This window comes from Litorilituus lipolyticus (genome assembly GCF_006439335.1).
Classification (GTDB): domain Bacteria; phylum Pseudomonadota; class Gammaproteobacteria; order Enterobacterales; family Alteromonadaceae; genus Colwellia; species Colwellia lipolytica.
Genome location: NZ_SAWY01000013.1, coordinates 1 through 57671, shown reverse-complemented (window position 1 = coordinate 57671; position 57671 = coordinate 1). Strand labels below are relative to the sequence as shown.

Genomic DNA, 57671 nt, shown 5'->3' with positions numbered 1-57671 from the left:
GTGCGTTCTTTGGTTTTGGTGCTTTCGCATCAGCCTGGTTGAATACTAGCTTTAGTATTCCAGTGTTTCTATGCATCCCTTTGGCAGGTTTTTTAACCATGGGTGTGGGCATGATGTTTGGTGCACCAGCTGCACGAATTAAAGGCTTATATTTGGCTATAGCTACACTTGCATCACAATTTATAATCGAAGACTTTTTTGCTCGCGCTGAATGGTTCTCTGGTGGCTCTGCAGGCTCTATGGCTGAACCATTAAACTTATTCGGTTTTGTTTTCGATACTGATCAAAGTTTCTATTACGTTGCATTATTTTCCTTAGTATTCATGTTTATTTGGGGTTGTAACTTAATGCGAAGTAGAGATGGTCGTGCCTTTGTTGCTGTTCGAGATCATTACTTATCAGCAGAAATCATGGGCGTAAAGTTGAATAAATATCGTCTACTTTCATTTGGTGTCTCATCTTTTTATGCCGGCATAGGTGGAGCGCTTTATGCGCATTATCTAGGCTATGTTTCTGCTGAAGGTTTTACTATTTTCATGTCAGTACAGTTCTTGGCAATGATTATCATTGGTGGCTTAGGTTCAATTAAAGGCACGTTAATGGGCGTTATTTTTATGGTGTTCTTACCTGAAGCACTCGAAGGTGGGGTTGGCTTAATGAAAATGACAGATTGGGGCAATATTCCTATGGTGGTTGATGGCCTCGCTTATATCAAAGAGATGGCTATTGGTCTTGTCATTATTGGTTTCTTAATTTTTGAACCAGAAGGGCTAGCCCATCGTTGGACACAAATTAAGAACTATTGGAAATTCTATCCATTTGCTTACTAGTACTTGTATTTATTACAGCTAGTAGCAAGTGAAGAATATGGCGTTGGCTATGGGGAAGTTGCAAGCCGACATAAACAAAATGAAATAATAAATAATAAAAGCAATAACTTGAAGGAAGATTCAAATGAGAAAAAGCACAAATAAAAAATTATTATTAAGCAGTTTAGCGACTTGTGTAGCCTTATCCGTTTCGGCGAATGCTAGTGCACAAGACAGTGTTTTTGTAGGGCACTTAGCTGATATGTCAGGCCCTACCGCTTTTGTTGGTAAAGTTTACGCTGACGGAGTGAGAGATTCATTGGCCTATATCAACGCCAACGGTGGTATCAGCGGTACCAAACTTGAGTATGAAACAATTGATTATGCTTATAAAGTACCTCAAGCTATTGCAGCTTATAAAAAATGGAAGTCTCGTAAAAAAATGGTAGTAATGCAAGGGTGGGGCACGGCAGATACCGAAGCGCTGATCTCATTTGTTGCTAGAGATAAAACTCCTGTATTTTCGGCATCTTATTCGGGACATTTAACGGATCCTACCGGTAAAAACCCTCACACTAAAAAGCCAGCACCTTATAACTTTTTCTACGGTGCATCTTATTCTGATGCTTGTCGTGGTTTAGTACAGTGGGCGGCAAAAGACTGGAAGAGTAAAGGTAATAAAAGAAAGCCTAAGTTCACTCACATAGGTGCTAACCATCCGTTCCCTAACGCTCCAAAAGCCGCTTGTGCAGAGTATGCTCAAGAATTAGGTTTTGAAGTGATGCCACCGGTAGTGATTTCAATGAAACCAGGTGACTTTAAAGCACAATGTTTAAGCATTAAGAGTTCAGGTTCAAATTACGGTTATATAGGTAACCTTGGCGGTTCGGTTTTATCACTGGTGAAATCTTGTAATACCGTTGGAACCGACATTCAATTTATGTCGAATATTTGGGGTGGTGATAAAAAAGTATTTGAAGCGGCAGGTGAAGGGATCAAAAACTATATTTTCCCAACTATGACTCCTTTTTGGACCGATGAAGTACCTGGTATGAAACTGGTAAAAGAAATTTCAAAAATGTCAGATAAATCAGGAGAGCAGCCACGATTACATCATTATATGCGTGGTGTTTGTTCAACTTACTTCATGAAAGAAGCGATGGAGTGGGCTAAAGAGAACGGTGGTATTACCGGTGAGAATGTTAAGAAAGGTATGTACGTTCATAAAAACTGGGTACCTAAAGGCCTTGAAGGTGTTTGTTTAGCAGCTAATTGGACTTTAGATGATCACCGTGGTGTTAACCAAGTGAATATCTATCAAGGTAACTTCAATGGCGGTAATGTTCAAATTGAACAAGTTTCTCAAGTAACTCTTGATCGCCGTGATGATTGGTTAGGTTACTAAACACTATAGAGCCTAGTGAAAACTAGGCTCTACCTTTTGAATTGTTAAAGATGAAGAAAGATTTACGGAGTAAATATGTCTCAAGCAGCAGTTAAAATTCAGCAAGCTTCCCCTTTGCTATCAGTCAATAATATTGAAGTTGTCTATGACGAAGTTATACAAGTATTACGGGGCGTGTCATTGGATGTACCTGAAGGTGAAGTGGTTACACTATTGGGACCTAATGGTGCAGGGAAATCGACTACCCTTAAAGCGATTTCTGGTTTGCTAAAAACTGAAGACGGTGAAGTGACCCGAGGTGATATCACTTTTATGGGCGAACGTATCGATAAGAAAAATGCAGAAGATGTGGTACGAAGTGGTATTTTCCAAGTGATGGAAGGTCGTCGAATTATTGAAGACATGACATCTATTGAAAACTTGAAACTGGGTGCGTATACCCGTAATGATGCGCAAATTAACCAAGATATAGAAATGGTTTTTCATTATTTTCCCCGTTTAAAAGAGCGAACTGGCTTAGCTGGCTATTTATCTGGTGGTGAACAACAAATGTTAGCTATTGGTAGGGCACTAATGGCACGACCAAAAATGATTTGTTTAGATGAGCCATCAATGGGCTTATCGCCTTTATTGGTAAAAGAAGTCTTTGGCATTATTGAGAAAATCAATAAAGATCAGGGGATTACTATGCTATTGGTTGAGCAAAATGCAAACTATGCTTTAAAAGCTGCTGACTATGGTTACATTATGGAGTCGGGCAAAATCGTACTTGATGGTACACAAGAACAATTATTAAGTAATGAAGATGTTAAAGAGTTTTATTTAGGTGGCGGTAATGAAGAGCGTAAAAGCTTTAAGAACTTAAAGTCTTACAAACGTCGTAAACGTTGGTTATAAGCTTAATTACTATTCCCGATTTGAATGTCAGAAGAAAGAACCTATTAGATATACCTTGAACAAATTGCAATAAAGAGTACCTATGAGCCAATATTTTCATGAAAATGAGCAGATAAATTCCGTTGAAAGAGAGCATAAGTTACTTAACCGTTTACCTGCTTTTATAGATTATGCAAAACAAGAGTGTCCGTATTATGCCGAATTATTAGCTAATGTTAATGCTGATGATATTACCAGCAGAGAGTCGCTCGCCCAGTTACCGATAACACGTAAATCCGAGTTGAAATCATTACAAAATAATGAGGCCATTTTTGCCGGTATCGTCTCAGAGAAAGCAAGCATAGGTAGAGTCTTTCAATCGCCAGGGCCAATCAATGAGCCTGAAAATTGCTTTGATGATTGGTGGCGCATGGGGCAAGCTTTTTATGCCGCAGGTTTTAGAAAAGGAGATATTGTACAAAACTGTTTGTCATATCATTTAACACCGGGTGGATTTATTTTAGATTCAGGAGCACGAGCTTGTGGCTGTACGGTAATACCGGCAGGTCCCGGACAAACTGAGCAGCAGCTAGAGGTTATTGAGCAATTGAAACCTTCTGGTTATTGCGGAACACCATCATTTCTAAAAATCTTGTTAGATAAGGCTGAAAATACAGGCAAAGATATCTCAAGCCTTCAAAAAGCACTGGTTACCGGTGAAGCTTTGCCTGAAAGTTTACGATCCATTATAAAAGCTAAAGGCATAAGTGTATTACAAGCCTATGCCAGTGCTGATATTGGTTTGATAGGCTATGAAACTACCGCAGGTGAAGGGTTTGTGGTTGCTGAAGAGCTGATAGTTGAAATAGTTAGGCCTGGTACGTTAGAGCCAGTGGAGCCAGGTGAAGTAGGAGAAGTTGTGGTAACCAGCTTTAATGCCGATTATCCGTTAATTCGTTTTGCCACGGGGGATTTATCAGCAATTTCTCAAGGAAAAAGCTCATGTGGGAGAACTAATCAACGTTTAAAAGGTTGGTTAGGCAGGGCAGACCAAACGACCAAAATAAAAGGTATGTTCGTTCACCCAGAACAGATAGAAAAGGTTAGACAGCAGTTTTCTCATATCGGTAAAATACGTTTAACTGTTAGTCAAGTTAACCATAATGATACGATGCTTTTAGAATGTGAACTTGATTCATTTGCTAAATCAACACTTGAAACAGAAGCATTTATTGAGCAGATTAAACAGAGCTTAAAGCAAGTGACTAAATTATCAGGACAAATATCATTAGTGCCTTTGGGAACTCTAGCCAATGATGGCAAAGTAATAGATGATGTTCGAGACATAAGTTAACCTGAGCTCGGCTTAATAAATAATTTTCTAGCAGTTATTTTTACTGACTTCTTCGTTAAATTTACTTGCAATAGACTAGCTATTGACTCGAAATTTGCCTTGAATTAAGTAAAACTATCAAGCTAGAAAACTAGGTGAAACATAACGGATTGTATTTTATAAAATTAATTTATCTCTTGAACCGAGTTCAGGTTAAGTTAATTCGGCTTAATTCTTTATAAGGCAAACTACGTTGATTAAATCATTTCAAGAATATTACCCTGATGAATTAAGCCATTGCTATGGTTGTGGTACCAATAATCATGACGGTCACCAATTGAGAAGTTATTGGTTATCAAATTTTATCGACAATGCAAGTGATGAGTTAAAAGCTTGCGTAAACGAGCTATTAAGTACTGTTAACATAGGTAAAAGTAATGCTAATGAAGCTAGCAACCAGCAGAGTATTGCCATTTTTACCCCATCAGATAAACATACGGCTATTCCTGGCTTTGTGTATGGTGGCTTGTTAGCTTCATTGATAGATTGTCATGGTACGGGCAGTGCTTCTGCCATGGCATATTATAATGACAATAGAGAGTTAGGCTCAGAGCCTGTTATGCGTTTTGTCACGGCAGGGTTGAATATTAGCTACTTAGCGCCAACACCTAAAGGTGTACCGTTAATACTCATTGGTCAATATAGGGAAGTCAAAGCACGTAAAATTGTCGTTGAAGTGCTTGTTTACGCAGATAACAAGCTATGCGTAAAAGGTGAAGTAATTGCCGTATTAATGCCTGATAGTATGATGGATAATCTCAGTAACTAATCAATCAATTAGTGAAGTTATGTGTTAAAAATAGAATTTGCTATTTATTATTTTCTATTGAAGCAAGCTGTGCTTCAAATTGCTCAGCACCTGCTTTAACTTGATATAGTTTCACCAATAAATAATTCAATTCAGGAGCAAACCACGCATAAGTAACGCGTTTTTTAGCGGTTACTTCACGTTTTAATCGAATTGTTTTAACGAGGCCATAAGGTAACATCAGCTCTTCTTCACCGTCATATTGATAGACATAATCTTTAATTGAACCAGAAGTGCTGATAACGGGATAGCTAAAACGTTTTTGCTCAGGGTTCTCGATTAAATTGAGTCGGTGCTGTAAGTGGTAGCTTAATTTATCTTGTAACCCTTCAGTGATATCTATGGTTATTTGACGCTCTTTCTTTAAATCTTTTGCTTTTTTATTAGCAATATCGTATTGCCATTCATAGTTTTTATCTCTGCCTGTTCCCTCTCTAGAGTACACATAGTGTTGAGGGATAACTTGATTGTTATTTACGATTACTTGTGAAGTTTCAGAGCGTTTATCAGAGAAAATAAGCCACTTAATGTCGGTGTGGTAATGATATGTTGTTTTTCCATCTTTTTGATAACTGAGTTCTCGAACAGCTTTACCAACGGGATCACCTTTATGAAGTAAGGTGTAATTCGCTTTAAATGCGGGAATGACATTTTTTAAGCTGTTTTTTTCAGCTTCAGTGGTAAGAGAGTGTGCAGAAAATGTTAAAGGTAAGCAAAGAATAACAAAGGCTGAGCGAGAAAGATAAGCTAACATCAAATTTCCTGAACAATTAAAGAAAAAGCAATTAGTTATATGCTAATTAGTATTAAGATGATATTTATTATGAATATCATATACCACAGATACTAATGCTTTTTCTTATTAAAAGCTATAGTTAGTCGTTTGCATAGCCTGATGGAGCAAGTACATTTCCGTCGAGAATCGCTTTTTCTACATGCTGACCGTTTTCAACTTGTTGCTGCATTGATAAACGATTTTGCGCAAACCATTTCACCACTAATGGATAAATACGATGTTCTTGCTCATGAACACGCGCCGCTAAATCGTCGCTTGTATCACCCGCAAAAACAGGTACTTTAGCTTGTAAAATAACTGGGCCACCATCAAGCTCTTCCGTAACAAAATGAACACTTACGCCATGTTCTTTATCGCCAGCATCAATGGCGCGCTGGTGGGTGTTTAACCCTTGATACTTTGGTAATAATGAAGGGTGTATGTTAAGTAGTTTACCTTGATAGTGCTGAACAAAATCAGGTGTTAATATCCTCATAAAGCCTGCAAGTACAATTACGTCAGGTTTGAAATTATCGATTTGTGCCATTAAAGCAACATCGTACGCTTCACGAGATTCAAACGCTTTATGGGATAGTGCCTGTGATTCGATACCTGCATTTGTCGCTCGAGTTAAACCATAAGCGTCAGCTTTATTAGAGATAACGCCAACAACTTCAGCAGGATAATCTTTGTCTTGAGAGGCGTCGATAATAGCTTGTAAATTTGAACCACTGCCTGAAATTAACACTACAATTCTACTAGACATATTTTTTCCTAAAATAACGATATGAAAAAGGGCTACAAAATAGCCCTTTATAAAAACAAGTGAATGTTGCTTAATTAAGCAAAAACAACTTGTTCTGCACCTTCTGTTTTATTAGCTATTGCGCCAATATGCCATGCTTTTTCACCATGGGCAGTAAGGATTTCAATACTTTGCTCGACTTTATCTGCTGGTACCGCGATGATCATGCCTACACCACAGTTAAAAGTGCGATACATTTCATGACTGGTAATGTTGCCTTTTTCTTGTAACCAGTTAAAGATTGCTGGCCATTCCCAGCTATCGCCATTGATTACCGCCTGAGCTGATTCAGGTAGAACTCGAGGGATATTTTCCCAGAAACCACCACCAGTAATGTGAGACAAAGCATGTACATCAACATCTTTTAATAAGGCGAGTACAGACTTAACATAAATTTTAGTCGGCTCTAATAAGTGGTCGCTTATCGCTTTACCGTCAAGCTGCTCACTTGTATCAGTATTGTTAACTTCTAACACTTTACGAATGAGAGAAAAACCATTTGAGTGAGGGCCTGATGCACCTAATGCGATAAGTTGATCGCCTTCAGCTACTGAAGTGCCATCGAGTAAACGTGACTTTTCAGCAACACCGACACAAAAACCAGCAATATCGTAATCGCCTTGGTGATACATGCCAGGCATTTCTGCTGTTTCACCGCCAACTAAAGCACAGCCAGATTGAACACAACCTTCGGCTATACCTTCAACAACAGAAGAGGCAACATCAACGTCAAGTTTTGCTGTGGCGTAGTAATCTAAGAAAAATAGTGGCTCAGCACCTTGAACGATAAGATCGTTTACACACATAGCTACTAAGTCAATACCTACAGTGTCATGCTTGGCTAAATCAATAGCTAAACGCAACTTTGTACCTACACCATCAGTGCCTGCAACAAGCACTGGCTCTTTATAACCTGTTGGTAATTGACATACAGAGCCAAAACCACCTAATCCACCCATAACTTCAGGGCGTGTTGTGCGCTTTACAGCACCTTTAATGTTTTCTACAAGGGCGTTACCAGCATCAATATCAACACCAGCATCTTTATAGCTTAACGACTGTTTTTGTTCGCTCACGGGAAACCTCAGAAATTACCGACAGTATATAAAGGGGCGTATTCTATCAGCGCAAACCGTCATACTCAAGAAAGAGAGTAAGCAATATTACGATTGTTTTACGAATAAGGAATCATTGGGATAATGTTTAATTATTATGATAATATCTTTTTTAAGATAATCGTCGGCTAATATTTTTCATTTTATGCTCAAACACTTGTTTTTTATTTCAATTCTTTTTGTATTGTTGTTGCCCATTAAAGTTAATTCGTTAGAAGTAAAAGACTTATATCAGGCACGTGTGAATGTTGAATCACAAGCATCAACTCACCGCCAAAAAGCAATAAAAGAAGCTTTACGTGCTGTGATGGTGAAAGTTGGTGGAGAAACCACAGTTTTATCCAACAAAATATTAAAAAATGCAGTAAAGAACTCAAATAACTATATTACTCAATACCGTTATACTCGAAAAAATGGCCAGCTTTATTTAGTGGCCAATTTTAATGAAGATAAAATTAATCAATTATTTCAACAAGCAAACCTAGCTATTTGGGGAAGCCTTAGACCTCAAGTATTACTGTGGTTAATTGATGAGCAAGGGTTATCGCGTACCATTATGTCAAACTCTATGCCATCGAATTTGCCAATACTGGTAAATGATTTTTCGTCTCAACGAGGGCTGCCAGTCGTTATGCCATTAATGGACTTGACTGATGCAACTCAAGTCAATTTGAGTGATATATGGGGACGATTTGAACAGCCGATTTATCAAGCATCAGAGCGATACTTTGCTGAAGCTATTGTGGTTATGCGTTTATCTGACTCTAGTCTTCTTATTGTTGATGAGTTGACAGAGCTCTCTTCGTCTGAAGAGGTTGAAGAAAATACTGATAGTTGTGGCTTATTATGTGTTGACGAAGAACCAACACCACAATATGTACTTGATTGGGTTTTGTTTAGTCAAAATCAACGCTTTACTCAAGTTTATCAAGGAGAAGATAGAGAAGTGCTGACAACGCAGGCTTTGTCTGATATTACCGAACTTATTTACCAAAAATATGCTTTATCAGCTACCAGTGATAATGATTATATTATCGAAGTAGCCAATGTTGATTCTCTAAAAGTGTATACTGAATTATTTGATTTTTTATCTAATTTATCTGCGGTAAAATCAGTCACCCTATTAAATGCTAAAGGTGCTACTAGACAATTTAAATTAAAGTTATTGGGTTCAGAGTCTGCATTATTAGCTTCATTAAAACTTAATAAGCAGCTAAAACAATACATTGATCCGTTAGCCGTTGTTGACCCTACAGCCATTCCCATTTTCCATTGGGAGCCATAATGACGCAATTATCACAACTTGCGCTATCTGTTCAGCTGCCAGATGATGAAACCTTTGATAGTTTTATTGGTCAGCCGAATCATAGCGTTTTAGTACAGTTAACAAGCTTTATTCGTCAAAACAAAGTTGAAACTGAACAACACGAAAACCATTCCTTAGCGCTATTTAGTCAACTGCCTCACAGTTTTTATTTGTTTGGTTTGGCGGGAGTAGGTAAATCTCACTTATTACATGCATGTAATAATTTAGCTGCCCAATTGAAAAAAACATCAGTTTGCCTTTCCTGTTCTGAACTAAAACAGTTACCCATTGAGGTGCTTGATGGCTTAGAACAAATAGATTTTATTTGTTTAGATGATATTGAATTAATAGCGGGTGATGTTCAATGGCAGCAAGCTATTTTTGACTTATATAATCGCGCCATAGAAAATGAAAGCTGTCTAATTATTACCGGAAGCGAAGCAATTAATAAGCTGGGTATTACCTTGCCTGACTTAGTATCACGTATTGGCTGGGGGTATATTGAGCAGGTTAAACCCCTTGATGATGATGATAAAACCTTAGCGATACAGCATAGGGCAAGACAGCGGGGTTTAATGATTTCAGATGAAGCCACGCGTTTTCTATTGAATCGTTCTAGTCGTGATATGACTAGTTTGATTCAAACATTAGATATACTTGATAAAGCATCTATTAGGGAACAGAGAAAAGTGACTATTCCTTTTATTAAAGAAATCCTGAATATTAGTTAACCTGAGCTCGGCTTAATAAATAATTCTCTAACAGCTATTTTTACTGACTTCTTCGTTAAATTTACTTGCAATAGGCTAGCTATTGACGCGAAATTTGCCTTGAATTAAGTAAAACTATCAAGCTCGAAAATCAATTGAACATACGCTCTGTATTTTATATTGTTAATTTACTTCTTAAACCGGGTTCAAGTTAGTGAGTAGAAGCTTCTACATCAAAAAAGGTAATCTATTTCAGATTACCTTTTTCTTATCAGACTCTCAGCTTACTTTGTTAAGTTATGCCTTATTAAAGCCAACTTGGCGTATATTTAATGGCTTGGCAGTGCTTTTTGGTAGTAACGTTGAGTATCATTATTAGCCATTGGATGGTTTGAACGGTTTAGGTGTTCATTTGCTGCGCTACTGGTTTGTAATAACATATTAGCAAAATTAGTTTGCTGTGAGCTTATTGTTAGGTTTTCTATCCAATTATCCCCTACAATCATCTGAATAGGAGCCGGAACGTTATTTAGGGCTGTATTACTATCAAATTCCGGTAACACACGCGAAGCACTAAAGAAAACGCGTTGTTTAAGTTTCGCCTCACCAATACGGCCTCGCTGCCCCCAAGTGACAATATAGTCAGCTCCGGACACATTGGATCCTGTAGGTTGGTTAGTTATAGCAACATCTCTAAAAACGCGATAACGAGACTGCATCATTAACTCTTCAAATAACATCGCGTAGTCTTCTCTGAGACTTGAGTAAGCGTAGTAATCTGTAGCTTCATCAGCTTCAAAGAAAGATTTAATATCATTGGGTAGGTAAGCCTTCTGGCTAGTACTTGCCGTTTCACCTTTAAAGCTGACTTGGGCTAAGTTTCTCATTTCCTGGCTGTGTAAAGGGTGAGTAATTGATAGTTTGTCTGATTCAAAGTTACTACTTGTTGCAGCATCTAGTACACGACTACCACTACTGTGAATAAACCATTCATTGCTTGGGAAAAAATCATTTGCATGAGCAAGCTCATGATACATTAATGATGTTAATCGATATAAGCCATCATGCTCTGTTCGGGTTACTCTATTGTTTTTACTGAAGTAAAGGCTTGCGTAGTTATTATCTTTTACGTAACGCCAAGGCATAACAAATTGTAAGTCCTTACCAAAGTTTGAGCGAAAGTCTGGTGCTTCATTGATGGTATCTCTTTCTTCTGGAGTGATCCAAAAGTTTTCAGGATCCAGATAAATAGCACCTGTGGCAGCCCAATAGAATGAAGGCCTAACATCGTATGAAATGACAATAGCAGTTGTTGCTCTTAGCAAGTGCTTAAAATCATTGTTTTCATCAAAATTCTCTATAAAGTGTTTAAATCGATCGCCCATCCAATGATGAGATACGACTACGCGATCCATAATATCGTCGATATCAGGTGTTTGTGAACTGCCAAGAGTTTCTTGGGCAATTAACGGTAATTTTGATAGCGTACATGAGCTAGTTAATTTATTTGAGTATACGCAATCAACAATATCACTCGCATAAGGGCTATTGTCATTGTATGGAAAAACGTGTGCTACTCGGCTGTCAAAGTAAGCATTATTTGTAATTGCTTGGGCTGGCTCTACCAGGACTGCAACTTTGTCTGTAAAGGTTCCATTATCACTAGACGCCGTTGCCTCAAAAGTAATTAAGGTATCTTCATTGACCGTAGGAGCATCAAAAAATATGGCATAGTTGCCAGAATTGTCATCGTGAGTAAAGCTAACTGTTGGGCCTGCGGTTTGTTGCCATGAAATAGAGTCATGGGCAACGTCATTGGTGGTTGCAACTCTTAACGAAACTTTGTTTTCCATGGTCACTGTATGTGCAAGTCGTGCGGTGATATCTGAGTTTTCTTCTAATACAGTAATGGTTTTATCTAAATTTTGACTGATGCCATTAACTAAAAAATTTACGGTGAATTGATAATCCCCCGACGTTTTTGGGGTGAAACTGATGGCTTTACTGTTTTTTGCTAAGAAAGTAACTGGGCTACCAGATGTTTGCTGCCAATTAATATTGGTTATTTCTTCGTTAGGATAGTAGAGAAATAATTCCGCACTTTGATTGATTTTAAAGGTATCTTCAATATGCAAGATAGTATTGTTATCTGGTGTTTGTGCTGGCGGTGTATTATCAGAACTTGAACTGCCACCACAGCCTGTAAGCGATAATGCCATAATCGCTGATAAAATCGGATATTTATATTGCATAATTACTCCTTAATTATAGTTATTCGATTATGTTGCATTGACGTATAGTCCATTAAGTCAATGCAAGTTAAATAATTACCTTATCATAGAGTCAGGTTACTCACCTGAATCAGATTTTTTTGTTCTTATACTCAATCCTAGTTCTTGTCCACGATACTTAGCGTAATAAGTTGCCCCTAAAAACATAGTCGTTGCAAAAATAAGCTCAATTGTTGCCCAAATACGATCTTCAGGAAGCACCCAGAAAGTGGTTAAGCCATGTAAAAAGTATATTAATACGATGAAATTAGACCAAGCATAGGTATAAGGTTTACCTTGTAATAATCCTTTTAAAGGAAATAATAAAGGTAAAGTAAACAAAACTAAGGTGGTGCCAGTAGATAAGCTTTCACTAGGGCTTAGTACAAGCAACCATAACGGCATATAAAAAAGTAACGAAAAATAGCCAATTAGCGCTATTTTCTTTAGATTTATTGTTGAAATTCTTTGTTTGCTCATGGGATATCTTTTATTTAGCAAAAAAAGCGAGTACGTTTTCTGGCGGACGACCGATAATCGCTTTATCACCATTAGAAACAATGGGGCGCTCTACTAATTTTGGGGTATTGGCCATCGCGCTTATTAAGGTTGCATCATCTGCACCTTTTAAATTTTGTTCTTTAAATTCATCTTCTTTTGTTCTCATCATGTCTATAGGGTTACAGCTAAGTTGTGATAATAAAGCTTTAATTTCATCTTCAGATAATGGTGTTTTTAAATACTCAACAATGGTGATTTCTTGCTGATTTTCTTGAGCTTTAGGTTCAAGTAAAGCTAAAGTTTGTCGGCTTTTTGAACATCTTGGATTGTGATAAATAGTAAACATGTTGTTTCCTTTAAATAAGTGGTGAAGTTAAAGCAAAAGCTTTGTAATTAAAGTTATGATAAAAATAAATATTGTGCGTCTATAAGCGTTTTAAGCGACTTTCTTGTTCCTGAAACTGTAAGATTCTGGCTTTAATTCGCTTTTGTAATAGCGGTTTTGATTCAAGCAAGCTGTAACTAGTTTGAAGTTCATCAATGGCTTTATTATAACCGCCTAATAGTGCAAGTACTTCAGCTTTGTGCATATGCATTAACCCCATTTTACCTTGTTGACGATAAATAGATGTTAATAAATCGTAGGCAATAAAGTTGTTGGGTTGAACTAGAAGAAAATCTTGTAATACTTGAACTGCTTGATCATATTTTTTAGCGGTAAATAATGCATTACCGTAATTTAAACTGACGACTTGGTTATTAGGCATTAATAGGTTTAAGTCAACTAACATTGAAATGGCTGAGTCGAACTCTTTCATAGCTAAATAAACATCAGTTAAAGCATCTACATAAAATAAATTGTGTTTATCCTTTTGCAACAATTGCTTTAATACTTGCTTGGCTTGCTGGTATTTTTTGTCTTCAAAGTAAGATAATGCCAAACCATAAAGAGCCGCTTCTTCTACCATGTAAGTCTTTTTAGTTAATTGGCGCTGATAAAAGCCTATATTAGTTTTACTATCGCCTTGATATCTAGATTTTATTCTTGCTTTCGCCAATTCAAACTCGAGTTTTGGCGCTAAAGGGCGAACAGGGTAGTTGTGCGCTCTTTGTCGAGCATCTGCTATTCGAGACTCAGGTAACGGGTGAGTTAATAACATCGCTGGTGGCTTACTCGCATAACGATATTTTTCCGACATTTTAGCAAAAAACGTAGGTGCCCCTTGAGGGTCGAAGTCACTATTTGCTAATAAAGCGATACCAACACGATCCGCTTCTTTTTCATTGCCACGCGTGTAATTGATACTAGCTTGTTGAGTTGCCGCCATACTGGCACTTAAGGCAGCCATACCAACAGTAGGATTAACCAAACTTAATAAGACACCTGAAATCATACCTGCCATGGTTAATGCATGGGTTTGACTTTGAGACTCTAAGCGGCGAGCCAAATGCCTTTGTGTAACGTGAGATATTTCATGGGCTAATACCGAGGCAAGTTCACTTTCTGTATCTGCGGTAGTAATTAAACCGCTATGAATGCCTACATGACCACCAAAGAAAGCAAAAGCATTTATTTCTTCATTATTAATAATAAAAAACTCAAAGGCGTAATGTACATCTTGGGCATTTTTTACTAATTGATTACCTAAATCGTTGATGTATTCAATAAGCACAGGATCTTGTATTAGTGGCGAACTTGCCCGCAATTGACGCATCATTGCTTGACCTAGTTGTCGCTCTTTATCTAACGATAAAACACTAAATGCTGAAGTGCCTATTTCAGGTAATTTATTTTTATCATTTTGATTGATATAAGCATTGGCGTTAAAACTTGTCGCTAGTGCAATGGACAAAGTAAGTGAACTTGCTTGAAATAAGGTTTTTAATTTAAACAATAGGGGATCCTGTGAAGCTTAATACAAAGGTTTTATGACTTATTGAATCAAGTTATCTTAAGTAAATGTCTTTTAATTAGTTTCTGGGTTTAGGATATTACCATCTCTTTTAGCAATTTCCTGATAAAATTGTGCAATTGTGTAACCTTTGACTTCAGTTATATTAAAAAATTCGCTTAAATTTTTAATTAATTTCTCAACTGTTATATGAGCAAAGCGAATTAAAGCAAGATCTGCTTCATCGCCACTTTGATAACTAAAGACAGAAAAGGCCACCAAACTATTAATACGAAACAGCATCTGTAAGGTCTCCGGGGTCCAAGTGTGAAATGGACAGTTGGGGTTATTTATCATCGGCTCATGTACTATACGACCGTTAACTACTGGGAAAAAGTGAAGTTCATAACCCATGTCATTAAATTCGTGACGTAGATAGACTTCCGGCTTATGACGCACTTTTAAATTACCGTCATTATCTTTATAGGTATCAAAAACAGATTGATTCCAACTGTTGGGATTAAGTATTCTTTTATAAGCACTATCAAAGCCATGGGACAAAATACTGTCTAGGTCGCCCACAGATGAAGAAACAAGATGATAAATAGCGGGAACTTCCCCCCAATTTACTTTTTTCTTGAAAGCATTTATTTCTTTTAAATTAGATTCAACAGTTAAAGAACTCATCGAGTTATATTTCCTTATAACATTTGTGCTTTCACTCATGATTCGGTCATGGGTATAATTGTCGCAAAATAGCAATCCGAACTAAAGAGCAGTTTCGCATTTTATTATGATATATAAATATGATGGTACTCAAGAAAAATGTCCTGTTCCTTTAGTGAACATGCGATTGATTTTAAAGCAGATGCAAGCAGGTGACTTGTGTGTTGTACGAATAAATGATCTTGGTTCTGTCAGTGATATTCCAAAGTTTTTAACAAAACAAGGATATTGCTATAGCCAACAGACGATGGCAAATGGCATTATAGAAATTAGTATTGAAAATAATAAGATAGATTAAAGAGAATAGTTAATTATGATTAAATTATTTACTGCTTGGTATATGCGTAAATTTTCAGATCCCAACGCGGTTACCTTAGTTGTAATATTGCTATGTTTATTTTTATTCATTGCAATGTTTAGCAGTTTACTTATGCCGGTATTTGTAGCCATCGCCATTGCCTTTTTATTAGATTTACCGGTTAATAAATTAACTCGCATCCATGCTGTGAACAGAACGACGGCAACAGTTGCTGTAGTGATTACTTTTATTGGCTTTTCTTTAGTGGGCTTACTCGGCTTAATGCCCATTATTTGGAAGCAAAGTAGTAATTTGTTGCAAGAAGTGCCTAATATGATCACTCAAGGTAAGGGCTTCTTATTAACGTTACCTGAAAAATATCCAGACATTATCCAAGCAGCACAAATTGAAACCTTCATTAACTTAGTTAATGATAAGTTGCTGGAGTGGGGCGAGGTTGCTTTAAAAGCATCATTAAACTCTATTTCAGATCTGGTTGCGTTAATGGTTTATTTAATTTTGGTGCCATTAATGGTGTTTTTCTTTTTAAAAGATAAACAAGACTTGGTTGGCTATTTAACCAGCTTTCTTCCTAAAGAGCGCCGTATGGCTACACAAGTTGGCCGTGAAATGAACCAACAAATTTTGAATTATATTCGCGGAAAAGTGATTGAAATTCTTATTGTAGGGGCAATGTCTACCGTTGCTTTTATATTCTTAGATTTAAACTATGCCGTATTATTAGGCGTTCTTGTTGGGCTATCTGTATTAGTTCCATATGTGGGAGCTACTGTAGTTACCATACCTGTTTGTTTAGTTGCACTTTTTCAGTTTGGCCTAACCAGTGAATTTGGTTATGTCATGTTAGCTTATGGCATTATTCAAGCGTTAGATGGCAATGTTATTGTGCCTTTATTATTCTCTGAAGCGGTAAATTTACACCCAGTCACTATAATTATTGCCGTTATATTTTTTGGTGGACTATGGGGGTTTTGGGGAGTATTTTTTGCAATTCCTCTTGCCACTTTAGTTAAGGCCGTGGTCAGTGCTTGGCCATCAGCTAACGAAGAAGAGCTTGAAGCATCTTCTTAGCCTTAATAATGGAAAATGCACTATTGTAGGTATAAACGTATGAATCAAATGAATTATTGTAAACGTACCCTTCCTAAGAGAAAGCGCATGGCGTTAGTAGCACATGATAATATGAAAGCGGATTTAATGGCTTGGGCTAAAGAAAAGAAAACACAGCTTGAGCAGCATGAGTTATATGCAACTGGTACTACAGGTACTTTACTGTCAACGTGTATTGAACAACCAGTACATTGTTTGTATTCAGGCCCCATGGGAGGGGATCAGCAGTTAGGAGCATTAATTACTGAAGGCAAAATTGATGTATTAATTTTCTTTTGGGATCCTTTGGACTCTGTTCCTCACGATCCTGACGTTAAGGCACTATTACGTTTAGCCGCAGTATGGAATATACCAAGTGCAACCAATAAAGCCAGTGCTAACTTTTTAATGGAGTCGGCTAGTATGAATCAAACAGTCGAAATTGAAATTCCTGACTATCAAAGCTATATGGAAAAGAGAGTGCCTTAAACCGAAAAAGCGGCAATATCTTTGATAGTTGCCGCTTTATTATGGGAAGTGTAAGTGGGTTATTTGGCGGTAAGTTCAGCTAAAACGTCTAAAACGACTTGATGATGATCTTTAGTTTTAAACTTATTAAATACATGAGCAATATTGCCATCAGTACCGACTAAAAAGCTTAAACGATGAATCCCGTCATACTCTTTGCCCATAAACTTTTTTAATCCCCAAACACCGAATTCATCAGCAACTTTATGATCAACATCAGATAGTAAAGTGAAATTAAGTTCATCTCGTTGGCAAAATTTATCTAAACGTTTAACTTCATCAGGGCTTATACCAAAAACAGCTACATTTAATGCATCCAGTTCATTTTTCACGTCACGTAAGTTCTGAGCTTGTACTGTACAACCGGGTGTCATAGCTTTAGGGTAAAAATAGACAAGTGCTTGTTTGTTTTCTTTTAGCGTATCAGCTAGTTTAACTATGCTGCCATGTTGATCAGCTAATTCAAATAATGGCGCTTTATCGCCAACGGTAAGAGTATTCATTACTTTATTATCCTAGTGTTATTAAGAATATTATCGATAAGCTATAAAAGGTTTGTTGTTGCCTTTTTGATGCAACCTTGCACGTCTGTTTGTTGGCATAACTCTAGAAAATCTACTTCAAGTTCTTCAAAGCTAATTTTTTCAGTTAAGGCAAATAACATACTTGCACTCATGTGATTAGTTTCAGGGTCTATCTCTGATTTTAATGAAGAGATATCTATTTTTCTAGTGGCGAAAAATGCTGTCATAGCTTTTAAAATACCAGGTTGATCGATACCAGCATAATCAGCTTGGTAGTGATGAACTAAGTCAAATGTTCTGTGGCCAGACGTTCGTTTCATCATGGTAATCAAATCTAGACTATGAGCTATTGTAGGTATTCTCCCTTCAATTTTATTAATGGCCCGTGCATCGCCATTAAGTAGCATAATAAAGGTAAATTCAGAGCCAAAAATAGCCATTCTGCTATCTAATATATTACATTCGCATTCACTTGCTAATTTAGTTAACTCGCTAACACAACCTGTACGGTCTGATCCCATTGCTGTTAGCACTAAATACTGTGACATTCACTACGCCTAAATTGCTTTTTAAAGGGCTATTGTAACTTATTGCAGAATAAGTTGGAATCATCTTAAAGTTTATTGGTCATATGCCTTGTGTTTGCAAAAACAGGCAAGTACCATGGGCGCAATATTTATTTAGTGATAATTTTGCAAATTATTTTTTTTATTTGGCATGAGTGTAAGTTCTCGTGTCGCAGGAGTTTTAATGAGTCGTCAAGTATTCTTTTTATCATTGCTAACCTTATCTATTTCAGCTTGTAGTTCAATGAATAATAAACAAGCACTAGGAGACTTTGATTATGCTGATAAGCCTGAAGCTAAACCATTAACTATTCCACAGGGATTAGATAAACCAGCTGAACAAAAAGAATTTTATGTAACCAATAACGTTAATCATGATGGTCCAGTGGGTAAAGACATGGATATCCGAGCACCTACATTGGTGCTTCCTATCGCAGCTTCTTCTCGTGTAGTTGAAGAATCTAGCATTTCAACCATTTGGTTTGACAAGGTACTTGAAGATAGAGAGCTGTTAGCATTCATTGAAAAAGTAGTTCTACAGAAGCTTGAAAAAGATGGTGTTGGCCATACCACGGTTGATGAAGACATAGAAGTGACTTTAAGTAAGGTGCTAGAAGGTGCCACCAGCTTAAAAGAAACAAGTATATCGCGTGAAGGTATTAAAACATTAATTATTGAATCGGATTGGTATCATGATGAAGTGGAAGCAGGGTGGTTATTCACAGAAATTGAATCTGCAACCAGTTTACGATTTAGATATCAGTTAGTTGCTAAGCCTCATGGTAGAAGTGTTTCGTTAACCGTTTCTATGGTTGATTATATGCGTACAGACAAACGTGGCGGTAGTAAAGTCATTGATCCTATTGATAAGCAGCGTGCTGAAAAAAATATGCTGAACTCGATTGTATCGCTAGTCGATTATAATTACCGTGTTCAGCAACGTGAAAATCGATTAATGCGTTCAAACCAAAAGTTGGTTAATATTGGTAAAAACCCTGAAGAAGAGCATGCCTACGTTGTTGAAATGGCGGCAGATAAGCTTTGGGAAAATATGCCTGTATTTTTTGAAAAACATGGCTTTACGATTACTGACTTAAATGAAGAAAAACGCATTTACTTTGTTGATTTTGTCAAACCTGAGACAAGCGTTTGGGATGCAATATGGGGTGATGATATTCCGGTCATTGACGTGAATGATGCCCATTATCAATTTGTCTTAGCACCGTTAGATGACAAAAATGAACAAACGGCAGTAACCATTTATAACGCTGACGGTGAACCCTTACCAATAGAAACTTTAGAACGTATTTTCCCGGTCATGGAAACGGGGCTTTCATTCAGAAATGTTTTTTAAGGTATATTTATTAGGTTTAAACTATTAAATAAATGACATAAAAAAACGCCATAAGTGGCGTTTTTTTATGTCTGAATATTACCAATGGCAAAGCACAATGAGAGTATTCATACTTTCACGGTTATTTTTTATGGTTTGTATCCATTTTATGAGTCGTTTTGAGTGTTCTTGGTAAAGTTTCCTTTAACTCATTTAAGCCTTTTTTGCGTAATTTTTGCTTAGAGCTCTTTTGAAAAGAACTAAAATTACCAATAATGATAACGAGCGCAACAATAATAATTAAAAGTGTTAAGCCATTTTCCAATGTATTCCCCTTGTCATTTTCATAAGTACTTTGCTGCTAAAGGTTAAATTTTCCTTGGTTAACATTGTAGATATACCTTTGCGCAATTTTTTCAATATTGTCTATGATAACCTGTTTTCCAGCGACAGATGAATGAGCTAAACAGCTTACAAGTAAATCAAGCTGAAATGCTTGTTCATAAGCATGTGATAGTGGTGCAAATGATATATGCCATGGCTCAGCAGCTACACCTTCGCGATACTGATTGTACGGAAAATAAAAATCAAACGAGTGAGCATTTTGTTCAAGCCATGTGCTAAGCGTAGCAAATGGGCCTGTATCTTCATATTCCCAAGGCTCTAATTGAGGTTGTTGTCCTTCAGGTAATAGGTTTTGTGCATATATATCAATATCACAGCCCCAATGATGACGGCTGGCACCAGGTAGTGCTGAATACAATAATATTGCATGAGCTTTATCAATATCACAAAGCTGAGTAATATCAATATTATTGCCTTGATTATCTTTGACTGGCTTTGTGCCAAGAAACTTGCTATTCCAAATCATTTCTTGGCGTTCAAATGAGCGAAAACCACTGGCAACGCTAATGGTAAAGCCATCAGATAATGCTGCTTTTTTTAAGCTTTTAAAAGCGCTGACCATAGCTTTGTGAATAGCTAAATGTTCATCAATAAAGTGCAAATGCTGCTCAGTTTTACCAAGTATTTCGTCTGAGCTAATTGTATCGTTCAATATTATCGCCATTCGGCTGCTCTAATCGGTTAACATGCGTTTTAAGCATTCGTAATAAATATCTACTAGTTGTTCAAGATCTTTACAGGCAACTGCTTCATTAACTTGATGGATAGTTGCATTGCATGGCCCAAGCTCTATGACTTGAGCGCCAGTGGGCGCAATAAAGCGTCCATCAGAAGTACCACCTGAAGTCGACAGCTCAGGTGCTTTGCCTGTGATGACTTCAACTGATTTACTAACGCTTGCTAAGAAACAATGCTCGCTATTAGTCATTTCAGTGACAAAGGGTTTGCCATTAAATGTCCATTTGATATCGTAGTTTAATTCATGTTTTACTAAAACAGATTCAACGGTATCAACAATCAGTTGATCATTTAGCTCTGTACTATATCGTAAATTAAATAAAGCTGTTAAATGACCTGGTACAACATTGGTCGCCCCTGTACCTGAGTTAATATTTGATAATTGAAAGCTCGTGGCAGGAAAATAATCATTGCCATGATCCCAGTGATATTGACTTAATTCTGTTAAGGCAGGCATCGCAATATGAATAGGGTTTTTCACGTGCTCAGGATAGGCAACATGGCCTTGCTTACCGTGAATGTCTACTTCAGCAGAAATTGAGCCTCGACGGCCATTTTTTATCACATCACCTACGCGGTGAGTACTTGAAGGCTCACCTACAATACAGTAATTTATTTTTTCATTACGTGCCTCTAAAGTATCAATAACACGAGTAGTCCCGTTAATAAAAGGGCCTTCTTCATCACTGGTGATAAGGAAAGCGATAGCACCTTGATGGCTTGGGTAATCAGCTACAAATTTTTCTGTGGCTATGATCATAGCAGCTAGACTACCTTTCATATCAGCACTACCTCTACCATAGAGCACACCGTCTATTATGGTGGGCTCAAAGGGGGGGGTATGCCATAATTCCAAGTTGCCTGGTGGCACAACGTCTGTATGTCCGGCAAAACAAAATACCTTGTCATTAAGGCTAGATTGTTGCCCGTTGCGTCGAGACCATAAATTGGTGGTATCTTCAAAAACCATGGTTTCGTTGGTAAAACCTATGTTCGCTAACCTTTCACTCATTAATTGCTGACAACCTGCATCTTCAGGCGTTACTGAAGGCCTAGAAATCAGGGTTTTGGCTAGTTCAATTACATCGCTTTCGCTTGGGATCACATTTTGTCCTTTATTTTACTACTATGGGTATTTTCTTTGCAGGTTAATGTTAAGAATTAATATTAAATATTTCTTGGTATAAGTCAGGTTTAAAGCCAAGGGTCAGCTGTCCATCACACAGTAACAAAGGCCTTTTTAATAATGTTGGTTGCTCTAGTACACACTTAAATAGGGTTTCGTCTGTTAAGTTGCTTTTGATTTCTTCCGGTAAATTTCTAAAGGTAGTACTGCGCTTATTTAATAATGCTGACCATTCGCTTTTATTGACCAAGCTAGTTAACAGCTCAGGTGTAAGTTGTTGCTTTTTAAAATCAAAAAATTCGTGGTTGATGTTTTCTTGTTTAAGCCATTTAATAGCTTTTTTAACGGTGTCGCAGTTATTTATTCCGTATATGGTGATCATGGTTTACCTTTAATGGTTATTTATATTTAACTGATAGAGTACCTTGAAAGAGATGATATAAATCAGTTTGATGTTTATTGATGAGTATTGGGAATCAGAACTTGATATTGATTTGCTCTTAGAGCTTCAATAGCTGCTGTGATCTTATCTTCTTTAACAAGGATATAGTCAGTATCAAAGGTAGACATCGCGAAAATGCTTATTTTCTCGTTGGCTAAGACAGTTGAAATATTGGACAGTATACCTGTTAAAGTAAAGTCGAGGGGCCCTACAACCTCTAAAGCTTGCCAATCTCTTTCAACATCGTCGCTATCTAAATGGATTCCTTGCGGTAAAACGATAGATATTTCATCGAAGGTTTTTGCGATAAAAAAGATATCAGAGTTGAATACTTGCGCGGGTATTTCAGAGTTTTTCGCTAAACTATGAATAGCAAATGCTTCATTGATAAGCCTGAGGGTTAATTGAGACATCTAAGTCCTTATTTTACTTATGTACCTATGATAATAATATAACATTTTTATCAGTTTACACTAGGACTGTTGATTATTCTCTTTGAAATGGAGAATCACCTGAATGCTATTTACTTGAACATTCTTAACTCATAACACTGAAATATAGTATTCACTTATATAGAGTTTTTAGAATAGCTCAATACATGCTTTTAGCGCAGTTTTATATACTAAGTGAAGGTTTGTATTGCTAATACTTTCTAGTTTGAGTATGTCGATTGATAACCTAACTCGAAACGAACTTGTTACATTGTTTTCTCTTAGTTGCTGTTTGATTAGTGGAAGAAACTCAACTTTGACAAATATGATATTGTTGTTTTTGAAGCTTTTAGTCTATTTGTTATGGATAGTGTGTATAAAGCCTTGTTTATAAATTGATCTAATCAGTAACCATGTAGCAATTTTTAATAAGTCTATCCACAAAAGCTGTGGATATCTTTGTGAGTAATGGTTGGGTTTCTTTTTAGGTTGTTGTTAAATAACAGTTTTTTGTTTAGGTTGTTTTTTGGCTAGTTAAATTTTATACACAATTTGCTAATAAGTGGTTAATTTTAAGCTTTATGGGTAAAAAGTGTTTAAATAGCGTGTTTTTAGCGGTTAATTAAGGTAATTAACCGCTAAAAAAACGGTTTGTATTATTGCTTCGCTTGTATTGCTGTTAATGCAATGGTATAGACAATATCGTCAACGAGTGCACCCCGAGATAAATCATTTACCGGTTTATTCATACCTTGAAGCATAGGCCCAATACTAACTAAGTCTGCTGAACGTTGTACTGCTTTATAAGTTGTATTGCCTGTATTTAGATCAGGGAAAACAAAGACGGTAGCTTTACCTGCTACTGGACTATTAGGCGCTTTTTTCTTTGCAACATTTTCCATAATTGCCGCATCGTATTGTAGAGGGCCATCAATGATTAAGTCAGGTCGTTTTTGTTTTGCTAATTCAGTCGCTTTTGCTACTTTTTCAACATCAGCACCATGCCCAGAGCTGCCAGTGCTATAGCTTATCATTGCAACGCGCGGTTCAATGCCAAAAGCCAAAGCAGAATCTGCAGATTGTATTGCTATATCGGCAAGTTGCTCAGCATTAGGTTCAGGGTTGATGGCACAATCACCATAAACAAGTACTTGCTCAGGTAATAGCATAAAGAATACAGAAGAAACTAATGAGCTATCGGGTGCCGTTTTTATAAGCTGTAATGCAGGTCTTATAGTGTTAGCAGTAGTATTAACTGCCCCTGAAACTAGTCCGTCAACTTGTCCTAGTTGCAACATCATGGTAGCCAGAACGACATTGTCTTTTAGGTTTTCTTTTGCAATGACTTCGGTTAGGCCTTTATCTTTTCTTAGTTCCACCATAGGACCGACATAGTTATCTCGAATAGTATCAGGATCAGTAATCAATAAACTGTCAGGTAATTGAATACCTTGATGCTCAGCTATTTGTAATATCTCTTCCTTGTTGCCGATAAGCTGACAGCGAGCAATATTTCTTTCACAACATATCGCCGCAGCTTTAATAGTTCTAATATCAGTACCTTCAGGTAGCACAATGAGCTTATTTCCCTGTCTAGCAAGTTCAGTTAATTTATGTCTGAATGCTGGCGGTGATAATAAGCTATTGTTGTCACTGCGATTGGTCAATTTATCAAGCCAAGCAGGGTTTAAGTTGTCTGCGACATGTTGCTTCACTTTTTCATGGCGTTGTAAATCATCTTGTGGTATTTCAGGATTAAAACTCATGATATGTCTTGATGTTTGCCATGTATCCCATGGCACTGACAATACAGGTAAACCAGCATCTAGGGCTTGTTTACATAACTCCCACACTTGTTCTGAAGGTTCGAAACCATTAGTTAATATTAAAGCGCCTAATTTGGTACCATTAAGCGCGGATAAACATGTAGCAATGATAATGTCGGTTCTATCGCCAGGGGTAACAATTAGTCTTCCTGGCACAAGGTAGCTAACTAAGTTACTTACAGTTCTTGCACAAAAGGCAACGCTTCTAAAACGTCTGTGCTGCATATCACCAACATTGATTACCTTTGCTTCAAGATAATTAGCAATATCAACAACACGTGGAGCGATGAGATCAAGCTCCCATTGAATTGTGCCAAGTAAGTCAAAGTGTCTATCTTTGAAAAGGGTTAAATTTTGCCAAGGTGCCAAGTTAAACTCGCTGGTGATTTCTTCCTCACGAGGGAGTAAGCCAAATTCATCTTGATCTGGGCTATTGAGTTTATTGATAATACAGCCAACTAGATGTTTGTTTTTAATACCACCAAAAGTTTCAGCACTCACTTCAATTCTATCTTCGAATTCTTCGGTACTATCATTTCCAGGGGCGGCAACAAGTACAATATCGGCACATAGTGCTTGTGCGACATCGCGATTTATTCTTCCAGCGTATGGTTGTCTTGCCGTGGGAACAAGTCCTTCAATAATGACAACATCTTGGTTTTGATTAAAGTCATCAAAATTAGCCACAATTTCTTCAAGGACTACATCATGTAGACCGTCACCCATTTTTTCTTCAACATAACTTAATGACACGCTAGTGCTATTTTGTGACAAGCTGATGGCTTCGATGGTTTTATTCTTTTTCGCTAAACTGTTTCTAGAAGGCTGGCTAATAGGTTTAAAGTGACCCACTTGAATACCTTTTTGTTCACAGGCGTGTAACAAGCCAAGTGATACACTGGTGAGTCCAACGCCTGAGCCAACAGGGATAAGCATGATTCGATGTGACATAGTGTTAAACCTCAGTCTTTATTGGTTGTGTGCTTGATAAAAGGTTGTGGGTTTGCTCAGCAATTACCCATTCTTCATTAGTTGCGATAACCCAGCAGTTCCTTGAGTTACTAGCAGCTATGTTGCCAGATTTACCAAAACGTGCTTTTTGGTTTTCTTCTTCTGATAGATGGAAATTTAATAACGCCAGTTGTTCAACAACTTTTGCTCTTACCCAAGAGGAGTTCTCGCCAATGCCACCAGTGAAAATAAGTCCGTCGAGCTCTGTTAAGCTTGCGCTAAATGAAGCAATATACTTAGCAATACGATAGCAAAATACTGTGAGTGCAAGTTCAGCTTGTGTATCGCCATTTAACATTGCTTCTTCAAGAGTTCGACAATCGTTACTTAGCTGAGATACACCCAATAAGCCGCTTTTCTTATTAAGTAGTTGATCAACGTCGTTAACGGAGTAGCCTAGTTGCTCTACTAAATGAAATATAATTCCTGCATCAACATCACCGCTTCGAGTTCCCATCATTAAGCCCTCAACAGGAGTCATACCTAAACTGGTATCAACACTCTCACCATTTTTAATCGCAGTAACACTACAACCATTACCTAAATGTGCGCTGATAAGGTTACATTGGCTTAATGGTTTATTGAGTTGTTGGGCAGCTTGCTTAGCAACGAAATAATGGCTTGTACCATGAAAACCATAACGTCTTACTCCATGCTCTTTATATAACTCGTAAGGGAGGCCGTATAAAAAGGCTTTTGCTGGCATGGTTTGATGAAACGCCGTATCAAATATTGCAACTTGGCTTAAATCTGAAAAGGCTTTTTGGCAGGCTTTAATGCCGATTAAATTAGCAGGGTTATGTAATGGTGCTAATTTAGCTAAGCTTTCTATCGCTGATTCTACGTCTTCACTGATAAGCGCCGGCTCAGCATATTTTTCACCGCCATGTACAACTCGATGGCCAACTGCAGATATAGAATTCACTAAATTAAATTGATGCAGATGTTTTACTAGCACAGTTAAAGCTGCTTGATGATCAAAAGGTGAGGGAAGTGTTTCTTTATACTGCTCATTGTTGAGCTTTATTTTAATTTTTGCTTGTTCAGTTAGTAAGCATTCAGCAAGCCCTGATAGTAAGGCTAGACCAGTCTCAGGTTGAATTAATGAAAATTTCACAGAAGAGCTACCACAATTGATAACTAAAATGGCATTTTCGCCCACAGAAGAGGAAGAGAGTGTATTCATATCGTTGTTCTTTCGGTATTAAATATTAATGAAAAGTAAAAGCTTTTCTACTTTTTTGAATGATTCTTATTATAGCGATATAAATAAACAATTGTTTGATGCATTACATAAAAGCATAACAATAGATGACGACTTATATTTTTATTGATTTACTTCTATGTTTTATCAAGTTTTATGTGTCATTTGCGATAAGGCTCATTAGAGTGAGTGAAATTTATATTTATCGTAACAATTGTTCACGGTTTTGAACTGCTTATGGCTGTTGAATTGTCAGAAATACTGCTATAGTTGCAGTATGAATATGACGGTTATTGAAATTATTAAACTCGGACGAAAGTACTTAAAACTTTGGCCTGAGCTTCCTGAATTAGGGCAGTACTTTGCCGACTATAATGCAGTGCAAAGCTGTAGGTTTGTGTGTAAATATTTTCCAGCACTGGCGTTGTTTACCTTTATTATGCAATTGTTTTTTTCTTCTGGTTTACCTTCAGGGCAAGGTTCAATAACCCTTGCTTTAGCTGCTTTACCACAAGCGCTTGTTTACGGGCTTTTTTTGTTAAGTATGCCAGTACAAGCTTTGGTTATTGCGGGCGTTAAGGCTGATAAACGATTGCCACCATCTTTAGACTCTTGGTATAAAGATGGTATTGAAAAAGCAAAACAGAGTCAGCAAAATCATGATGAAGGTTACCATAGTGACAGGGCTTTTACTGGTTCTGACTCACTGCAAAAACTTGTGGTAACTAATCCAAGATATATTGACTTAGCCAAGCTGCTAAGACTTACTTTTGATACAGGCGCAAAATAAAATCAGCCTGACATGTAAAAGTATTAAGCTGAGTTAACTGTTCAATAACTTCTTTACTGGCTTTAAAAGCAAAAGGTGTCATGGCCAATAAGTTCAAGACATCATTCGTATCATTGAAGTTCATCTCATAGGTTAAATGCTCTTCTTTTAATAATGTCATATCTTTGATCACTTGTTTAGTTTCATCATGTTCTTTTGCATTTTGATAAATCAAAGATTTCAATGCTAATAAGTGCTCAGCACCAGGGGTAACGGTGAGTAAATAACCTTGGTTTTTGAGTATTCTGCTAAATTCTTGCTCTAAAATTGGCGCGTATACGCTGGTTATCCAAGAAAATTGCTCATCATGAAAAGGTAGATCAGACAGGGTTGCTACACTAAAAAAACACTCATGGTATTTTTTAGCAGCAATTTTCACCGTTTCTTTCGATATGTCTACACCATAAACTTGATTAGTATCGCTTTTATGCTGGTGTGTATAAAAACCTTCACCACAACCTGCATCGAAAACCACAGCTGACACAGGAGCATATTGTTGGTAAAGCGTTGTCATGGCATTAACTAAAGGCTGGTAAAACCCTTTATCTAAAAATGCACGACGAGCATTGACCATGTCTTTATTATCGCCTGGGGTTTTAGAGTGCTTAAATTGTACGGGTAATAAGTTTACATAACCTTGCTTAGCCTGATCAAAGCAATGGTTATTAACACATCGATATGTTTTATCAGTCATTAATAATGACTCTTTGCACAATGGACAACGATATTGTGGCTGCCCAGTATTAAGTGTTGTGTTCGTCATAACTTTTATTTAAATGTTGACCAAATTGGCGCATGATCCGAAGGTTTTTCAATCCCTCTTAACTCGTAATCAACATCTGATTCAATGCATTGCTTAGCTAATGAATCTGTCGAAAGAACCACATCAATTCTTAAACCACGGTTGTCAACAAAGCCTTTAGAACGATAGTCAAACCATGAGTAGCGTTCTTCTCTTTCAGGGTGCAATGCTCTAAAGGTGTCAGTAAAGCCCCACTCTAATAGTGTTGCTAACCATTCTCTTTCTTCAGGTTGGAATGAGCACTTTCCTGTTTTTAACCAGCGTTTTCGATTAACTTCACCTATACCAATATCAAGATCAGTAGGTGAGATATTAATATCGCCCATAATAACCACGTTTTCATCTTTAGTATGGTGGTCATTCAAGTAAGTCATTAAATCCTTATAAAATTGTCTTTTATATGGAAATTTTGTTTCGTGGCTAATGTTGTCACCTTGTGGGAAGTAACCATTTAATACAGTAATTTTTTCACCTGCATCGTTTGTTGTAGTGACCATAATCATACGTTTTTGTGCATCTTCGTCATCCGTTGGAAAACCTTTTTGCACGCTATCAGCAGGCTTTTTACAAAGCATAGCAACACCATAATGTGCTTTTTGCCCGTGAAAATATACGTGATAACCCATAGCCTCAACATCAGCTAATGGAAAGGCTTCATCATGTACTTTGATTTCTTGTAAACCGATTATGTCAGGTTGGTGTTTATCAATAATGGCTTGAAGTTGGTGTAAGCGAGCACGAAGGCCGTTGATATTAAAAGAGATGATTTTCATGATAAGTTTTGCCTTGGAAAGGTTAAACACTCGTAAGAGTACAGACTAAATTTATAAGGATCTTGCTTATTTATGTTCGTTCTAGCAAGCGTTTTTTGAAAAACTTTTTTACCTGTTATGAATTACCAATAAAGAAAAGTGAAGATTAAAGCAAAGCATTTGTTAAATAATGTAATTTTATCGTAACAGCTAGTAGAAGTTATTGTTTAACCGATATAACTTGTTTAAGCTAGTAACTATAGGTAAATAATGTAGCTCGAAATCACAATTATTGTTGTCAAAGAGCATTTAAATAAAGGAAAGTAACATGTCAGATAGTAATTCTTCAGTAAAAAAAATCTTACTGGTTGAGGACGACCGTCAATTATCAGATTTAGTCACTGATTTTTTAACTAGTGAAGGTTTTCACGTTAAACAGGAGTTTAGAGGAGATACCGTAGCTAAAAGAGTCAAGCTATTTAATCCTGATCTTATTGTTTTAGATATTATGTTACCGGGTAAAGATGGTTTTGCTGTATGTAAAGACTTAAGGCCTGAATTTAACGGGCCTGTGTTAATGCTTACCGCAAAAAGTACAGATTTTGACCAAGTATTAGGTTTAGAAATTGGTGCTGATGATTATGTTATCAAGCCTGTTGAGCCGAGAGTGTTATTGGCTCGTATAAATGCGCTATTACGTCGTGGCCAATTACCAAATCAAAGTGATGAAAAAGGTGAAATTACTTGTGGTGGTTTATATATTAATAAAGCTTCACGTAAAGTTACTTTAAAAGATGAAAATATAGATTTAACTAGTCAAGAGTTTGATTTGTTATGGTTATTAGCAAGCAAAGCAGGCGAAGTTCAAAACCGTGATTATATTTATAAAGCCGTTATAGGTCGTGAATATGATGGTTTAGATCGGAGTGTTGATGTTCGTATTTCAAGACTTCGTAAAAAGCTATTAGATAGTACAGAAACACCTTTTAGAATTAAAACTATTTGGGGTCAAGGTTACTTATTTGTTCCTGACGCTTGGGAATAGGGCATTAATCATGTTGGGCCGTTCGTTTTTTAACCTGTATTTTTTTATTATTTCAACTTTTATTGTCTTTTCATGGGCACTTGATGAAGTATGGAACTCTTATTTAGAGCAAGATGTAGAATCATATACGGGTTATAAGACAATGCTTGTTGCTCTTGGGGATTACGTAAAAAAACATCCAATGGATGAGTGGGAGGAAATTGTTCAAAAAGCGGGAGAACGTTATGAACTACCTTTAAAACTTATGACATTGGATGAAGTAAAATCTGTTGACCATACAAACCATCATCAATTAATTAATAACAACACTCATATTTACTATGATGATTCAATGGTGGTATTAGACTATTTAGTTGATGGGACAGAATTTGTTATTACTTTAGGTCCAGCTGATATGCCCACTAGACCAAGAGTAAAAGCAACTTATCGAGTTATTATTCTTGCATCATTTGGCGTGATAATTTTTATTTGGTTATGGCCAATGTCACGTGATTTAGAATTGCTGAAAAAGGCGACTAAAGATTTTGGCCAAGGTAACTTTGATGCAACCGCACCTGCAGCAAAATCAACCATGATTGCTCCAATGATTTCTTCATTTAATATGATGGCTATGCGAATTAAACGCCTAATAGGTGCACATAAAGAATTAACTAGTGCAGTTTCTCATGAATTAAGAACACCACTTGCTAGAACAAAATTTGCTTTGCAAATGCTTGAAAATGTCAAGGATGTTGAAAAACGAAATAAGTACCAACAACAAATTACTAATGATGTAAGGGAGTTGGAGGAACTTATTAATGAAATGTTATTGTACGCTTCTTTTGATAACGATAAGCCACAATTAAATATTGTTGGAACTGATATAACTGAACTTATTGAAGCACAGGTAGCGAGTCATGATCAGTTTGCCAACGCAATAAACTTTGTTAATGAGTCGCCAAAATTAAATGCTTTATGTGATAGTCATTTTATTGATAGAGCATTAAATAATTACATCAGTAATGCCATTAAATATGGTAATGGTGAAGTACGAATAACGTTATCAACTAAAGATGGTATGTGCACAATTTGTGTTGAAGATGGCGGTGAAGGTGTCTCTGATGAATTTAAAAGCGTTATCTTTGATGCATTTTCTCGTGGCGACCAATCAAGAAACCGAGAAACTGGAGGTTTTGGGTTAGGTTTGGCTATAGTGGCACGTATTATGGAATGGCATAAAGGTTTTGCTAGTATCAGTGATAGTGAACTAGGCGGCGCGGCATTTAAATTAACTTGGCCAATTAAAGGTAATTAACTTTCAAGCTACTGTCTGAATACTTTAAATTTATTATCTTTGTTATCAAAAATCGCTAATGCTTTTAAAAGTTTAGCCGATACTCTTATTTATAAACCTCGAGTTGTAGATAAGAGTATCGTTTGTCTGAGTTTAATACGTCATCAAATTCACAAGTAGAACAAAAGCAGGCTGCGCTTAAAAAGCAGTTTTTGCTCCACGAGTTACAACTCGGCGGACAACTTGGCGATAGCATTCATCAAGCACGACGTGCAGACTTTTCTCTGATGCTGTCAATGTTGGCTGATGATGTGAGAGAACACAGTCAATTTAGCTTACCCCAATCAGACAAGAACTATAATTCTACAGTCAGTAATGAATCATTAAGAAAGCTTTTCTCTTTACCCAATGAAAGACCTCTAGCGTTAAGAAATATGGAGGAGGTTGCAGGATTTAATCAGGGGCAATCTGCTGCTGATGAGTTTGTTACCATTCGATTACTTAATGCACTGAAACCTAATGCACTTGCTTTTAGAGACGATGTTAAGCATGTCCCAACTCAAGTCATGAGTAATACAAGTATCGCTTGTCAATTACGTCACGAGGAACAAAGTGCGGAAGCTGCTCAAAGTTCTGAGCAACATAAAGCGTTGTATAAACCCTTATCTAAGCCTTTATCAATGCAAGTTAACGAGTGGCTAAAAAATATTGAAAGCTCAATTACTAAAGCGCCACTTGTCGCTTAGGTTATCAAATTGTTCAATTATATTAATGTAAGGTTTAGTGATTAATTTCCACAGCAGTGTTTATACTTCTTTGCTTTTTTATTTTGCTTATTAAAGTAGTTGTTACAAGGACATGTTTCGTTTCGCTTGATCTGCTTTATCACGTCATTTTGTAAAATGTCACCATCTAAATAGCGCCATGCTAATTGATTATTATTGTCTATTTCTTTGATGAATCGAGATTTCTCTCTCATCACATTAACAGTGTCATTATGAATATAGAATGCTGAAAATTCGACAGAGTGAATTTCCTGCTTGTCAATTTCAATAATGGAGGCATCATGAACAGTAAGCTCTAACCATTTACATTGTGATGACCATTCACTTATGTCTTGGAGGCTGTGCTGGCTTTGAGATTCTTTTGCGTACGTAGCAAAAATATACGGAGCATCATTTAATGCATAAGCAGTAAAACGTGAGCGCATGAGGTGTTCGGGTAACTCAGGCAACATTGACTTATTTTCAGCAAATTTTTCAATATATTTTGCACAACAAAGGGGATAAGTTTGCTTGGAGCCGCAAGGACATAACATGGTAACTGCCTATAAATTTAATGCATTGTCATTGAGGTATTAGTTTACCCTATATAAAAAGCCATTGGTCGCTTTCTTTTATACATTTGCACGGTTTTCTTTTAGGCTAAGACAACTTTATTACCCCTTGTTTATTGATAAGTACTTTTATTATGAAATTAAAAATTCTATCTATTGCTCTGAGTATTACCTTGACGGCTTGTACAGCTCAACAAGTTAATAATGAAGCGATGACAGCAAAAGATATGGCTGTTGTTAATGCAGAGCCTACTCATAACATGCAAGCAGTGTTAACAACAGAGCAGCAGTTAACTAAGCAAGACAAAATTGCACAACACAAAATTACCTTAGAACAAATTATGGCCGACCCAGATTGGATGGGACGTTCACCAGAGTCATGGTACTGGGGTGATGATAATCACACAGTACTTTATAAGCAAAAGCAGCCAGGAAATCCGCTAAGAGATTTACATAAAATTAATTTATTAGCCAGAGATAATAACGAACAAACCCAGCAACGTAATACTTTAGTTGCTTTGGCTGATCTTCATCATGTAGACGATAAATATGCGCAATTGAATCAAACAGGTAGCCACAAAGTTTATACTTTTCAGGGCGATGTGTTTGTAAAAAATATCGCGACAGGCCAAGTCATACAATTGACCAGTACTTCATCAAGGGCCAGTGCAGCGATATTCCTACTTAATGGTGAAGTTGCTTATCGAATAGCCGATGTGTTTTATAGTCATAATCTCACAAATGGACGAGTTACTGAGTTGGCGAGTTTAGTGTTAAAAGATGAAAAAACATTAGTTAAAGAGCCCGCTACCTATTTAGCAAAAGAGCAACATAAGCTGATTGACTATATTGCTCTTGAGCATAGAAATAAGAAATTAAAAACAGAAAAAAAACAACGCATCATTGAGCAGAATAATGCTGTGTCTGATACAAAGTTTTATTTAGGCAAAGATAAACGCATAAGGCATGCAAGCTTATCTCCTCGTGGTGATAAGTTATTTATTAGTATCACTGATAATAAGCCAAGTCGTGCAGCAACTGACATTATGCCGAATTACATCACTGCAACGGGTGATATTGCTGCTGAAAAGGTGAGAGCGAGGGTTGCTAATAACCGAAAGTATGAAGAGCAACTATGGGTTATTGACTTAGTTTCAGGAAAGAAAAGTTCACTTTCTTACAAAGACTTGCCTGATTATGATACTGACGTTTTAGCCAATGTAAAACGTGAAAATCATGAAAGAAAAGGCTTGAAATATAAGACTGAGAAGCAACCGAGAAAAATTCACCTATTACAAATGCGTAATGCGGTTAAGTGGTCTGCTGATGGTACAGAAGTCGCTTTAATGCTAGAGGCATGGGACAACAAAACACGATGGCTTTCTACTGTTGACTTTAAAACTAATCGCTTAGTTACTCAGCATAAATTACATGATGATGCTTGGATAAACTGGAGTTTCAATGAATTTGGTTGGATGAACAATAACGACAAGTTTGATTTATATTTTTTGTCTGAGCAGTCAGGTTACTCTCACTTATATATTAAAAAATTATCAGGTAAAGCCCAGCAACTTACTTCAGGTTCATTTGAAGTGAGTAACGTTCATTTCTCAAGTTTACATAATCGTTTTACTTTTAAGGCCAATAAAAAACACCCCGGTATTTATGAAATATACCAAGTTGATTTAAGTAAACAATTAACAGCATTAACTAACTTAGGTGGTATGAATGATTACCAGCTAAGTCCTGATGAATCTAAGTTGCTTATTGAACACTCTACAGTGACTATGCCACCAGAGCTTTATGTTATTGATTTAAATGAAAGGAATGAGGCAAAGCGTATTACTTTTACTGTTTCTGATGAGTTTTTAGCTATGCCATGGTCTGCACCCAATGTTGTGGCAATTCCATCAAGTAATCAGAATATGCCAATTTATTCCAAGGTCTATTTACCAGAGAATTATGATCTGAAGAAAAATAAGAACAAAGCAGTAATGTTTAGTCATGGAGCAGGGTATTTACAAAACTCTCATTTGGGTTGGTCAGGATATTTCAGAGAATTCATGTTCCATTCAATGCTAGTACAGCAAGGTTATGTGGTTATTGATATGGACTATCGCGCATCAAAAGGCTATGGCCGAGATTGGCGAACTGCCATATACCGCCATATGGGCAGTGTTGAAGTAGAAGATATGCAAGATGGTGTAAACTGGTTAATTGAAAATGCTAATGTCGCACCAGAACGAATCGGTACATATGGCGGTTCATATGGCGGGTTTTTAACCTTAATGTCAATGTTCACTCAACCTGAGTTATTTGCCTCAGGTTCTGCCTTACGATTAGTGTCAGACTGGGCTTATTATAATCATGGCTATACATCGAATATTTTAAACACTCCAAAAGATGATGCGATTGCTTATGAGCGCAGTTCTCCCATTTACTTTGCTGAAGGTTTAGCTAAACCATTACTTATTAATGCTCCTATGGTTGATGATAACGTGTTTTTTGAAGACAGCGTACGCCTAGTTCAAAGGTTGATTGAGTTAGAGAAACAAGATTTTGAAACGGCAATTTATCCAGTAGAGCCTCATGGTTTTGTACAGCCAAGTTCATGGTTAGATGAATATAGAAGGATCTATAAATTATTTGAAACGACGCTATAACATCTAATTGAGGTTAAAATAGTGAAAGCGAATGGTTTATCTCTAAACCATTCGCTTTTTTATTTGTTTTTCTTTTGTACAACAGTATATAAGGCAAATACTAATCCGAATATTGCCCCCCATAAATGCGCATCAATGGCCACGCTGGCATTAATCAAGGAAGAAACCTCTTCACTCGCGCCATAAATTTGTTCATGGGCAATTTTAAGCCACACACCAATAAAGAGTAGGTAGCCGGTTTTCTCTTTTTCATAAATATCCATAACGGCTCCCCAAACAAAGACACCATGTAACACGCCTGATAAACCAACGTATTGAATGATATCTGGCGATAAATATAGTAAGGCTAAACTTGTGCAAAGCGCTGTGAAAAGTAACAGCACACTGTAGTTTTTTAAGTTGTAAAAGTGCCCATGAATAAACCAAAGTAAACACATAGCTGACAAATTGAGCATAAGGTGAAAGCCATTAGTGTGAAATATATGGCCGGTAAGTAAACGCCAATACTCGCCAGATATTATGGCTTGGCGATGGAAGATTAAATTACCGCTTAATAGTTCATCGAATAGAAAAGCGGTTATGGAAAGTAGAGCAATAACAAGCACAATGGCATATTGATGAAAAGAAAGTGGGATGTTTTTTAGCGCTATTTTCATAATTAGGATAATTTTTATTTTTTGTATTTGAGCGACACAGTATACAATGACTTTTTTATTCTTTTTTGATTTTCTATGACTCGAGCTATTTGTCAGCACTGTTTACGGCCAAGTAAAGCTTGTATTTGCCAGTTTATTACGCCGTTAAACAACAAAATTCATGTTGTTATTTTGCAACACCCAAGTGAAGAGAAACAAACGAAGGGCACTGTGACCTTATTATCAAGCTCTTTAAATCAGTGTCAAACCATAGTCGGAGAAAGCTTCACTGAAAATGAAGCGTTTTTGGCTGTACTTAAGCGCTTCCATTGCTTCTTACTCTATCCTGGAGAGCAAGTAGAAACACTTTCAGTAGAACCGCTAACTAAATCAAATGAAAGTGATAAACCTTTATGTATGGTGATACTCGATGGTACATGGAAAAAAGTCTACCGTATGTTGCAATTAAATCAAACGTTACAGCAATTACCTCGCTTGCAACTACCTGAAGCACTCGCTTCTTCAGGTAAATACATCATCAGGAAGGTCGCAAAAAATAATGCACTTTCTAGCTTAGAGGCGTGTTGCTTTGCACTTGCGTTGCTTGAAGAGCATGAAGTATCAACAAAAAAAGAAATGAGTGTAATAGAGTCGAGTCAATATCAAAAGTTACTTGATAAATTTGATGAATTTAACCATTTTCAATTATCCTTTGTGCCTAAAGCACATCAGTCATAACGCATTTATTAGGGTTAGTTTATGCTAAAAGTTGTAAGTCATATTGTTGTATCGCTACTGTTTGTCTATCAAGGTGATTTGGTCGCACAGCCATTAACAAATAATCCTGTTAAACAAGAAGTTAGAGAGCCAGAAGCCGCTACTGGCTACATTCGTAAAAAAGCCGTAACTGGTGATGAGTTTATGATTGCTGTAGCTAATCCTTATGCTTCACAAGCGGGCTTTGATATTCTAAATCAAGGTGGTAGTGCCGTTGATGCTGTTATTGCTGCCCAATTAGTATTAACACTGGTTGAACCGCAATCTTCTGGTATAGGCGGTGGCGCATTTATGTTGCACTGGCATGAAAAAAATCAACATTTAACAACATTCGATGGCCGAGAAACTGCGCCAAAACTTGCGAGTAGTGATTTATTTTTAGCTGAAAATGGTAAACCTCTGAGATGGATAGAAGCTGTAGTTGGCGGTAAATCAGTTGGGGTGCCTGGGGTGTTGTTAGCGATGAAAAAAGCCCATGATAAATATGGCAAACTTCCTTGGAAAACACTTTTTACTGCGGCTATTGATTTAGCTGAAAATGGCTTTGTAGTCTCTGCTCGCCTAGAAAAGCTTTTAGCGTTAGGTTACAACCCTGGTATTCATTCGTTACCTGAAATAAATCAATACTTTTTTCCTAATGGCCAATCGGTAAAAGCGGGTGATATTTTAAAGAACCCTAAATTAGCGAAGTCATTAAAAAGTATTGCTAACGATGGGGTAGAAGTTTTTTATCGGGGGTGGCTGGCTAAGAAAATTGTCGATAAAGTGCAAAAATCAAGCATAGCACCTGGCTTATTATCGCTGGATGATATGAAGAATTATCAAGCCAAGCAACGTGATGCTGTATGTGGGCAATATCACCAGTTTAAGGTGTGTGGTATGGCACCACCAAGCTCTGGTGGGATCAGTGTTATTCAAATACTGGCACAACTAGAGAGTTTTAATATGTCGCAATATGAAGTGAATTCATTATCGGCGGTACATTTATTAACACAAAGCTTTCGTTTAGCGTTTGCTGATAGAGATAAATATGTTGCTGACACCGACTTTGTTTCTGTACCTGTGCAAGGTTTGATTGATGATGACTACTTAGCCAGCAGAGCCAAGCTTATAAATATTAAAAAGGATATGGGAAAAGCAAGTGCAGGTAAGCCATTAAATGCTTCACTATTGGCAAATGATGATGCTATTGAAAGGCCATCAACCAGTCATTTAAGTGTGGTAGATAGTGACGGTAATGCTGTGTCGATGACATCGAGTATTGAAAACGGCTTTGGCTCAGCTTTAATGGTTGAAGGTTTTATTCTCAATAATCAATTAACTGATTTTTCTTTATCTCCAAAACGTCAAGGTAAGCTAGTTGCCAACCGAGTTGAAGCAGGTAAAAGACCACGTAGCTCCATGGCACCTATAATGGTTTTTAATGATGATAATAGTCTTAAACTAGTTATAGGCTCTCCGGGCGGTAGTCGCATAATTAATTATGTAGCACAAACCTTGATTGGTGTTTTAGATTGGGATTTAAACGTACAAGAAGCAATAAATCTACCCAAAGTAACCAACAGGAATCGCCTGACTACGTTAGAGCAAGGAACGGCGATTGAAAGCTTAAAACCAAAACTTGAAGCAAAAGGGCATAAAGTCAGTGTTCGATCATTAAATAGTGGTTTGCAAGCTATAGAAATAAAAAATGGCAAACTTATTGGCGGGGCCGATCCAAGAAGAGAAGGATTAGTGTTAGCTAAATAATTATTAGAGCGTGTTTGATTTTGTGATACAAGTTTTGTGCGAATTAAACGTGATTTAATCAAGGCGTAACGATTGAAATATAGCTTTTCTATATAAATGAGCTACAACAAAGAGTGAATCACGTTTAAACGAATCCCACGGACAGCGTTCATCTGAAATTTCTACGGCGTTATCGCCTATTTATGGGGAATAACCACTTTACATAGACTCTCCTTTGCATAAATATCAAATATTCTGCAGCAAAAGCCTACAGCAAAGATCAACACGCCCAAGTTGCTAGTTGATGTTTTAATAGCTTAAATTAATTGAATTTATATAAAGTTATTTAATAAAAATTAGACAAATAGTCATTTTAAGTTAATAGTTTAGGTGCGGGTTGATTTCTTTATTTGGGGATTACATGGATAGCACAGCGAATACCACGGTCACGATAATCTATTACAATGAAGACTGTATTGAATTACAGCATGTGGTGAAATCATACCCTAAAAGCGAAGCGGGTAGAGTGATTATTCCTCATGAATTTAAAGAAGGAAAATCCATAGTGGCAGTCTGTTTAGGTGAGATTGTTATTTTAAATAAGGTTGGCGACAGAGTTATCTCAGTAGAAATAGATGAGTAAAATTTTTTCTCTGTTTGGCTAAATAAAGGTTAATGTATTAGCAAAAGCGCTATAGATATAGCGCTTTTGCTGTTTTAGTCATAATGGTTTTTGAGTATGACTAATTAAAGTACGACTATACTTCCATTACTTTATTAATAGGCAAGTCACGTATTCTGATCTTACTTGCATGGTATATAGCATTAGTAATACTTGGTACTACTGGCGGTACACCAGGTTCACCTATACCACCAGGTGGTTTTTTTGAGTTAACTAAGTGAACAAACATTTTAGGTGCTTGATTGATGCGAGTTACTGGGTAATCATAAAAATTATTTTGTTCAACAGCTCCGTTACTAACAGATATTTCACCCATTAATGCGATGGATAAACCAAAAATCATGGCACCTTCCATTTGCGCTTCAACACGATCAGGAGTTACTACAATTCCACAATCAACAGCAGTATGCATTTCTAAAACTTCGATTTTGTTATTAACAACTTGCACTTTAGTGGCCGCAGCAACGTATGAACCAAAGCTACGTAAAAAGCTAATTCCCCAGCCCTGGTTTGAAGGTAGCTCTTCTTCGATATTTGCCTTGTCACTAATGAGGTTAATTAATGACTTCATGCGTTTGGTATCTACAGGATGATCTTTATAATCTAAATCATAGTTTGAATACTTGAAGGAATCACTTGATGGGTTATCTTCTCTGTCGCTTCCTATGAGTGATAACCACATAGCTCTTGGCGATTTATTTGCTTTAACAGCAAGCTCATCTACAAATGACCCTAAGGCAAAACCATTATTTATACATGCAACCGATCTAAGCCAACCAGGTCTTACGTATGAGTCCACATCATGCTTTTCTAAGCTTAAGCTATTTAATTCAAACGGCATATCGGCAAAGCCAAGAGAAAGCTGTGAATCACTTGGATGTTTAGCTTGTTCATCCCATAACCAAGCAATAGGGGGGTAGGCAGTTCTTGCAATTAAATTATCAACTTGGCCTTGGCCATTAACTTGCGCTTTAAAATAATTAGCTGAACTTGAATGATAAAAACCATGTTGCACATCATCTTCACGGGTCCAAACGACTTTGACTGGTTTGTTCGTTTTTTGAGCTAACTCTACGGCTTCAATGATAAAGTCACCTTTTGACTTGCGGCCAAAAGCGCCGCCCATTAAGGTAACATTTAGCTCAATTTTGTCTATTTCTTCACGGGGAATGCCTAGCTCTTGCGCTACCATACCTTGAGCCCATTGTGGATTTTGAGTACCTGCCCAAATAGTGCATTTTTCACTTGTGACTATTGCTGTGGCAGCTGGTGTTTCCATAGGAGCATGATGTAAATAAGGTATTGAGTACGTTGCTTCTACCGTATTTGCTTCATCATAATTGTGTCTATAAACGTCACCTTTACGACGAACAATAGCTCCTTTAGTATTGACTTGTGCTTTAAGCTGTTTAGTAAATTGTTTACTATCATGCTTTGACGCAGCAGCAACATTGCTGGTATCCCATTCAATAGATAATTTTTTCTTACCTTCAGTGGCGGCCCATGTATTTGTTGCTAATACGGCAACTCCTGAAAGAGGGTATACACCCGCTGGTAATTTTCGGGGTTTTAGTTGAATAACATCTACGACACCTTTAACTTTTTTAGCTTCACTGGCATCAAAGGATTTAACCACGGCACCGACAACTTTTGGTCGTTGGATAACAGCGATAAGCATATCGGGTAATTCAATATCTTGGGCATATTCAGCTTGACCCGTTACAATGTTATCAAGATCTACTTGTTTAACGTTTTTTCCTATTAATGAAAAATTATGCTGACTTTTTAAAGTAATAGTATTTACATCAGGCGCTGTTAATTTTGCTGCATGTTTTGCTAGTTCACCAAAAGTGATTTTTTCGCCTGTTTTATTATGATAAACAAAGTGTTTTTTTGCACTAACAGCGGATTTATTAACTTGCCATATGTTAGCTGCCGCTTGCTCTAACATTTCTCTTGCTGCTGCACCTACTTGTCTTATAGTAGTAAAATGACTTCTTATTGATGCTGAACCAGCTGTTCCTTGCGGTCCATATTTAGCGTCAGCTTTAGCTTGCACTACGCTAACTTTGTTCCAGTCAGCTCCCAGCTCATCAGCAATTATTTGAGGTATACTGGTTCTAATACCTTGCCCCATTTCACTTCGATGACAGATAATACTAACATCACCTAAGTCATTAAAACTGATAAAAAAGTTAATTTGGTGTTCTGCTAACGTATTAGCTTGCGCTTTTGTTAAGGGTAAGTGAACACCAAGAGCAAATGACCCTGCGGTAATGCCTGCTAGTTTTATAAAGTTACGACGACTGACATTCTCAATTATTTTCATTTTTATGACTCCATATCTGCCGCTGCGTGAATGGCCTTTTTAATGCGTTTATATGTACCACATCGACAAATATTACCTTGCATGTGCTCGACAACTTCTTCATCAGACGGACTAGCATTGTTTGCTAATAGCGAAGCCGCACTCATCATTTGACCACTTTGACAGTAACCACATTGAGGAACTTTATGCTCTCGCCATGCCTTTTGCACTTTATGGTCGCCATCAGTGCTTAAACCTTCTATGGTCGTGATTTTTTGTTTATTTACCGCAGAAATAGGAGTAATGCATGAACGGATTGCTTGACCATTTAAATGCACGGTACAGGCTCCACATTGTCCAACACCACAGCCAAACTTAGTGCCTTTGAGTTTTAATTCATCACGCAGCACATACAGCAATGGCATATCGGGTTCTACATCGACGGATATGTTTTTATTGTTAAGTGTTATCTCAATCATACGGGCTCCATTTCATTTTTAATTTTATTGGATAAGTATTGGTAATCTTCTTGGGTATCAATATCATATTGTGCTTTTTGACAAGGGACGAAATGACATTGTGCTAAGTTATTTTTAATTATTTTTTGCGCCCCTTTATCGCCAGTTAATCCTTTCAGTTGCTCAACATATTGTGTTGGGAAAATAGCGGGCGCCATTACTTTGTCACCAGCCGTTGTAACTATTATTTTATTGGGGTAGGTTATTTGAGCTTGTAATAGGGCAAGATAATGCGAAGTTGGAATCAATACTTGGTCAGCAAGTGCAATTAATATTGCGCTTTTTTCAAGGTTTATTTTTTCACATGCTTGAGCAATAGTATGCCCCATACCCAATTGCCAGTTAGCGCAGGCAATTGTGGTAATACTGGTATTTAAGTGGGGCATTATGCTGTCTTTGTTAGCGCCTAATGCGACATATATTTTTTTATTTAGCGAAGAAAGCCGAGTAATAGTGTGCTCTAGCATGGTTTTACCTTGAATAGTAGCTAGTTGCTTACAGCCTTTGAAGCGATTACTAGCTCCCGCCGCCAGTATCAATATGTTAACTGACATGTTTTAGTCGCTTTATATTATGAGAATAACTGCCTAATGCTAATGCGGTTCTATTTTCAATAACTGCATGTGCTTGCGACAAAATTGATAAGGCAATTGATTCCGGTAAATCACCACCGAGATCTAAACCAATAGGGTTTGCCAGTGGAGCACTTAATTTACTAAGTATTATTTGGTTTTCAGTGATAAGTTTTTCAGTACGGTGTTGAGGGCCGAGAATGCCAATATAGTTAGCTTTACACGTGTTTAATGAGAGCAGTGCTTCAGCATCAAGTTTCACGTTATGATGCATAATGATAACGGCATCAGCTTGGTTTAACTCTGTTTGAACTAAGTCAGAGCCATAATCTGTCTTTAAAATAATATCAGCTTCTTTGAAGCTTGCCCTACGGGCGTAAGCTTGTCTTTTATCTATCAATGTGATGTGCCAGCCCAAGATATGTGCCATTTTGACTAGAGGTTGACTATCGAGTCCACCACCAAAAATCACGACATGGTGAACAGGTTTTAACGTTAAGAATATTGCCTTATTTTCGTTAATGCACATAGATTCTTGATGTGCTGGGATGACTTGGTTCTGTTGTTTGTTGTCGGTTAGATCAATTTTATATTGACAATTATGCTTTTTGTTCAATTGATTTAATACGTTATCTAAATCTAGGTAATTATTTTCCGGTGTAATAGGCTGGAGGAGTACAGTAACTATTCCGCCACAGCCTAAGCCTAGTTGCCACGTAATATCGCTTTCATCTTGGCTGTCGTAACATACTTCGATGCTTTGCGCTAACTGCATACATTTTTGGGCGTGATGTAATAAATCAGCTTCTAAACAACCGCCACTGAGTAAGCCAAAACTCTTGCCTAAATCATTAAGTAGCATCATAGCACCCGCTTTTCTATAGGAAGAGCCCTGTGTTTTTATTATGGAGGCTAAAACCCACTGACATTGATCTTTTTGCTTTTGCCAGGCATTTAGTAGGGAATGTAATTGATTACTCATATTATTCTATATTTTTGTAACTTCAATTTAAGATAATCTACCTTGGTTAAAATGAAAAATTTAAAATGTAACTAATTACGAAATAATATCTTGGGTTTTCAGTAACAACGCTCTGATGGATTGGCGTTATCTCAACTTGAGATAGATAAAACTGGGCGGATAAATCAAGATAGTCTTGTACATCAAGGTAACTATTTTGATTTTGAAATACACGATATTCAACCGTTTGGTAAATCTGCTTACATTGTTTTTCCTTTAGCTCAAGCTATAGCTGAACATGCCGTATATCGTAAATATACTCACACCAGTGGTTGGAACGATTTTAAAGAAGATAGTAAGAATACCATTGCAACAAGTGAAACAATTAATGGTGTTTGTCCCGCTCCTCATAATGAAATGTATCAAGCAGGGCTTAATGTAGGTCACTTATGCTTGAGACTGTTTATAGAAGATGGTGGTGTTAATGATAATGATGGGATTGCTAATGGTGTAATTGTTGATCCTGGCGGAATAGCCATTGTCGCTAACTCAACGATTGCAAAAGAAACGACACCTGAGAAATCAAGTAGTGGTAGTTTTGCATGGTGGCTAATGTTATTGATCATAGCTAATTCAACATTAAGGAATAAGCGAACTTGCTAATCAATAAAAGCAGTTAGAAACACAAGAACTAAGGTTTAAATTAAAAGGTAAAGCTTTTCAGCTTTACCTTTTTTATCTTATCGGGTTAAACTTTGCCTCGTTATTCAACTTGGCAAACTAAACCTTTCAAATAGTAGCCTTCTGGATAATTTGATGAAATAGGGTGGTCTGCTGCTTGTTGCAGTCGTTCTACAAAATAAACATTTCTTTTCGCATCTAATGCTGCATCAGCAACAACTTTTTGGAATAAACTCGCATCCATCAAACCAGAGCAGGAGAACGTTAATAACAAACCATTGGGGTTTAATAATTGCATAGCGAGCATATTAATGTCTTTATAGCCACGGCATGCGCCGGTTAGCTGTGCTTTTGACTCAACAAACTTAGGAGGATCTAAAATAATCATGTCAAATTTTTGCTTTTCATCTCTATAACGACGCAATAATTTGAAAACATCTTCTTTAACAAAACTAACATTTTTACCTTCTAGGTTGTTTAGCGCTAAGTTACGCTTACCCATGTCTAAAGCAGCTTGAGAAACATCAACGTTTGTGACAGACAGAGCATCATTCGCTGCGCAGTGTAATGAAAATGTTGAGGTATATGAGAAGCAATTTAATATATCTTTGCCTTTTGCAAATTTTCCAGCAGCTAATCTTGAATCCCTTTGATCTAGATAAAAGCCTGTTTTGTGGCCTGTAGCGACATCAACATGTATTTTAATTCCATGCTCTTCAATTATGCATTCCGTTGATTCTTGTGGCTCTGTTAACCATCCAGTTACAGGCTCTAAACCTTCTTTTTTACGAACATCAACGTCTGAGCGTTCGTATATATGACAGCCAGGGAATAGCTGCTTTAAACAATCCACAATGGTATATCGATGAAAGTCTGCACCTGCACTTAATAACTGGCAAACAATAAAGTCATCATATTTATCAATAGTTATACCGGGGAGACCATCTGATTCACCGGCAATTAGTCTATAGCCAGAGAGCTGCCCCTGCGCGATAAACCAATCACGTCGTTGTTGAGCATTTTGTAATTTATTGTAAAAAAAATCACGGTCTATTTCTTGTTTCTCTTCAAAACTCCATATTCTAACTCTAATTTGAGACTCAGGTGAGTATGCTCCTTTAGCGAGCCATTTACCTTTATTATCAAAGATATCAACAGTTTCTCCGAGCATCGGTTTGCCTTTAATCTTGCTCACTGCTTTAGAGAAAACCCATGGGTGTTTTCTTAGTAATGATTTTTCTCGACCAACATTTAAATAAATTCTTGAGGACATAGGTCTATACTTATAGTTATTGACAGAATTTACTCTGTCTTGTGAGGGGGTTTGTGCCGATTTTAGTCAATGAGGCAACTGGGTGCAAACGATAAAAACAACTCCAAAGATTAGGATAAGAGATTATTTATGAACGTAAGCTATATTGCTCATATTTCAGGGCGTGTACAAGGTGTATATTTTAGAGCTTCTAGCCAACAAAAAGCGATAGATTATGGCTTAAGCGGTTATGCTCGTAATTTGGCTGATGGTGACGTAGAAGTATTACTTTGTGGTGAACAAGGTAAAATTGACGAGATGCTTGATTGGCTCTCACATGGACCAGAGCAAGCAGAAGTTACGTCAATTCAGCACAAACAAATACCTTGGCAAGAGCATTCGTTTTTTTCAATAGGTTAATTTGTGTAGCGCTCATGAAGGCGAGCGTTATTCAATAAATGTGAAACGTTTAAATGTTTTACCTTCTCTTGTGATTGTTTCATCGAACATGCTCAAAGGCCTTACCCAAATATCAGTAGGATTTGCTTGAGGGTGGTAAACAACCAAGTATTCCTCTGTTTCACTATGGCGTGCAAGGTGTAAAACTTGGTAAAGATTTCCTTTGAAGTGTTGGTATGTGCCAGCTTTTAACATAATAGTTCTTTCTTTAATTTTAATGGTAAGCGTGGAATACTAGAATGGGTCTTTTAGAATTTTATCTAAATACCATTCACCATCAATTTGAACAAAAGAAAGTCTTTTAACATTTTTAATGCGATTATCCTGATAGTAACCATCAAAATAAAAGGTAATCGATGCTGAACCTTTAAATTGTTCGCGTAGTTTCACCCCACTATCATCTGCTTTTACATCCACTTTATCATAAGACAAGTTAAATAAATGGCGAGCTACAGCTTGAGGTGTTTGGTAATGCAATACCAGTTTTGCAAGTTTTGGTGAGCAGACTTTAGCCGCTTTTTTTACATTTTTTTCATTATAAAGCGCTTGAAAGAATGCTACGCCAACATGTTCTGGGTTATCAACTTCAGTTATTTCATTTTTATCTTCAAAGCAGCCTGTTAGGGCAAGTACTAAAAGGGCAATTAAGTATCTAAACTTCATCATGTTTCAATCTTTTGTATATTAAACGCAATTTAAACATATTAACGTAGAAAACGTAGGCACGGGAAGTACTTTTGCTGCTTATTTTATTTAAAGCATATTTACATGCAAGATGATTAGGCATAAAAAAAGGCACTGTGAAGTGCCTTTAATATGCTGATACATGAATTATTGGACTAATTCTTTATCAGAGAAGCTCTCAGCAAATAGAGGGCTAGATAGATAACGTTCAGCAGAGCTTGGTAAGATAACGACAATATTTTTACCTTGGTTTTCAGGTTTTTCAGCAAGACGCTTTGCCGCAACTACTGCTGCACCAGAAGAAATACCTGCCAAGATACCTTCTTCTTTCATTAAACGGTGCGCCATATTCATTGCTTCATCGTTAGATACTGTTTCTACGGCATCAACCATTTCAAGATCTAGGTTACCTGGAATAAAACCAGCACCAATACCTTGGATTTTATGAGGGCCAGGCTGCAATTCTTCACCTGCTAAAGCTTGGCTTATAACTGGTGAATCAGTAGGTTCAACAGCAACAGTAGTTATTGCTTTACCTTCAGTTAATTTTATATAACGACTAGTACCTGTTAACGTACCGCCAGTCCCCACACCAGCAACAAAAATATCAACATTTCCATCCGTATCACGCCAGATTTCAGGACCTGTTGTTTCTTCATGTATTTTAGGGTTTGCTGGGTTATCAAATTGACCTAATAAAACATATTTATCTGGGTTAGATGCTTGTATTTCTTTGGCTCGAGCAATAGCACCATTCATACCTTTGGCGCCATCAGTTAGCTCAACTTTAGCTCCTAAAGCCGTTAACAGCTTACGACGCTCTAAGCTCATCGTATTAGGCATTGTCAAAGTTATGCCATAGCCTCGTGCCGCAGCTACAAATGCTAAAGCAATGCCTGTGTTACCACTAGTTGGCTCTATGATTTCTTTGCCTTGACCTAGTAAGCCTTTTTCTTCAGCATCCCAAACCATACTTGCACCGATACGGCACTTAACACTAAAGCTAGGGTTTCTTGCTTCGACCTTTGCATATACTGTTGCACTTTGGTTGCCATCGCTATTTTCACTATTAATAACGCGGTTTAACTTTACTAAAGGTGTGTTACCAATTGAGGTAGAGTTATCTTTAAATATTGTAGACATATATAAATCCTATGGATTATTTTTATTAACAGGATAAGATTAGCTAGTTATTATAAAAAAAGAAGTGATATTTTGTTATAACTTATATAGCAAAAAGGAATAGTGAGCTGTAGAACTAGTATATCCCTAATATAAAACCGATGAGATGCGGTTAATATTTGTTAATAAATTAATTACAGCGTTAGCAAATGGACAAACCTTAGGAAAAAAATCTTTGGTATAAAGGTACTTCAGTTAGATGGAACACAGTTATCGCTTTGGGATAGTTTGTAGCTATGGAGCGGGAATTGAACAGCTCTTTTAGGGCTTATTGCAAATATTGGAACCCTAATCGCCAAGCTATTCATAATAAAATTTCTTCGACTGTTGTTATTGATACGCGAAAAGGCAAACTTTCAGCATGTGAGAATAATGTTTGCCTGATTTTACACTGCTATTATAAGTATATTTTTTTAGCAGTGATAACCGTGTTTCCTTCCCTGTTGAATAACGTTAACTGATGCTCATTTAATTTGAAGTGAGCAATATTTGGTAATTCTTGTAAAAAACTACTTTCTTGAGCCATTAATTTACCGGGACACATTTTTCGTGTTGTGGCAGCCATTGTAATGGTGAGTTTCGAATTTTCTTGAGTAAAACTGGTTCGAAAGTTATTGCAGCCTGTCGTTCCCATTAATGTATTGTCATCAGCAAACATTAATGTTGCCGAGTGTTGTGCAATAACATTTTGATTTTTAATGGTGATAACTTGCCATTGGCCGATCAAGGCTTTTTGATGTTCAATAGGGGGACTCTTTTCGCTTTGGTTTGCTGAACAGTTTGACAACATCACTATTGCCAATATTGATGTTATAAAAACTTTGCATAATTTCATTTCTGCATCCCCCTTTCTATATCGCTTTTAAGGTGTTTCATTAATGCATTATGGCATCCATGAATAACTGAGTTTAGTGAAAAATGTTCGTTCTTCCCGCTCTAAATCATTTAAATAATCATCTTGGTAACTATTATCGGAATAACCTAAGAAAAAGACCGTCTGAGGATTTACTTTATAAGCATAAATTAATTGGCTTGATAAATTATTGCTTTTTTCTGAAACATTGATTTTTGGGTTGTTATATTTATTTCTATCTATATCAGTATATACCAAGCTTAATTTTAAATAGCTCCTTACATCAAATTGATATGAGATACGAACATCCGTTAAGTTAGCTGTGTAAACGTTATCATCAAACTTAGGGTTATGATTGTCTGCTTCTAACTGACTCAATGTATGTGTTATATCTATTTCTAAATGATTAGTGACATTCCAAGTCAGGTTGGTTGAAAGCTCCTGTAAATCACCTAAACGATCATTGTAATAGTCAATTTTATCACCCAAAGTCATATCAACACTCATATAAAAACGAGGGTGTGGTCTAGCTTTTACATAGACGTTTATTTGGTTTTCTGTAAATTGATTGGTGTTTCCATCAATGGTCAATACAGTATTATCATGCCTCAGCCCAACTTTTTCAGCATGACTTAAACGTATATCAGTATAGAGTTGTTTTGGTCCATCAATTTCAAAATTTGTGCTTAAGTACCGTTCAATGAATTCACTATTTTCGTTTTCAATAATATGCCAACGGCCAGAAAGTTTGGCTTCTTGCCATAAACTGCCTTGCTCAGAATAAAATCGTCGCCCTATACTTGCTTGGCTTTTTTGCAAATCTACTTTTGTCATGTAACCTAGATCAGCACGAAAATCTTCACCAATATTTTCATGGCCAACATGAGCAAGCCAGTATTCAGAGTCGTGATTAAAGTCTAATTTTATTGCTTGATCGGTAAACTCATCTTCTTGTTGACTTCTAAGAGCTTGTTCAGCAAAGGGACATGAAGATAAATCTTCCCCACAAAAGTTACTATCGAGATCTTCTGGATATTGAGTTTGTGAACTAAGCAGTTGTGCGCGAAACCAATTCGAATTGTTAATTCGATACTTGCCATCAAGACCTGCTAAATAATTATGGTAATCGTCAGATTTTCTTAAGGTTGAAATGGCACCAACAGATAAATTGTCATTATGATCATAGCGATAGCGAAGGGCACTTGAGTGGCTTTCTTGCGAAAGAGATGCAATGTTGGCACTAAGGTTCCCCGGCATAACAAAGTTTGTTTCAGTGTCATTGGTTATAAACATGCCATAACTATGTTCATCTGAGCGTCCTGTCAATTTTGCGCCGTAATCGGGGTCAGCAATATTTCTTGTATAAACTAGGTCGTAGTTTGATTTAAAGTAATCAGTGTTATCTAGGAAAAATGCTCGTTTTTCATTATAAAATAATGAGAATGTTTTATTAACGCTAAGTTGTCCAGCATCAGCTTCTACCGTTGAAAAATCAGGATTTATCGTTGCGTTAAGGGAAGTATTTGCATCAATCCCCCAACGTAAATCAATACCTGCCTCAATATCATTATCCTTGTCCCAATTACTTTGAGGATTGTAAATATCTTTGCTTTGAGCACTACTTGCAGTTACTGCAGGGGTTAATCGTAAATTTGTCCCCGTTTTAGCATTTTTAAAGCCCACCGCTTCTGGGTATTGGCATAACCAGCATGGATTATTTCTATCTAATGGAACATGAGAAATTCTTAGGCGAGTTTCTCTTGGGTAGCTTCTTACCAGTTCAATAGCCCATTTTTTTTCTTCATTGTTTTCTTCAAAGTTTAAAATACTGTAGGGAATTGCCATTTCAACTTGATAACCATGTTCGGTTATTTTTCCGTAGGAGTACCAAATACCATCCCATAAGTCATTGGCTTCACCAGTTATTTCATTAAATATGGCATCATTTTGTACACCAAAAGGGTTAACAAAAAACTCGTAATTTAGTCGCCTGTTATTATGAGGATCTAACTTGATACCAACGATATCATCAAACCATTTTGTATCTCGATCACCTAAAAAACCTTGAATTTTTTTAGGATCAGGGTCGTTAGCAATAAATGCTATATAGATATATTTACCATTCTCAATGATTTTAGCTGTAGTTTTGATGGGAGAGGGTAAGTTATCCCATGGGCTATTAACAATATCTAAAGAGACAGATAAAGCGTTTTGCCACATATCATCTGACAAATCACCGTCAATGTTTATCGTGTTTTGTTGATAAGGAATGGTTAAGTTTTGGCTTTGACTTGCAGCCGGTACTTTAACAGTAAGCTCTGAAGCCTTAGAGCTGGCGCATACTTCAGAGCTAGTTATGATACTGATAAGAAGAATAAAGCTAGAACAGCTAAGCTTTTGCATATTTTATCCATAAATTATTATTGTTTTTAATAGCTTATAACAAGCTAACTAATAAACGGATTGTACAAGTTTATGCTGTTAACACAATATTTACTTTACATTTTTGGGTTATTTATTGGTGGTTATTTAATCCACGCATAGCTGAATTTAAGAAAACCGCGGTGAGTATCCTTTTCTAAGTTACTAAAATCTTCTTCGGTACCATGATGTGATGAATACCCTAAGTAAAAAACGGTTTGAGGGTTGATTTTATAGGCATATAGCAACTCACTAGATAAATCTTTGCTACGTGCGGTTATATCATCAGGATCGATATATAAGTAATTATCAGGGTTTCTGTGGGTATTATTATAAATTAAGCTAAAACGTAGGAAGCTCATGACGTTAAATTGGTAAGTTGCTCTAAAATCAGTTAAACGGGCGATAAAAACATTATCATTGATACCCTGAGAATTTTTTGCGTCAAGGCTTCGATAAGTTTGCTTTAATTTTACTTCTAAATGACGATTAATATTCCAGCTTACTTTCGTACTTAACTGCTGTCTTTCACCTAAACGATTATTTCGATAATCTATTGCATCTCCACCTGAGATATTCATATTTAAGTACAGACCCAAAATAGGTTTGACTTCACTAAAAAATGACCATTGTTTTTCATTAAATAAATCGGTGTTCCCAGTTATGGCTAAATCACTTTTGTCTTTGCGGCTACCCACTTGTTTTCTATCGGTATAGGATAGTCTAAAGTAAGATTCATATTTAGCCCTTAATTGGGCATTTATATCAAATTCTTTTTCAAGTAACTCACCATTATCGTTGTGACTGATATCCCAATCGGAATATACAGAAACATCGTTCCACCACGAGTTATCGTCGGCATACCACCTTCTTTGTGCACCTGTTACAAATTTATTGAAGTCAACTCTAGAGATGAAGCCAAGGTCGCCTCGAAAGCCTTCATTTTGTTCATTGTATTTGGCAAAGTAATGCCAAGCACTGTCAGTGTGTTCATAGCTTATTCTATATGCATGACCTTTAAAGCTATCAGTTTGAAGCGTCCTTAAGGCACTTTCATTATAAACACAGCCATATAGGTCACAGTCATTTTCTTCAGCAGGTGGTTCACAGTCATTTTGATCATCAATATCGCAAAACTGTTGATATAAGTCGTCAGGGTACTCAGTGTCTGATTGCAAAAATTGAAATTTTGCGACATCTTCATCGTTAAATCGCACTCTACCATCTATACCGTTAACTAGGTTTTTATAATCTTGAGCAGTCCTTAAAGTACTTATCCAGCCTATCGTAATTTTTTCGTTATAGTTGTTTTGATATCGAAAAGCACTCGCTTGTGATTCATCATCTATTGTTGCAATTGAAGACTTTCTATTACCCGGGATTAATATATTGGTTGAAGTATCGTCGGTAAAAAAGACACCAAAAGAGTGTTTATTATGTCGACCTGTTAATTTACCGCCGTAGTTTGGTGCATTGATATTACGGGTATAAACTAAGTTGTAATTTGAATCAAAGTAGTCAGCATTATCTAAGAAGAAAGGTCGTTTTTCTTCATTAAACAAGGCGAAGTTATTATTAATATTCAAACGAGCATTATCACTTTCAACCGTGGAAAAATCAGGGTTTATGGTGGCGTTTAACAGAATATCTGGCGTTATTCCCCAGCGTAAATCTAAACTGGCTTCAACATCGTTATCTTTATCCCATAAGTTTTCATCGTCTTCATTGATAGTTTCAGAGCTACTGGCAACTAAAGATGGCGTAATCATCAAATTACTACCTTGTTTTGCCTCTTTAAAACCAGTCACTTTGGCAAGTTGACATATTTCGCAGTTGTTACCGCGTACAAGCTGTATGTTTGAAATTCTAAGGTTTTGATTTCTTGGATAAAACCTTACAAGTTCGATACCCCAAGTTTGCTCTTTTAATTTGTCATTAAAATTTAGCATTCTTAATGGTAAGGCCATTTCAACAATATAACCTTGCTCGTTAATTTCTCCTGCGCTGTGCCAAATTCCATCCCAAGAATCACTTTCACTATTAGTGACTTCATTTTCAATACCGTCAATTTGTACACCAAGTGGATTGACCATGAATCGATAGGCACTACGTTGTTCGTTATATGTATCTATTTTAATACCGACAAGATCATTGCCCCAAGCTCTATCTCTATCCTTTAAAAAGGCTCTAATTTGGCTCGGATCAGGATCTTTTGCGATAAATGCTATATAAAAAGTTGTACCATCTTCCATTAATAAAGCTTCAGTACTAATCGGGCTGGGAGTGTTGTCATAAGGCCTTGTAACAATATTGATGTTTATGTGTTTAGCTTGTTGCCATTGTGGTTCATCAAGCTTTGCATCAATTGAAATATCGCCTTGAGTTTTTGGAATACTAAAGTTTTTATTTGTATTCAAAGATTGTGAAGCATAGCTCAGTGAATGAACTAATAAGGAAAAAGTAAAAAAAACAACATATTTACTAATAGACAACTTTATGGCCCCAACTATTTTCAAGCAAGTATAGACAAAAATATATTTTGTACAAAAAGAGAGATGATGATGTTGTTGTTTAATGATAGCGATGTCAAAGCAAACACGATAATCTGCATGAATAATAAGATAAGCGTTTAATGCTTGTTTAATATAGCTAACAAGATATCATTGTTACTCTGTATTTTTTTCATTTTTAGGTGATAGATTTCATGCCATTTACCTTACTCGATTTTATCGGTATGTTAGTTTTTCTACTATCTTGGTTCGGTTATACGGTTTTTGCTAAAAAGAAAGCAAAAACAACAGACTGTATAGCAAGATCATTACATCAGCATCGTATTCATTGGATGTATGAAGTGATAACTAAAGACATTCGAGTAGGTGAAGCAGCACTGTTAGCAAATTTAGAGCGAAATATAGCTTTTTTTGCTTCGAGTACGTTATTAATTTTGGCTGGTTTATTTACCTTATTTGCTAAAATTGACACTTTAGCTAGTGTTATTGCCTCATTTCCATTTGCTAATTCTGTTTCACATATAGTTATTCAAGTAAAACTCGCTTTATTGGTGTTCATTTTTGCTTTATCTTTTTTCCAATTTACTTGGTCAATGCGACAATATGGCTTTTTAAATGTCATGGTTGGTGCGTTACCAGTAGATTTATCCGGTGGAAACGACAACCTTAAAGCTTATGCTTTGCAAATGGCGGTTGTGCAAGATCAAGCAGCTCATTCTTATAATTACGGCTTAAGATCTTATTATTTCGCATTAGCTGCGATGTGTTGGTTTTTTCATCCACTGCTGCTTGTCGGGATGAGTTTGTGGGTGGTATATACACTGTATAGTCGAGAATTTAACTCTAAAGCGGTTAGAGCAATCACTATAGGCCAGAAAATATTGCACGAAGAAAGAGAAAAGCTTGCAGAAAAGTAGGGTAAATTAGTTGTCTAAAGAATATAAAAATTATTCAGTAAATGATTTTGACAAATTTGATTGTTTAAAAATATCTATTCGAGTTTATCTAGTATTAATTTATATACTGCGAGGATATGTTGTTTGGGTAATGTCAGTAACGAATATGCGAGATAGAGTTGGCATTATTCAATGGCTGTACCCTGAACAAAGCTTATTCTTTTTAAGTTTGCTTTCAGGTTTAATGGGACTATTTGTTGTTTTAATTTTAAGTTTAAGACGCCCTAATGCGCCTCAGTGGGTAATATCTATTTGGCCTTATAGTCGTGTGATATTGATTATAGCACTGTTGTTTGATTACCTAATTAACTTGTTGGGTTACTTTCAATGGCAGCTTTTTTCTCCTTTATGGCTTGCTATACAGGGGGGAGTAGTTATTTTTCTTATTATACTATGCTATAGCAGTGATAGAATTAACATCAACTTAAGAGAGTTTCCTGAGACACTCCCAGAAAAATAAACGTTTAATAATAAAAAGGTAACTTTGTGAATAATCCTGACACCTCAGCACCAGTTCAAGAAGAACGCTTAATCATATTAGATACAGAAACTACTGGTATCAACCCAAGGGAAGGCCACCGTATTATTGAGATTGGTTGCGTTGAAATGGTTAATAGGCAGTTAACAGGTCGTAACTACCATGCTTATATCAAGCCTCTTGATGCTAAAGGTCAAACTCTTGTGATGGAGCAAGAAGTAATTGATGTTCATGGGTTAACCAATGACTTTTTAGAAGATAAACCTAACTTCTCTCAAGTCGTTCATGAGTTTATTGATTTTATTCGGGGGGCTGAGTTAGTCATCCATAATGCAAAGTTCGATGTTGGTTTTATGGATCATGAATTTGCCTTGTTTAATTCAATTAGTCGCCCCCAAGATAAAGTGCCTATGACCAATGATATATGTACCATCACCGATACATTACATGTCTCAAAAGATGAATTTGGTTCACCGAAAACGTTAGATTATTTAGCCAAATTCTATCGTGTAGATAAACTTGTAGATCGTACTTATCATGGCGCTTTGATTGATGCTCAATTACTCGCCTTTGTCTATATTGAGATGACGCGAAAGCAGTCTGCATTTAATTTATCAGCGGGAAGTGATGAGAATAGTGATGCAGACGCTATCAGAAGGCTATCTAGTAGCAGGAATAAATTAAAGATTATCACTGCATCTGCCGATGAAGAGAAAGCGCATGAAGAGAGATTAAATATAATAAAAGAAAAGGGCGGGGAACCACTTTGGAAATATTGAAAAAACGCAATAATTCAATAGTAAATACCACAAAAACAGTTTTTATATGCCTGTGTACTTGGTATTGCACTTCAATACTTGCGGCACAATCTACTAAAGACAAAGGAATGTTAGATAAGTCGACGGTTGAGTTTTTCCAGAGTGATAACAAGACAAACCAGATACCGTATTTTGATAATAGGTTTCGAATTGATAGCGAATTAGAAGAAATCACATTAATTTTCTATCGTAAAAAAGGTAGTGTCCCTATTATTTTAGTACGACCTGATGGCAGTAAACTTAGAGTTAACAGCTTTGATAGTGAAAAGGTACAATGGTTTGATGATCGTACATTTGACATGATCAAAATAAAGAAACCTATGCCAGGGCCTTGGCAAGCTATAGGTGATATATTACCAAATAGCCAAATATTAGTGGTTTCAGATGTAACTATAAAAGTTGAACCATTACCCAATATTGTGTTCTCGGGCGAAACGCTTAAAGTGCAAGGTAGCCTCTTTAATGGTGAAAAGGCTATTGATAGCCCAAACTTTAAAGCAGTTGTTAATTTGGATGTAAATTTCTATAGTACAAATAATTCGAGTTACGATAACTTTGGGGCTGACGCAATTAAAGTTACTTCCTTCAGAGATGATGGTCGAGGCTTAGATGAGTATGCCAATGACAGTACATTTACTGGCGAGTTTGTTTTAGATTTTGCTGCTGGTGAATGGCAACCTGTTTATTTAGTAAAATTGCCAATGGCAACACGTGAGCTTCGTCAAACCCCGATTATGCTTTTACATACACCTGTTCAGGTCACTGTTGAGCAGTCAACACATGAAGAAAAGCCACATGTTTTGCAGTTAACTATAGATAACAAACATGTTGACCCTGAAAGTTTAGTTTTTCAGGGCAAAGTAACATTCCCAGATAGACAAGTTGAACCATTTTCTATAATGGAAGGTACGGGTGTTACGAGGCAAAAAGAGATTGAATTTACAGAACCTGGTTTATATAGGATAAATATTAGTGCTTTTGGTAAAACAACTGACAGGCGCGAGTTTAGATTAGTAATACCTGAGCATACATTTAACGTTAAACCTGATGAAATAAATGCTTTAGTACCTGATTTAAGCCAGTCAAATGGTGATAACAATGTTTCACTTTCATTTGAACAACAACAAGCTGCTAAAGAGCAGGAACTATTAGCTCAAGAAAAAGCGCTGGAAGAAAAACAGGCGCAAGCAGAGCAAAACCTGTTAATTATTATTTTGGGTAATGTTGTAATTATTATTTTGGCAATATCTATATTTTTTGGTTTTCGATTCATGAAGAAGAAACGTGCCAAATAAAGTTTAAGAATTCAATTTAAATCAAAATTGAGATAAATTTGGTGAAAATATGTTTGTAAATCCATCATTTTGCACATCAAATGGCCAGACAGACATTTTTATGAAAAAAGTGGTTGACTGCGACGTCTCATAACCGTATTATCTCGCCGCATTCAACGACATGTTGTTGAATACAGAGCAAGATCGCGGAGTGGTAGTTCAGTTGGTTAGAATACCGGCCTGTCACGCCGGGGGTCGCGGGTTCGAGTCCCGTCCACTCCGCCAATTT

The 57671-nt window shown here is 36.7% G+C and carries 56 protein-coding genes and 1 tRNA gene (1 of these 57 running past the window's edge); 26 read left to right on the top strand and 31 right to left on the bottom strand.

The features are described from left to right. From EPA86_RS06830 to EPA86_RS06810, 5 genes are all read left to right on the top strand, one after another. A protein-coding gene (locus tag EPA86_RS06830) for a branched-chain amino acid ABC transporter permease (RefSeq protein ID WP_140602683.1) crosses the window boundary here: on the top strand, positions 1 to 830 show its 3' portion. Its footprint begins 244 nt before the window's first position; only the last 830 of its 1074 coding nucleotides appear in the window; the start codon falls outside the window, past its left edge; its stop codon occupies positions 828 to 830. Between the two features lie 124 nt (positions 831 to 954). Continuing rightward, entirely contained in the window at positions 955 to 2214 is a 1260-nt protein-coding gene (locus EPA86_RS06825) for an ABC transporter substrate-binding protein (RefSeq protein ID WP_140602682.1), read from the top strand. Positions 2215 to 2289: 75 nt separating this feature from the next. After that, positions 2290 to 3111 (top strand): ABC transporter ATP-binding protein, encoded by an 822-nt coding sequence (locus EPA86_RS06820; protein WP_140602681.1) that lies wholly within the window; start codon positions 2290 to 2292, stop codon positions 3109 to 3111. Positions 3112 to 3193: 82 nt separating this feature from the next. Next, complete coding sequence (locus EPA86_RS06815; RefSeq protein ID WP_140602680.1) at positions 3194 to 4444, top strand: phenylacetate--CoA ligase family protein; 1251 nt, start codon at positions 3194 to 3196, stop codon at positions 4442 to 4444. Positions 4445 to 4676: 232 nt separating this feature from the next. Then, a complete protein-coding gene (locus EPA86_RS06810; protein ID WP_140602679.1) occupies positions 4677 to 5252 on the top strand; it encodes a PaaI family thioesterase in 576 nt (191 codons plus the stop codon). Between the two features lie 40 nt (positions 5253 to 5292). Here the strand turns inward: EPA86_RS06810 and EPA86_RS06805 are convergent, their stop codons facing one another. From EPA86_RS06805 to purM, 3 genes are all read right to left on the bottom strand, one after another. After that, positions 5293 to 6045, bottom strand: a complete 753-nt coding sequence (locus EPA86_RS06805; protein WP_140602678.1) for a DUF3108 domain-containing protein — start codon at positions 6043 to 6045, stop codon at positions 5293 to 5295. Positions 6046 to 6166: 121 nt separating this feature from the next. Next, positions 6167 to 6832, bottom strand: coding sequence for a phosphoribosylglycinamide formyltransferase (gene purN / locus EPA86_RS06800; RefSeq protein WP_140602677.1), 666 nt, complete (start codon positions 6830 to 6832; stop codon positions 6167 to 6169). Between the two features lie 74 nt (positions 6833 to 6906). After that, positions 6907 to 7947 (bottom strand): phosphoribosylformylglycinamidine cyclo-ligase, encoded by a 1041-nt coding sequence (gene purM, locus EPA86_RS06795; protein WP_140602676.1) that lies wholly within the window; start codon positions 7945 to 7947, stop codon positions 6907 to 6909. A gap of 196 nt (positions 7948 to 8143) precedes the next feature. Between purM and EPA86_RS06790 the strand changes: the two genes are divergently transcribed. Together EPA86_RS06790 and hda are read left to right on the top strand one after the other, a co-directional pair. Further along, positions 8144 to 9271 carry a DUF2066 domain-containing protein gene (locus tag EPA86_RS06790; RefSeq protein WP_170309587.1) on the top strand — a complete coding sequence of 376 codons (1128 nt, stop codon included), beginning with the start codon at positions 8144 to 8146 and terminating at the stop codon, positions 9269 to 9271. Further along, on the top strand, positions 9271 to 10023 hold the full coding sequence (gene hda / locus EPA86_RS06785; RefSeq protein WP_140602674.1) for a DnaA regulatory inactivator Hda: 753 nt from the start codon (positions 9271 to 9273) through the stop codon (positions 10021 to 10023). The genes EPA86_RS06790 and hda overlap by 1 nt, the downstream gene beginning before the upstream one ends. Positions 10024 to 10331: 308 nt before the next feature. Here the strand turns inward: hda and EPA86_RS06780 are convergent, their stop codons facing one another. The 5 genes from EPA86_RS06780 to EPA86_RS06760 all read right to left on the bottom strand — a co-directional run bounded on the left by EPA86_RS06780 (position 10332) and on the right by EPA86_RS06760 (position 15352). Beyond that, a complete protein-coding gene (locus tag EPA86_RS06780; protein WP_140602673.1) occupies positions 10332 to 12254 on the bottom strand; it encodes a hypothetical protein in 1923 nt (640 codons plus the stop codon). Positions 12255 to 12350: 96 nt separating this feature from the next. Continuing rightward, positions 12351 to 12752 carry a DUF2069 domain-containing protein gene (locus tag EPA86_RS06775; RefSeq protein WP_140602672.1) on the bottom strand — a complete coding sequence of 134 codons (402 nt, stop codon included), beginning with the start codon at positions 12750 to 12752 and terminating at the stop codon, positions 12351 to 12353. A gap of 10 nt (positions 12753 to 12762) precedes the next feature. Next, complete coding sequence (arsC, locus tag EPA86_RS06770; RefSeq protein WP_140602671.1) at positions 12763 to 13119, bottom strand: arsenate reductase (glutaredoxin); 357 nt, start codon at positions 13117 to 13119, stop codon at positions 12763 to 12765. 79 nt (positions 13120 to 13198) lie between these two features. Further along, positions 13199 to 14668 (bottom strand): beta-barrel assembly-enhancing protease, encoded by a 1470-nt coding sequence (bepA, locus tag EPA86_RS06765; RefSeq protein ID WP_140602670.1) that lies wholly within the window; start codon positions 14666 to 14668, stop codon positions 13199 to 13201. A gap of 72 nt (positions 14669 to 14740) precedes the next feature. Beyond that, the gene (locus EPA86_RS06760) at positions 14741 to 15352 is read right to left on the bottom strand and encodes a hypothetical protein (RefSeq protein ID WP_140602669.1); all 612 of its coding nucleotides are present in this window, start codon (positions 15350 to 15352) and stop codon (positions 14741 to 14743) included. Positions 15353 to 15458: 106 nt separating this feature from the next. On the opposite strand from EPA86_RS06760, the gene EPA86_RS06755 reads away from it, so the two are divergent. The 3 genes from EPA86_RS06755 to EPA86_RS06745 are packed head-to-tail and all read left to right on the top strand — an operon-like array spanning position 15459 to position 17288. After that, positions 15459 to 15689, top strand: coding sequence for a sulfurtransferase TusA family protein (locus EPA86_RS06755; RefSeq protein WP_140602668.1), 231 nt, complete (start codon positions 15459 to 15461; stop codon positions 15687 to 15689). A gap of 15 nt (positions 15690 to 15704) precedes the next feature. Continuing rightward, positions 15705 to 16781: an AI-2E family transporter gene (locus EPA86_RS06750; protein WP_140602667.1), complete on the top strand. Its 1077-nt coding sequence runs from the start codon at positions 15705 to 15707 to the stop codon at positions 16779 to 16781. Positions 16782 to 16829: 48 nt separating this feature from the next. Continuing rightward, complete coding sequence (locus tag EPA86_RS06745; protein WP_140602727.1) at positions 16830 to 17288, top strand: methylglyoxal synthase; 459 nt, start codon at positions 16830 to 16832, stop codon at positions 17286 to 17288. Between the two features lie 59 nt (positions 17289 to 17347). Here EPA86_RS06745 and bcp read toward each other — a convergent pair whose 3' ends face one another. Continuing rightward, positions 17348 to 17830, bottom strand: a complete 483-nt coding sequence (gene bcp / locus EPA86_RS06740; RefSeq protein ID WP_140602666.1) for a thioredoxin-dependent thiol peroxidase — start codon at positions 17828 to 17830, stop codon at positions 17348 to 17350. Positions 17831 to 17871: 41 nt separating this feature from the next. Continuing rightward, the gene (locus EPA86_RS06735) at positions 17872 to 18399 is read right to left on the bottom strand and encodes a glycine cleavage system transcriptional repressor (protein ID WP_140602665.1); all 528 of its coding nucleotides are present in this window, start codon (positions 18397 to 18399) and stop codon (positions 17872 to 17874) included. Positions 18400 to 18601: 202 nt separating this feature from the next. On the opposite strand from EPA86_RS06735, the gene bamC reads away from it, so the two are divergent. Then, positions 18602 to 19771, top strand: a complete 1170-nt coding sequence (bamC, locus tag EPA86_RS06730) for an outer membrane protein assembly factor BamC (RefSeq protein ID WP_140602664.1) — start codon at positions 18602 to 18604, stop codon at positions 19769 to 19771. A 340-nt stretch (positions 19772 to 20111) separates the two neighbouring features. Here bamC and EPA86_RS06720 read toward each other — a convergent pair whose 3' ends face one another. From EPA86_RS06720 to EPA86_RS06695, 6 genes are all read right to left on the bottom strand, one after another. Continuing rightward, positions 20112 to 20807 (bottom strand): M15 family metallopeptidase, encoded by a 696-nt coding sequence (locus tag EPA86_RS06720; RefSeq protein ID WP_246058294.1) that lies wholly within the window; start codon positions 20805 to 20807, stop codon positions 20112 to 20114. 21 nt (positions 20808 to 20828) lie between these two features. Beyond that, positions 20829 to 21998: a succinyl-diaminopimelate desuccinylase gene (gene dapE, locus EPA86_RS06715; protein ID WP_140602661.1), complete on the bottom strand. Its 1170-nt coding sequence runs from the start codon at positions 21996 to 21998 to the stop codon at positions 20829 to 20831. A 49-nt stretch (positions 21999 to 22047) separates the two neighbouring features. After that, positions 22048 to 22401, bottom strand: a complete 354-nt coding sequence (locus EPA86_RS06710; protein WP_140602660.1) for a Spx/MgsR family RNA polymerase-binding regulatory protein — start codon at positions 22399 to 22401, stop codon at positions 22048 to 22050. A 74-nt stretch (positions 22402 to 22475) separates the two neighbouring features. Next, positions 22476 to 22874 (bottom strand): ACT domain-containing protein, encoded by a 399-nt coding sequence (locus tag EPA86_RS06705; protein WP_140602659.1) that lies wholly within the window; start codon positions 22872 to 22874, stop codon positions 22476 to 22478. Positions 22875 to 23548: 674 nt separating this feature from the next. After that, positions 23549 to 25669 carry a phosphate acetyltransferase gene (gene pta / locus EPA86_RS06700; protein WP_140602658.1) on the bottom strand — a complete coding sequence of 707 codons (2121 nt, stop codon included), beginning with the start codon at positions 25667 to 25669 and terminating at the stop codon, positions 23549 to 23551. A gap of 4 nt (positions 25670 to 25673) precedes the next feature. After that, complete coding sequence (locus tag EPA86_RS06695; protein ID WP_281284863.1) at positions 25674 to 26891, bottom strand: acetate/propionate family kinase; 1218 nt, start codon at positions 26889 to 26891, stop codon at positions 25674 to 25676. Between the two features lie 319 nt (positions 26892 to 27210). On the opposite strand from EPA86_RS06695, the gene EPA86_RS06690 reads away from it, so the two are divergent. Further along, positions 27211 to 27723: a DUF412 family protein gene (locus tag EPA86_RS06690; RefSeq protein WP_140602656.1), complete on the top strand. Its 513-nt coding sequence runs from the start codon at positions 27211 to 27213 to the stop codon at positions 27721 to 27723. Here EPA86_RS06690 and rlmA read toward each other — a convergent pair. Both rlmA and xthA read right to left on the bottom strand, forming a co-directional pair. After that, positions 27698 to 28525, bottom strand: coding sequence for a 23S rRNA (guanine(745)-N(1))-methyltransferase (gene rlmA / locus EPA86_RS06685; protein WP_140602655.1), 828 nt, complete (start codon positions 28523 to 28525; stop codon positions 27698 to 27700). The two genes, EPA86_RS06690 and rlmA, sit on opposite strands and share 26 nt — an antisense overlap. A 5-nt stretch (positions 28526 to 28530) precedes the next feature. Beyond that, on the bottom strand, positions 28531 to 29337 hold the full coding sequence (xthA, locus tag EPA86_RS06680; protein ID WP_140602654.1) for an exodeoxyribonuclease III: 807 nt from the start codon (positions 29335 to 29337) through the stop codon (positions 28531 to 28533). Between the two features lie 307 nt (positions 29338 to 29644). On the opposite strand from xthA, the gene EPA86_RS06675 reads away from it, so the two are divergent. The 3 genes from EPA86_RS06675 (at position 29645) to EPA86_RS06665 (ending at position 32380) form a co-directional block, all read left to right on the top strand. Further along, positions 29645 to 30361 carry a response regulator gene (locus tag EPA86_RS06675; protein ID WP_140602653.1) on the top strand — a complete coding sequence of 239 codons (717 nt, stop codon included), beginning with the start codon at positions 29645 to 29647 and terminating at the stop codon, positions 30359 to 30361. A gap of 10 nt (positions 30362 to 30371) precedes the next feature. Next, on the top strand, positions 30372 to 31655 hold the full coding sequence (locus EPA86_RS06670) for an ATP-binding protein (protein WP_246058292.1): 1284 nt from the start codon (positions 30372 to 30374) through the stop codon (positions 31653 to 31655). A 122-nt stretch (positions 31656 to 31777) separates the two neighbouring features. Continuing rightward, positions 31778 to 32380 (top strand): VC2046/SO_2500 family protein, encoded by a 603-nt coding sequence (locus EPA86_RS06665; RefSeq protein WP_140602652.1) that lies wholly within the window; start codon positions 31778 to 31780, stop codon positions 32378 to 32380. Positions 32381 to 32421: 41 nt separating this feature from the next. On the opposite strand, the gene EPA86_RS06660 is transcribed toward EPA86_RS06665, so the two are convergent. Further along, positions 32422 to 32952 carry a YchJ family protein gene (locus tag EPA86_RS06660; protein ID WP_140602651.1) on the bottom strand — a complete coding sequence of 177 codons (531 nt, stop codon included), beginning with the start codon at positions 32950 to 32952 and terminating at the stop codon, positions 32422 to 32424. A gap of 152 nt (positions 32953 to 33104) precedes the next feature. On the opposite strand from EPA86_RS06660, the gene EPA86_RS06655 reads away from it, so the two are divergent. Further along, positions 33105 to 35633: a S9 family peptidase gene (locus EPA86_RS06655; RefSeq protein ID WP_140602650.1), complete on the top strand. Its 2529-nt coding sequence runs from the start codon at positions 33105 to 33107 to the stop codon at positions 35631 to 35633. A gap of 59 nt (positions 35634 to 35692) precedes the next feature. On the opposite strand, the gene rrtA is transcribed toward EPA86_RS06655, so the two are convergent. Beyond that, positions 35693 to 36289, bottom strand: a complete 597-nt coding sequence (rrtA, locus tag EPA86_RS06650) for a rhombosortase (protein WP_140602649.1) — start codon at positions 36287 to 36289, stop codon at positions 35693 to 35695. A gap of 75 nt (positions 36290 to 36364) precedes the next feature. Between rrtA and EPA86_RS06645 the strand changes: the two genes are divergently transcribed. The 3 genes from EPA86_RS06645 (at position 36365) to EPA86_RS06635 (ending at position 39416) form a co-directional block, all read left to right on the top strand. Next, complete coding sequence (locus EPA86_RS06645; protein WP_140602648.1) at positions 36365 to 37006, top strand: tRNA-uridine aminocarboxypropyltransferase; 642 nt, start codon at positions 36365 to 36367, stop codon at positions 37004 to 37006. Positions 37007 to 37027: 21 nt separating this feature from the next. After that, entirely contained in the window at positions 37028 to 38794 is a 1767-nt protein-coding gene (gene ggt / locus EPA86_RS06640) for a gamma-glutamyltransferase (RefSeq protein WP_140602647.1), read from the top strand. Positions 38795 to 39194: 400 nt separating this feature from the next. Continuing rightward, a complete protein-coding gene (locus EPA86_RS06635; RefSeq protein WP_140602646.1) occupies positions 39195 to 39416 on the top strand; it encodes a TIGR02922 family protein in 222 nt (73 codons plus the stop codon). A gap of 115 nt (positions 39417 to 39531) precedes the next feature. Here EPA86_RS06635 and EPA86_RS06630 read toward each other — a convergent pair whose 3' ends face one another. From EPA86_RS06630 to EPA86_RS06615, 4 genes are read right to left on the bottom strand one after another with little or no spacing between them, the layout of a single operon-like run. Next, positions 39532 to 41784, bottom strand: a complete 2253-nt coding sequence (locus EPA86_RS06630; RefSeq protein ID WP_140602645.1) for a xanthine dehydrogenase family protein molybdopterin-binding subunit — start codon at positions 41782 to 41784, stop codon at positions 39532 to 39534. 2 nt (positions 41785 to 41786) lie between these two features. Next, complete coding sequence (locus tag EPA86_RS06625; RefSeq protein WP_140602644.1) at positions 41787 to 42242, bottom strand: (2Fe-2S)-binding protein; 456 nt, start codon at positions 42240 to 42242, stop codon at positions 41787 to 41789. Further along, complete coding sequence (locus tag EPA86_RS06620) at positions 42239 to 42835, bottom strand: nucleotidyltransferase family protein (RefSeq protein WP_140602643.1); 597 nt, start codon at positions 42833 to 42835, stop codon at positions 42239 to 42241. The genes EPA86_RS06625 and EPA86_RS06620 overlap by 4 nt, the downstream gene beginning before the upstream one ends. Continuing rightward, positions 42825 to 43835 (bottom strand): XdhC family protein, encoded by a 1011-nt coding sequence (locus EPA86_RS06615; protein ID WP_140602642.1) that lies wholly within the window; start codon positions 43833 to 43835, stop codon positions 42825 to 42827. The genes EPA86_RS06620 and EPA86_RS06615 overlap by 11 nt, the downstream gene beginning before the upstream one ends. Before the next feature lie 120 nt (positions 43836 to 43955). Here EPA86_RS06615 and EPA86_RS06610 point away from each other — a divergent pair, with 120 nt between their 5' ends. Next, positions 43956 to 44477 carry a choice-of-anchor U domain-containing protein gene (locus tag EPA86_RS06610; RefSeq protein ID WP_140602641.1) on the top strand — a complete coding sequence of 174 codons (522 nt, stop codon included), beginning with the start codon at positions 43956 to 43958 and terminating at the stop codon, positions 44475 to 44477. 100 nt (positions 44478 to 44577) lie between these two features. Here EPA86_RS06610 and EPA86_RS06605 read toward each other — a convergent pair whose 3' ends face one another. Then, entirely contained in the window at positions 44578 to 45768 is a 1191-nt protein-coding gene (locus tag EPA86_RS06605) for a class I SAM-dependent methyltransferase (protein WP_140602640.1), read from the bottom strand. Positions 45769 to 45897: 129 nt separating this feature from the next. Here EPA86_RS06605 and EPA86_RS06600 point away from each other — a divergent pair, with 129 nt between their 5' ends. Continuing rightward, on the top strand, positions 45898 to 46167 hold the full coding sequence (locus tag EPA86_RS06600) for an acylphosphatase (protein WP_140602639.1): 270 nt from the start codon (positions 45898 to 45900) through the stop codon (positions 46165 to 46167). A 27-nt stretch (positions 46168 to 46194) separates the two neighbouring features. On the opposite strand, the gene EPA86_RS06595 is transcribed toward EPA86_RS06600, so the two are convergent. The 6 genes from EPA86_RS06595 to EPA86_RS06570 form a co-directional block, all read right to left on the bottom strand. Continuing rightward, positions 46195 to 46401 carry a DUF1653 domain-containing protein gene (locus EPA86_RS06595; RefSeq protein WP_140602638.1) on the bottom strand — a complete coding sequence of 69 codons (207 nt, stop codon included), beginning with the start codon at positions 46399 to 46401 and terminating at the stop codon, positions 46195 to 46197. 39 nt (positions 46402 to 46440) lie between these two features. After that, a complete protein-coding gene (locus EPA86_RS06590) occupies positions 46441 to 46872 on the bottom strand; it encodes a hypothetical protein (protein ID WP_140602637.1) in 432 nt (143 codons plus the stop codon). A gap of 165 nt (positions 46873 to 47037) precedes the next feature. Further along, on the bottom strand, positions 47038 to 48033 hold the full coding sequence (cysK, locus tag EPA86_RS06585) for a cysteine synthase A (RefSeq protein WP_140602636.1): 996 nt from the start codon (positions 48031 to 48033) through the stop codon (positions 47038 to 47040). Between the two features lie 436 nt (positions 48034 to 48469). Beyond that, on the bottom strand, positions 48470 to 48907 hold the full coding sequence (locus tag EPA86_RS06580; RefSeq protein ID WP_140602635.1) for an META domain-containing protein: 438 nt from the start codon (positions 48905 to 48907) through the stop codon (positions 48470 to 48472). Positions 48908 to 48955: 48 nt separating this feature from the next. Further along, on the bottom strand, positions 48956 to 51328 hold the full coding sequence (locus EPA86_RS06575) for a carbohydrate binding family 9 domain-containing protein (RefSeq protein ID WP_140602634.1): 2373 nt from the start codon (positions 51326 to 51328) through the stop codon (positions 48956 to 48958). Between the two features lie 122 nt (positions 51329 to 51450). Beyond that, positions 51451 to 53838, bottom strand: a complete 2388-nt coding sequence (locus EPA86_RS06570; protein WP_170309586.1) for a carbohydrate binding family 9 domain-containing protein — start codon at positions 53836 to 53838, stop codon at positions 51451 to 51453. Between the two features lie 212 nt (positions 53839 to 54050). Here EPA86_RS06570 and EPA86_RS06565 point away from each other — a divergent pair, with 212 nt between their 5' ends. From EPA86_RS06565 to EPA86_RS06545, 5 genes are all read left to right on the top strand, one after another. Beyond that, complete coding sequence (locus EPA86_RS06565) at positions 54051 to 54773, top strand: DUF599 domain-containing protein (RefSeq protein WP_140602632.1); 723 nt, start codon at positions 54051 to 54053, stop codon at positions 54771 to 54773. A gap of 10 nt (positions 54774 to 54783) precedes the next feature. After that, the gene (locus EPA86_RS06560) at positions 54784 to 55272 is read left to right on the top strand and encodes a DUF2919 family protein (protein WP_140602631.1); all 489 of its coding nucleotides are present in this window, start codon (positions 54784 to 54786) and stop codon (positions 55270 to 55272) included. Positions 55273 to 55298: 26 nt separating this feature from the next. Further along, entirely contained in the window at positions 55299 to 56069 is a 771-nt protein-coding gene (gene dnaQ / locus EPA86_RS06555) for a DNA polymerase III subunit epsilon (RefSeq protein ID WP_140602630.1), read from the top strand. Continuing rightward, on the top strand, positions 56057 to 57403 hold the full coding sequence (locus EPA86_RS06550) for a TIGR03503 family protein (RefSeq protein ID WP_246058290.1): 1347 nt from the start codon (positions 56057 to 56059) through the stop codon (positions 57401 to 57403). Before dnaQ ends, EPA86_RS06550 begins: the two co-directional genes overlap by 13 nt. A 187-nt stretch (positions 57404 to 57590) precedes the next feature. Continuing rightward, positions 57591 to 57667 (top strand) — tRNA-Asp (locus EPA86_RS06545). Positions 57668 to 57671 lie beyond the last annotated feature (4 nt).

What these genes read in the sequence shown, in the direction of transcription:
- EPA86_RS06780 (WP_140602673.1), bottom strand. Translation starts at nt 12,254, where the DNA reads ATGCAATATAAATATCCGATTTTATCAGCGATTATGGCATTATCGCTT.
- EPA86_RS06645 (WP_140602648.1), top strand. Translation starts at nt 36,365, where the DNA reads ATGACTCGAGCTATTTGTCAGCACTGTTTACGGCCAAGTAAAGCTTGT.
- EPA86_RS06750 (WP_140602667.1), top strand. Translation starts at nt 15,705, where the DNA reads ATGATTAAATTATTTACTGCTTGGTATATGCGTAAATTTTCAGATCCC.
- EPA86_RS06775 (WP_140602672.1), bottom strand. Translation starts at nt 12,752, where the DNA reads ATGAGCAAACAAAGAATTTCAACAATAAATCTAAAGAAAATAGCGCTA.
- EPA86_RS06705 (WP_140602659.1), bottom strand. Translation starts at nt 22,874, where the DNA reads ATGTCTCAATTAACCCTCAGGCTTATCAATGAAGCATTTGCTATTCAT.
- EPA86_RS06595 (WP_140602638.1), bottom strand. Translation starts at nt 46,401, where the DNA reads ATGTTAAAAGCTGGCACATACCAACACTTCAAAGGAAATCTTTACCAA.
- rlmA (WP_140602655.1), bottom strand. Translation starts at nt 28,525, where the DNA reads ATGACGAACACAACACTTAATACTGGGCAGCCACAATATCGTTGTCCA.
- EPA86_RS06670 (WP_246058292.1), top strand. Translation starts at nt 30,372, where the DNA reads ATGTTGGGCCGTTCGTTTTTTAACCTGTATTTTTTTATTATTTCAACT.
- EPA86_RS06575 (WP_140602634.1), bottom strand. Translation starts at nt 51,328, where the DNA reads ATGCAAAAGCTTAGCTGTTCTAGCTTTATTCTTCTTATCAGTATCATA.
- EPA86_RS06625 (WP_140602644.1), bottom strand. Translation starts at nt 42,242, where the DNA reads ATGATTGAGATAACACTTAACAATAAAAACATATCCGTCGATGTAGAA.
- bamC (WP_140602664.1), top strand. Translation starts at nt 18,602, where the DNA reads ATGAGTCGTCAAGTATTCTTTTTATCATTGCTAACCTTATCTATTTCA.
- EPA86_RS06805 (WP_140602678.1), bottom strand. Translation starts at nt 6,045, where the DNA reads ATGTTAGCTTATCTTTCTCGCTCAGCCTTTGTTATTCTTTGCTTACCT.
- EPA86_RS06590 (WP_140602637.1), bottom strand. Translation starts at nt 46,872, where the DNA reads ATGATGAAGTTTAGATACTTAATTGCCCTTTTAGTACTTGCCCTAACA.
- rrtA (WP_140602649.1), bottom strand. Translation starts at nt 36,289, where the DNA reads ATGAAAATAGCGCTAAAAAACATCCCACTTTCTTTTCATCAATATGCC.
- EPA86_RS06820 (WP_140602681.1), top strand. Translation starts at nt 2,290, where the DNA reads ATGTCTCAAGCAGCAGTTAAAATTCAGCAAGCTTCCCCTTTGCTATCA.
- EPA86_RS06735 (WP_140602665.1), bottom strand. Translation starts at nt 18,399, where the DNA reads ATGTCACAGTATTTAGTGCTAACAGCAATGGGATCAGACCGTACAGGT.
- EPA86_RS06635 (WP_140602646.1), top strand. Translation starts at nt 39,195, where the DNA reads ATGGATAGCACAGCGAATACCACGGTCACGATAATCTATTACAATGAA.
- arsC (WP_140602671.1), bottom strand. Translation starts at nt 13,119, where the DNA reads ATGTTTACTATTTATCACAATCCAAGATGTTCAAAAAGCCGACAAACT.
- EPA86_RS06655 (WP_140602650.1), top strand. Translation starts at nt 33,105, where the DNA reads ATGAAATTAAAAATTCTATCTATTGCTCTGAGTATTACCTTGACGGCT.
- hda (WP_140602674.1), top strand. Translation starts at nt 9,271, where the DNA reads ATGACGCAATTATCACAACTTGCGCTATCTGTTCAGCTGCCAGATGAT.
- EPA86_RS06620 (WP_140602643.1), bottom strand. Translation starts at nt 42,835, where the DNA reads ATGTCAGTTAACATATTGATACTGGCGGCGGGAGCTAGTAATCGCTTC.
- EPA86_RS06660 (WP_140602651.1), bottom strand. Translation starts at nt 32,952, where the DNA reads ATGTTATGTCCTTGCGGCTCCAAGCAAACTTATCCCCTTTGTTGTGCA.
- purN (WP_140602677.1), bottom strand. Translation starts at nt 6,832, where the DNA reads ATGTCTAGTAGAATTGTAGTGTTAATTTCAGGCAGTGGTTCAAATTTA.
- EPA86_RS06605 (WP_140602640.1), bottom strand. Translation starts at nt 45,768, where the DNA reads ATGTCCTCAAGAATTTATTTAAATGTTGGTCGAGAAAAATCATTACTA.
- EPA86_RS06745 (WP_140602727.1), top strand. Translation starts at nt 16,830, where the DNA reads ATGAATTATTGTAAACGTACCCTTCCTAAGAGAAAGCGCATGGCGTTA.
- EPA86_RS06600 (WP_140602639.1), top strand. Translation starts at nt 45,898, where the DNA reads ATGAACGTAAGCTATATTGCTCATATTTCAGGGCGTGTACAAGGTGTA.
- EPA86_RS06755 (WP_140602668.1), top strand. Translation starts at nt 15,459, where the DNA reads ATGATATATAAATATGATGGTACTCAAGAAAAATGTCCTGTTCCTTTA.
- xthA (WP_140602654.1), bottom strand. Translation starts at nt 29,337, where the DNA reads ATGAAAATCATCTCTTTTAATATCAACGGCCTTCGTGCTCGCTTACAC.
- EPA86_RS06580 (WP_140602635.1), bottom strand. Translation starts at nt 48,907, where the DNA reads ATGAAATTATGCAAAGTTTTTATAACATCAATATTGGCAATAGTGATG.
- EPA86_RS06690 (WP_140602656.1), top strand. Translation starts at nt 27,211, where the DNA reads ATGAATATGACGGTTATTGAAATTATTAAACTCGGACGAAAGTACTTA.
- EPA86_RS06675 (WP_140602653.1), top strand. Translation starts at nt 29,645, where the DNA reads ATGTCAGATAGTAATTCTTCAGTAAAAAAAATCTTACTGGTTGAGGAC.
- bcp (WP_140602666.1), bottom strand. Translation starts at nt 17,830, where the DNA reads ATGAATACTCTTACCGTTGGCGATAAAGCGCCATTATTTGAATTAGCT.
- EPA86_RS06615 (WP_140602642.1), bottom strand. Translation starts at nt 43,835, where the DNA reads ATGAGTAATCAATTACATTCCCTACTAAATGCCTGGCAAAAGCAAAAA.
- pta (WP_140602658.1), bottom strand. Translation starts at nt 25,669, where the DNA reads ATGTCACATCGAATCATGCTTATCCCTGTTGGCTCAGGCGTTGGACTC.
- EPA86_RS06565 (WP_140602632.1), top strand. Translation starts at nt 54,051, where the DNA reads ATGCCATTTACCTTACTCGATTTTATCGGTATGTTAGTTTTTCTACTA.
- EPA86_RS06630 (WP_140602645.1), bottom strand. Translation starts at nt 41,784, where the DNA reads ATGAAAATAATTGAGAATGTCAGTCGTCGTAACTTTATAAAACTAGCA.
- cysK (WP_140602636.1), bottom strand. Translation starts at nt 48,033, where the DNA reads ATGTCTACAATATTTAAAGATAACTCTACCTCAATTGGTAACACACCT.
- EPA86_RS06825 (WP_140602682.1), top strand. Translation starts at nt 955, where the DNA reads ATGAGAAAAAGCACAAATAAAAAATTATTATTAAGCAGTTTAGCGACT.
- EPA86_RS06815 (WP_140602680.1), top strand. Translation starts at nt 3,194, where the DNA reads ATGAGCCAATATTTTCATGAAAATGAGCAGATAAATTCCGTTGAAAGA.
- EPA86_RS06710 (WP_140602660.1), bottom strand. Translation starts at nt 22,401, where the DNA reads ATGATCACCATATACGGAATAAATAACTGCGACACCGTTAAAAAAGCT.
- EPA86_RS06760 (WP_140602669.1), bottom strand. Translation starts at nt 15,352, where the DNA reads ATGAGTTCTTTAACTGTTGAATCTAATTTAAAAGAAATAAATGCTTTC.
- ggt (WP_140602647.1), top strand. Translation starts at nt 37,028, where the DNA reads ATGCTAAAAGTTGTAAGTCATATTGTTGTATCGCTACTGTTTGTCTAT.